Consider the following 57,444-nt stretch of genomic DNA (forward strand, 5'->3'; position numbering starts at 1 on the left):
TCGGCCTTACCGGCTGGTTGATGTAGCGGCCCAGCCGGTGATCGTCATGATCGCGGCAATCGACGCCGCAGCAGCACTGCCCGCGAGCGCAGCGGCGACCGGCAGTCGGGCTTCGGGTGCGATGGAATGCCCGTCACGACCATTGACGCAGATGGGCAGGCCCGCCACAGCGTCAATCTTCGTTACGAACCGTCACACACTGCCGCCAAACCAGGGTTCATCCCGCCAGGGCAACGGGTCTACAATAGGCAACACGTTTCACAACACGGTGTGTCCCCATGACCGTCCCCTGTTGTACGTCGCAAGCCGAGGCACCCCCGGGCACCTCCTCCCATGCCACCCACTCGCGGATCGCACGCGACGGACCGCCGGCTGCGAAGGCGGCACCGCTCGCTCACCCCGCCACGCTGGCCGAGCGGTTCGACGCCGTGCGCGCTGCCTCCGTCGCCTTCGCGCAAGGCCTCTCGGACGCCGACGCCACCGTCCAGTCGATGCCCGACGCCAGCCCCATCAAGTGGCACCTCGCGCACACCACCTGGTTTTTCGAGACGTTTCTGCTCGGCGAAGCCAGCACCTTGCCGGGCAAACGCTACCACCCTTACGATCCCCGCTTCGCCTATCTCTTCAATTCGTACTACGAAGCCGCCGGCCCACGTCACCCGCGCCCGCAGCGCGGCCTGCTTACACGGCCCACGCTCGACGAGGTGCTGGCTTACCGCCGCCACGTCGACACGGCCATGCACGCACTGCTGCTGCACGCCGAGCTCGCTCCCGATACCGTGGGGCTCATCACATTGGGTCTGCATCACGAGCAACAGCATCAGGAATTGATGCATACGGACTTGCTGCATCTCTTCGCGCAGAATCCGTTGCGCCCCGCCCATCGTCAACCGTGCGCGGTACCGCATGCGGCGTCGCCGATGCGCTGGATCGAGCATGCAGGCGGTCAATTCCGCATCGGGCATCCCGGCGATGCGAGCAGTACCGGCGGGCACTTCGCCTTCGACTGCGAGACCCCGGCGCACGACGTGCTGCTGCGCCCCTTTGCCATCGCATCGCGCGTGGTAACGAACGGCGAATGGCGCGATTTCATCGAAGACGGCGGCTATCGCATGGCAGGGCTGTGGCTCTCCGACGGCTGGGCGACGGTGCAGCGCGAGGGCTGGGGACACCCGCTGTACTGGGAACTGCGCAACGGCGAATGGCATTCGATGACGCTCGCCGGCATGCAGCCGGTCGACGACGACGCCCCGGTACAGCACGTCAGCTATTTCGAGGCCGACGCATTCGCCCGATGGGCGGGCAAGCGCCTGCCGACAGAACAGGAATGGGAGGTGGCGGCGAATCTATCCGGTGAAATGTCCGGCAGCGTATCGTCACCCGCGCATCGAGCAATGGAGCAACGCTTTGGCCCGGTATGGCAATGGACTGCGAGTCCATATGTCGCGTATCCCGGATTCCGGACGGCATCGGGGGCCGTCGGCGAGTACAACGGCAAATTCATGTGCGGACAGTTCGTGTTGCGCGGCGGGTCCATCGCCACGCCGCCGGGTCACGCACGCGCCACGTACCGTAACTTCTTCTATCCGCATCAGCGCTGGCAATTTTGCGGCCTGAGGCTCGCGGAGGACCGCTGATGTCGCAAGCCACACCATCCCAACAGGCCGCGTTCGTATGCCCGTCGCTGCCGGAAGACGCTTTCGCCACCGACGTGCTCGCCGGCCTCGGCCGTACCCCGAAGTCGCTGCCCAGCGTCTGGCTGTACGACCAGCGCGGCAGCGTACTCTTCGAAGAGATCACCGGCCTGGACGAGTACTACCAGACCCGCACCGAAACCGCACTGCTGGGTGAATGCGCCGCCGCCATCGCCGACGTCATCGGCCCGGACGCGGTCGTCGTCGAATTCGGCAGCGGCTCCAGCCGCAAGACCCCATTGTTGCTCGACGCGCTCGTCACTCCCCGCGCCTATGTGCCGGTCGATATCGCCGACGATTTTCTCGACGGCGCGCTCGCTACGCTCGCCCGGCGATGTCCCGGCATTCCCATGCTGCCGGTGCGCGCCGACTTCACCCGCCCGTTCCATTTGCCACCGCAGTTGCGAAACACGCGGGGGCCGCGTCTGGGCTTCTTTCCCGGTTCGACGATCGGCAACTTCGCGCCCGCGCAAGCCGCCGCATTCCTCGCACACGTGGGCAAGATGCTTGGCCCGCACCGCCACATGGTCGTGGGGGTCGACGCCTGCCAGGACCCGGCCGTGCTGCTGCCCGCCTACGACGACGCGCGCGGCGTGACGGCGCAATTCGATCTGAACGTGCTCGTGCGCATCAATCGCGAACTCCAGGGCGATCTGCCGCTCGACGCCTTCCGCCACGAGGCCCGCTTCAATGCGGGCGCCAGCCGCATCGAGATGCATCTGGTGGCGCAGCGCGCCTTTACGGCCACCGTACTCGGTCACCGCTTCAGTTTCGCCGCCGGCGAGTCCATTCATACTGAGAACTCCTACAAATACGGCCAGACGGAATTCCGCGCCCTGGCGAACTCCGCGGGCTGGGATGTCGAACGCGTCTGGCTCGACGCCCGCTCGCGTTTCGCCGTCTATCTGCTGTGCCCGGCCACCGCCTGCCCCCCTGCCCCCCTGCCCCCTGCCCCCTGAGCCCCTGAGCGCCAGGGCCACGGCGGCAGCTCGCGCCCCGGTGCCGCATCTGCCGACGAAGACGCCTCCGGACAGCCCGGTCGCCTCCTCCTCGCGCCTTTCCGGCCCAAAATGTCGCCGGCGCAAGGCAGTGAAAGAAAAATGCGCTGCCATCGCTAAAGTTTTGGCGAATTTCTGCCGTTGATGCATGCAGACTCATGCTGCCCGCAACGCGGATCGCGAATTCCGCGCGGCAGCCCACCTCACAGCGCCCGGCCACGACCGCGGCGCACCGTTGATACGTATCGCTGCACATGAATTCACGCGCAATGGGGATGCACGTGGCACCGGCCTGGGCGACAGCACCTGCGGCCCGATGCACTCGCACAGACGCTCGACCGGCCGACGCGACATCGTTCGCGCGGTGCGTACGGCGCGCGCCCGCTCGCCTGGCCGTCGTTGCGCAAGCGGCGCAGGAGCGGTCCCGATGAGCCGCATCGCCCTCACCCTGTCCGACTCGGCGCTGGCAGACCTGCAAAAGGATTTCGACGCCTTTGTGCGCATCTCGTCGGCCGTGGACCGACATTTCACCCCGCCGCCGTTCGACGACTTCCTGCGCGCCCGCCTGCTCGACAGCACGGTGCCGCTCACGGAGGCCGCCGTTGCCCAACTGCTCGCGGGCGGCCATTACGCGTGGGCCAAACGTACGTTCGACAAGCAATTTCCGGACGTCGTCTCGATCATCCTCAACCAGGCGCGCCAGCACGGCTTCTATTTCGTCTCGCGCCCGGAGTGGTCGCGCGAGGATATGTCGCGCCAGGCCAGCCGCTGGGCCGAGGGCATCGTGCGCGAAGCGAAGGGCGAGGAGCGGATCGTGGAATCGCTCGCCGGTCAGATCGTGACGTCCGCACAGGACCTGCGAACGCTGGAAGCCACCTTGCAGACGCCCGCATGGCGCACCGCATCGGTGCTGCGCGAACGCGTATTCGAAGCGAAGCGCGCCGTGGAAACCGCGCGTTCGCTTCAGGCCCGGGAAAAGCTTGGCGAACTGCGCACCCTGCTCGATCTTGCCGTGATCTACGGTTCGGTAGGTACTCAGGAAGCCGAACAGATTCTGGAGTATCTCGGGGTGCTGCGGCCCGAGTTATTCAACGACGATCCGGGACTGTTCGAGCGCATCGCCGCGTGGTTGCGGCGCCTGCTCACACCGAGCGTGTCGCGCCCCGCGCCAGTGCCCGAAGTTCAGGTCCCCACGCTCGCGACCGAAGCCACGCATCAGAACGCAGAGCCGCTGCATACGCCCGCCGCACGCTGAGGGCCACACGTCGGGCGTCGCGCAGCCGCTACGGGAGGTCCGCCTGCACCACCACGCCGCCGAAGCGTCCTTCCTGCGCATGGAACACGGCAGCGCCAATAAAGCACTCGTGCAGCAGGTACGGTTCGGGCGGTTCGGTGCCGACGTAGAAACCGGTGAGCCCGCCAAAGGCGTCTTCATTGACGAACGCCACGCGTCGGCCCGACGCATCCGTGAGCAGCGCACAGCAAACGTCACAGATCGCGCGGGGATACCTCGGCATCGCCGGAATCGCCCGTCCACAGTGGGCGCACTTCTGCCATTCCTGTGTCTCGCCGTCGTTCGCCGTCATGTTCACAGCTCCTGCATGGTGATTCGCGTATATGGCCGCAACGGGCCCGGCACATTGTCGGAGTTGTCGTTGATATCCGGTTCGACCTGCGTGACTCGGAACGTCGCGCCGGCCCGAAGCAACACCTCCTGTTCGCTCCTGTAGCGAGACAGTTCGGAAACGTCCTTGCCGTGGATGACATCGAGCCTGACGAAGACCGGCGTCTTGAAAGTGCCCGTTCTCATGAACTTGATGGCTTCCTCCGGTCTCTTGCTGCTACTGGTGAATTTCTGGAACGTGTGCGTGTCCCCGACCGCGTAGCTCGCACGCAGGAAATCGGCCTGCCCGCGATAGGTGCGGCCGGCGAAATCCGGAAGGTCCTGCAAAGCGTTATCGAGAATCGGGTTGTGGATGGCCGCCTCGGCCTGCAGGTCGGAGACCGACACCTGGCCGGCATCCATGCGCGCTTTCACGCCCCTCAATTCCGCTTTCTCGTTGACGTGCGCGCCGATCTTCGTGCTGGCGAGCATGCCGCCTTCGCGTGCGGGATTCTCCACCAGATACGCGCCGCCCGTGTACAGCGCGATGCTGGCCGCGGCGATGGGACTCAGTCGCGCGGCCAGGGGACTTGTCGCGGGAGCGGCCAGAAGCCTGCCATGCGTTGTCATCGGCGCGCCACCGGTGGCCAGTTCGTTGCTCACGAGTTCGAAATTGGGCCAGAGCCTCTGATAGACGATTTCGTCTGGGAAGTTCTGCCCGACACAAACGTTTTCACGGATCTGTTCGATCGTCAGCGGCGGGATGTGGTGATACGCATACGGCCCAGGCCTGTACGACAGGCCGAACGACTGCGACACCGCCATGATTTCGTGGAAGCTATGGTCGTTGCTGGTGAGCATCCAGCCGAGCAGGGACAAACGGAATGCGTCGGGACTCACCGGGTTGCCCCAGATGCCGAGAAATTTCAGCGCCTGAAGCATGCGATCGGTCGTGCCCGACGGCCCCGCGACCACCGGCATCTTCAATGTCTGGACAGCCTCCTTGACCCACTCGTTGCGCAGACTCGCCGTGAAACGCGTGCCGCCCTCTTCCCACGGCAGGCGCTGCGTGTCGTCGAAAACTCTGGGGGCTGCGCCGAACAGGCGTTGAATGTCGGTTCCCTCGGAATAGTCCGGCAAGCTGTGCACGGGACTTCGACTCATGATGAATTCCTGCTCGCGCGAGCTGAGGTCGGCATTGAGAGCACCGCTTCGCAAATCGGCAGGCGTGCGGGCGCTGCCGCTGTAGACCTTTCTCAACGCCGTCTGAAGCGTTTGAAGACTTGCGCGCTTGAGCTGCGCGTTGGCGTCCGTCTTGTCTGCGTTGTCCTTGAGCCACGTGTAGCTCAGCGACTGCATCGCGTTGTAGCTCGACAGTTTTTCGGTGGCACTCGTGGCTGTGAGGAATGTGTCGAGCTGCTGACCAATATTCGCGTAGGTCGTGCGCACCGTGCCGGACGGCACGCCTTGCAGATCGGCTCGCGTAAAGTCGAATGCGTCGAAGTTGAAATTGAAGGCGTCGCTGGAAAAGGCGCCGATGTTGAATGCCTCGTCCCGCCCCTCGCTTTCGAATACGCCCTTCTGTCCACGCAGCAGCGCGTCGTCCTCGCTTCGCGTGAACCGGTCGCCGGCAGCCTTGTAGACGTCGAGCAACTTGCCGCCCGTGTCGAACCGCTTCGCGAGCGAATAGCCGAACCTGTTGGGGTAGTCCGCTATCTCGTTCTTGCGCGCCTCGATCTCGTTGACCCCGGCGGCCGCGATTCCCATCCCCGTGAGCGAGGTTCTTGCATTGGCCCACGTTTGGCCCGCCATCGGTCCGGACAAACGGATGTGGTGCTCGATCATGCCTTTGAAGGGACCGAGCGAGGCGTTGTAGAACGCGGTCATCCGTTCGCGCAGATTGCCGCGATTGATGACGTCCATCACGGTCGCTACATCCTTGCCGACATTGCCCGCGTACTTCACGTCGTCGCCGCCGAACACGTTGGCCGCCTTGGTGTTGTCCGCCGTGACGCCCATCACGTCGCTCATCTTGCTCAGCGCCTGCTGGGCGGCGGTAGTCGCTGCGGGGAAGTTGAACAAATACAGCCCGAGCCGGTGTTCGAACGCCTTGGCTTCCTTGAAATACTGCGCCGTGTCGTCACGCGTCGCGAGTTCCTGCTTGACAAGACTCAGCAGTTGACGGATCCCGGTGCGTTTGACCTCGTCGTTCGCGTCGGTCTTCTTCTGGTTGTCGGAGAGCCACTTCTGGCCGAGCGTCTGCATCTCGTGCAGCAGGCGCAGCTTTTGCGCGTCGTCTGCTGCGGCCTGATACTGCCGCAACTTCGCACGAATGTCTTCGAAGGTGCTGGTGCCGAAAAAATTGCCGAACGCGCCCGAGGCATGGCCCGCCAGCACCAGCGCACCGAGGTTGCATTGCACGACGCCATCCGGCGCCGCGCCTTTGAACTGATGCGGCTCGGCCGCGTCCTGCCCGGCGAGCCCGCCGCCCTGAAATTGCAGCGCTTTGGCGCCCATCACGTCGGCCTCGCGCTCCAGACCGGTGTCGACGTTGACCGACACGCCGCCTTTCATCTGCACCATCGGCCTCACACGCCCCTGCGCCTGTTGCACCACGTGCCACGCCTCATGGGGTAAATGCCGCTCCTGCCCCGGTCCGAGATGGATCTCCTGACCTTGTGCGTAAGCGTGCGCCTGCAATTGCGCCGGCTTCGAAGAGTTGTAATGGACTCTGACACCGTCCATCGAGATGCCGGAGAGCTGCTCGATGCCCGACTTGAGGTGGTCCGGGAGGCCGGTGTGATTGGCACGGGACGTGGGGACGGCGGCGGAGACGGCAGTGGGGGCGCCGGTGAGCGCGTCGGCTTGCTGTTGCCGTTGCACCACGCGGGGACTGTTGTGGATGGCATCGACGCGCTGGCGCTGTGCGGCGATGACCGGGCTACTCCCGATCATCGATACCATGCGCCGCTGTGCGACCATCGACGGCGCGCTCTGCGTCAATGCGTCGTCGGCGCGCGACCGGTACGGAGGACGGTGATCTCTGCTGTCATCAAGCTTTGATACTCTCGGCTCCGCGCTCTCGATCATGACTGACCTCAGGGGCATGGGATGGTCGGGTGGCTAATAATAACCTATTGGTTTGCCAACGATTTTTCCGGCCGATCCGCCGCATGCGGGCTACCGGTTGAAGATCAGCGCCACACCGGCACTCGCAATCAGCGCGCCCCACCAGGCGCCAGCGGCCGGACGCTGCCGGGTGCGGATCCACAGCAGCGGCAGCACCATCACGGGCGTCGTGGCCGAGAGGGTCGCGATGACACCGGTGTTGCCGTGGCCCATCCCGTAGAGCAGCAGCGTCATGCCAACGGCCACGCCGACGAAACCGGACGCCGCCGTGAGCGCGAGCGTGCCCGGCGTAAACGCGGAAAATATAGAGCGGCCGCGGCGCGCCGCGATCACCGTCAGCCCGAGCGCCGACACGCCCACGCGTACCGCCGACGCACCCACCGGGTCCACCCCCGCCGCCATGACCGGCTTGGCGATCAGCGTGCCGATGGAATGACACAGCGCCGCCGTCAGCCCAATGGCCACGCCCACACGCACGTCGCCGCGCACCGATTCCCAATGATGCGCGTCTTCGCGACGCCCGCCGAACGCAATCGCCAGCGCCACTCCGGCCGTCACCAGCGCGACGCCGAACACCGCACGCCATCCGAGCGCTTCGCCCAGCCAGACGTAGCCGAGCACGGCCGTCATGGGTGCGTTGGTGGCAAAGACGATGGAGTTGCGTCGCGGCCCAAGGCGGCCGAGCGATGTGTAGAGAATCGTGTCGCCCACGAGAATACCGATCAATCCCGACGCCGTGAGCCGCAGCCACTGCTCCAGCGAGAGCGGCGGCCAGCCGCGCAGGGCCGCGAGCGCAAACAGCAGCATCGCGAAAACGAGCAACATCCGGGCGTAATTGAAGGGAAACGAACCGGCCTGACGAACAGGCGTGATGGCGATCATGCCGCTGCAAGCCCAGCAGAGGGCGGCACCGAGCGCGGCGAGGTAAGCGAGTTGGGTTGTCATGGTCAGGGGGCGGACGACGCGGAGCCGCAACCGCCCCCGCCGTTGGGACGCCATTATACGAGTCACATGCCCTGTCCGGGGGTACTGCGCGCCCGGTGGCCGGACACCGGCACACGCCTCAAAGCGCTTCGTCGAGCCGGTACAACGCGTCGAACATCACGCGATAAGCCGCCGCCACGCCATAGGCCCCGCGCAGCATTCGAAGACGCGACGGCACATCGGGCTCGCCCGCATCCTCGACCCATTGCGACAACAAAGCCGTGCCGCCGCAAACGCTTGCATCGTGCCGCGCGTGGGCGCAAACGGCGGCAAAGCCGTCGGCCGCCGACGGATAGCGCTTTGCGAGCGCATCGAACTGCGCCTCGATTTCGCTGGCGGCCCGTACGGCGGCAGGCGCCTGACACAACGCACAGCACCCCACGTAGGCCGGCATGTCGCCTGCCGCGCCGATGATGAAATCGATGAGCGCGTGGGTCGCGTCAAAGGCGCCGCTATCGAGAAACGTGCGCGCCGCCGGACCGCAGCGCAGCAGCCCCGCGGCGAGCATCGTCGACTGGCCGCGTTGCTCGCGATACTGGCGCAGCAACAACGGCCGCAGCGCCGAGTCGGTACAGCGTTCGACGGCGATGCGGTTGTGCACGTCCGCCCCCGCCGCGCGATGGTAGAGCTGCGCGAGAAACGCCAGCACCTGGATATCGCTCGACTCGCCCGCGAGGAACCGCGTCCAGAATGGCGCCGCGAAGATGCCACGCACCCAGTCGTCGCATATCTGCCCGAAGGCCGGCACGACATCGCATTGGGCGGGCAACACATGCACGAGCGCCTCGTCGACGAGCGTTGCCAGCCACGTGCCCGGCACCGGCGCTTGCGTGAGCAGCACGCCGTGCCTCATGCGGTCGAGCCACTGGCGGGTATCGACGGTGGCGTCGTGCAGCGTGCACGTCACTTCATGCGACGACACGGTCACGGTGTCCGGCGCACACGTCCATTGCGCGTGCGGCGAGGTCATCGCCCAGACGGCGTCATCGTTCGACGTAGCGTCTTTTGCCGGAGGCTTCGCGGCATGCGGCACCGAGACCCTTACCGGGTCCTTCGTCGCACCGTCCGCCGTCCCGTCCGTTGCAGCCATCGCGCTCATCGGACAATGGCTCCGAGCACCGTCAGCCGCTCGGACGAGACGCTGCGCACGATCTCGATGCGCAACGGATTGCCCCCGGCGGAATCCATGCCCGGCGGTTGTGCGGCCTCGCCCACGCCCCCACTTCGATGCGCCCGCGACCTGGCCCGCGCGGCACCGGACCGGCCCGGCGACTCGGCAGCGGCGGCAACCTGCGTGACACCCTGTGAGGCCGCCTCGCGCCCGGGTAGCGGCTTCGGCACGTCCGACGCCTTCGCGGAGGGGGAGGATTTTGATGACTTGGCAGACTTGGGCGATTCGAGCACCACGGGAAGAAACGGAAATGGCATGGGCGACGGGTCGGGCGAATGGGACGGCATGTCGGCTCCTGTCAGCGGTTGAACGACTTGGCAATGACCCGGGCGACAGCACGTCCGGGCGAGCCATCGCCGGCACGCGACAACGTCGCGACCGGTGGGCGGAACGACTACCTTAGAAAATCCCGGCGGACTGCGGAAGGTGACGAAACTCTAGGATGTTTCACATGACATTGAATGTGATAAGTCCGAAATCCCGGTTCAGCCGCGAGCCGACAGCCTCTCCGTGCCGTGCGACGCCGTCCCCATGGGGCATTTTCCCAGGCGTCGTCTCGGGCAATTTTGAGAAATTTCCCAAGAACGAATGACAATTTTGGAAAGACACGGCGGATGTGCCAAAACGCAGACCGCGGCATCGCACGTGCCGCCTGCTCGCGTCGACATGCCGCACCGGCGCATGCGCAACCGTCCGGAAGGCGCGAGTACAATCGATCGCACGCCATACGTCGCCATACAAGGAGTGACAGCCATGCATCTTTACCAGCGTCTGCCGATCTTTGTTTTCGAGATCGAAGCCTGCGAAAACCTGAAGTACATCACGATGGCGATTCGCTTCAATCTGGATCGCAACGGCCAGCATCTCTCGCTGGCCGACTGGCAGCGTCTGCCGTATGAGGCGCGCGAGACGCTGGCGTCATGTGTGCCGGGAGACGAGGACTTTGCGGCGCGTCTGGAGGAGATTGCCCGCACGCATCTCGGACAGGAGGTCGCGCGCAGCGTCGATCCGGCGCCCACGGCCTGGCAGGATGCCAATGCGCTACCGCCGGGACTGCTCAGACAGTGCGAACTGGCCGACCTGCTGCCGCCTGACGTCGGCAACTGGGGCACGCTCACGCCGTTTCGCCGCTATGTCCTCGCGAAACTCTCGCGGCGCGACACGCTCAACCACTGCTTCGTGCCCGCCATGCTCGAATTCGGTCTGGCGCAGACGCAAGCCGAACTCTGAGCGGGCCGCCGGCCCGGCGAATCAGGTCACCGGTGCCGGGTTGAAAAGGGTGAGCGCGTTGTGCAGCCCCCATCGCTCGGCCCATGTCTTCTCCCCGCTCGCCACGGCGAGCATGAGGTGAAACAACTGCCAGCCGATGTCCTCGATGGTGGCTTCGCCGGTCGCGATGCGCCCGGCGTCCACGTCCATCAGGTCGTGCCAGCGGCGGGCCAGATCCGAGCGCGTCGCCACCTTGATGACAGGCACTTCCGCCAGGCCATAGGGCGTGCCGCGCCCCGTCGTGAACACGTGCAGGTTGATCCCGGCCGCGAGTTGCAGCGTGCCGCAAATGAAATCGCTGGCCGGTGTCGCCGCGTAGATCAGGCCGCGCTGGTGGGCACGATCGAGTTTCGCGCCCGGCGATACCACGCCATGAATCGGTCCGGTGCCCGACTTCACGATCGATCCCATCGCCTTTTCCACGATGTTCGACAACCCGCCACGCTTGTTGCCGGGTGTGGTGTTGGCACTGCGGTCGACCCGTCCGCGCTCCAGATAAGCGTCATACCAGGCCATCTCGCGGATCATCGCTTCGGCGACTTCGGGGGTGGCCGCGCGTGACGTCAGTTGATCGATGCCGTCGCGCACCTCGGTAACCTCGGAGAACATGACGGTCGCGCCGGCGCGCACCAGCAGATCGGTAGCGAAACCAACGGCGGGGTTGGCCGTCACTCCGGAGAACGCATCGCTGCCACCGCACTGCACACCCACAACGAGTTCGGACGCAGGCACCGTCTCGCGCTGCCGGGCATTCAGGCGCTCCAGATGCGTACGCGCCGTCGACAGAATCGACTCGATCATCGACATGAAGCCGACGTGCGCCTCGTCTTGCAGACAGACCGTGTCGGGCTTGCCGCCGGCACCGGCGCTGCCGATGGGGATGCTCCCCGCCGGGAGCAGACGCTCCGGCTGCAACTTCTCGCACCCGAGACTCACCACCATCACTTCGCCGCCGAAGTTCGGATTGGTGGAGATATTGCGCAATGTGCGAATGGGCACGATGGCGTCGGGCGCATCGATGGCGACACCGCAGCCGTAGGAATGCTCCAGCGCGACCACATCGTCGACGTTGGGATATTGCGGCAACAGCGTGTCCTTGATCCGTTTGACCGCAAAGTCGACGACGCCCGCCACGCATTGCACGGTGGTCGTGATCGCGAGAATGTTACGCGTGCCGACGGAGCCGTCCGCGTTTCGATATCCCTGAAAGGTGAAGCCCTCAAGCGGCGGCAGTTCGGCAGGCACACGCGTGCTGATCGGCAGACGGTCCAGCGACGGCGCCCCGGGCATCGTCAGATTGCGCTCGTTGACCCAACTACCGGCCGGCAAGGCTTGCGCCGCGTAGCCGATGACCACGCCGTAGCGAATCACCGCCGCGCCTTCGGCCAGATCGGTCAGCGCAACCTTGTGACCTTGCGGCACGGCGTCCACGAGTGTGAGCCCATCCGCAAACCGGCTGCCGACCGGCAATCCACCGTCGTTCACCACGATGGCGACGTTGTCCTGCGCCTGCATCCTGATATAGCGCGGCGCGTTCTTCGCCGCCTGCACCACGCCGCCCGTGTCCTTCGTCGATGCCATGTTGCCCGTTCCTCCCCTTGATCCTCCCGCGCCGCCGAAGACGACACTCGCCGTCGCCGAAGCAGGCGATCCGTCGCATCGTGACAGCACAGGCACCAAAACCGGCGACGGTCGTTGATATTCGCTCAATCGCCCATCACTTATGCGTCATCATACATCTAGATGCCCTGCTGTGCGCGGACTTACACACATTCGCCGCCCTTGGGAAAAACCCTTTCCCGATCTTTTTGCGGGTTTATCCCACTGCGCTTCGTACGGTCAAGCCTCTTGTTCCTGCTCATGACATGTTATACGATGACATATAACTCAGCGCCGAGCGCTGGTTGAGCGCTTTCTTTATTCATCGAATCCGGCCTCATGGCCGACAGGAACTCTTGAAATGACCGCACCTCAAGAACTCAAGCAGATCGTCTCGGACGGCTTGTTGTCTTTCCCCGTGACAGACTTCGACGCGAACGGCGACTTCAATACCCGCAGCTATGCCGCGCGTCTGGAGTGGCTCGCGCCGTTCGGGGCGACGGCGCTCTTCGCGGCGGGCGGCACCGGCGAGTTCTTCTCGCTCACGCCGCGGGACTACAGCGCCGTCATCAAGACGGCCGTCGACACGTGCGCCGGCAAAGTGCCGATTCTCGCCGGGGCGGGCGGGCCGACGCGTCTGGCCATCGAATACGCCAGGGAAGCCGAGCGTCTGGGGGCCAAGGGGGTGCTGCTCATGCCCCACTATCTGACCGAAGCGAGCCTGGACGGCATTGCCGCTCACGTTGAGCAGGTCTGCCAGGCGGTGAACATCGGTGTGATCGTGTACAACCGTGCGAACTCGAAGCTCGGTGCGGACCATCTCGAACGTCTGGCCGAAAAGTGCCCGAACCTGATCGGCTTCAAGGACGGTGTCGGCGACATCGAACGCATGGTGCAGATTCGCCGCCGCATGGGCGATCGCTTCTCGTATCTGGGTGGCCTGCCGACCGCCGAGGTCTATGCAGCGGCCTATCGCGCACTGGGCGTGCCGGTGTATTCGTCGGCCGTCTTCAACTTCATTCCGAAGACGGCGATGAAGTTCTATCACGCCGTGTGCAACAACGATCAGCAGACGATGGGCCATCTGCTCGACACGTTCTTCCTGCCGTATCTGGAGATTCGCAACCGCCGCGCCGGTTATGCCGTGAGCATCGTCAAGGCGGGCGCGAAGCTGGTCGGCCGCGACGCCGGCCCGGTGCGCGCCCCGCTCACCGATCTGCTGCCCGCCGAGCTTGAAGCGCTCGACGCACTGATCCAGAAAGTCGAAGGCTAAGGAGTCGCCCCATGCAGATCACCGGTGAGATGTTGATCGGCCGCGACGACGTGCGCGGCAGCGCGGGCACGCTCGAGGCGTTCGATCCGTCGCGTGGCGAGCGCCTGACGCCGTCGTTCGGCGCAGGCACCGTGCAGGACGTCGAGCGCGCGTGCAATCTGGCGCATGCCGCTTTCGATCTGTTCCGTTCGCTGCCCCTGGCCCGGCGCGCCGAGTTTCTGGAAGCCGTGGCGCAGGCGATCCTCGATCTGGGCGACGCGCTCATCGAGCGGGCACACGCCGAGACGGGCTTGCCCCTCGCCCGTCTTCAAGGCGAGCGCGGGCGCACCGTCGGCCAGTTGCGGATGTTTGCCCGCGTGGTGCGCGACGGACATTTCCTCGACGCCACCATCGACCCCGCCCAGCCTGCTCGCGAGCCGCTGCCGCGCAGCGACCTGCGGCTCGCGAAGATCGGCCTCGGTCCGGTGGCCGTGTTCGGCGCAAGCAACTTCCCGCTGGCGTTCTCGGTGGCAGGGGGCGACACCGCATCGGCGTTCGCAGCGGGCTGCCCGGTCATCGTGAAGGCGCACTCCGCACATTTGGGCACGTCGGAACTCGTTGCGCGCGCCATTCGGCGCGCCGTACAGGCACTCGACCTGCCCGAAGGCGTGTTCTCGCTACTCGTGGGCGAGCGCGCCGTGGGCGAAGCGCTGGTGGCGCATCCGGCCATCGCGGCAGTCGGTTTCACCGGCTCGCGCACCGGCGGTCTCGCACTGCAACGCATCGCACAGTCGCGCACGGCCCCAATCCCCGTGTATGCCGAGATGAGCAGCATCAACCCGGTATACCTGCTTCCCGAAGCGCTGACGGCGCGCGGCGACGCCATCGCCACAGGCTTCGTCGAATCGCTGACGATGGGTGTCGGCCAATTCTGCACGAACCCGGGGCTGGTGCTCGGTCTCGCGGGCGACGCACTCGAACGGTTCTGCCGAACAGCCGCCGACGCCCTCACGGCGAAGGCCGCGGGCACCATGCTCACGCCCGGCATTCAACAGGCCTACGACAGGGGCGTAGCGCGTCTGCGCGACGAGTCCAACGTGACGCTCGTTGCGCGCGGCCGGCCGGGCGGCGCGTGCCAGGGCCAGGCGGCGTTGTTTCGCGCCACGGCGGCCGAATTCCTCGCCACGCCGGCGCTGCACGACGAGATGTTCGGGCCGGCGTCGGTCGTGATCGCCTGCGAGACGATTGACGAGATGATCGCGATCACGGAACGTCTTGAAGGCCAGTTGACGGCAACGCTGCAACTCGACGCGGGCGACACCGCAACGGCGCGGCGTTTGCTGCCGAGTCTGGAGCGGCGCGCCGGACGCATTCTCGCCAACGGGTTTCCGACCGGCGTCGAAGTGTGTCACGCGATGGTGCACGGCGGTCCGTTCCCGGCGACGTCGAATGCAATGTTCACGTCGGTCGGCGCATCGGCCATCGATCGCTTCCTGCGTCCCGTGTGCTATCAGGATCTGCCGGATGCGCTCTTGCCGGAAGCGCTGCAAGAGCGCAATCCGCTCGGCCTGTGGCGACTTCGCGACGGCGCGCTCGTACAGCGGTAGCGCAACAGCGAGCATGGCGAGTGCGTCGCCATGCAGCCGCCTGAGCGGAGCTCACGATGGGCGATCAGACGAATGAGAGGGAGCGGACGCCACCGACGGCAACATGCTGTACAGCGGTGTGACGGGGCCGTCGGCAAGCGTCCTGGCAACCGCCTTGAGATCGGCCGACCCGGGGGCGCCGATTAACGCGTAGCCAATCTGGCCCTTGCGCCACGTCACCACGCCCATGCTGTCGATCGTCTGCTCCGCAAGCCCCTGGTCCGGGCGCGCGTCGTGCACCATGCACAGCGCGACAGGGTCGCCCGTTGCCGGGAGATACACCATCTGCACCAGCGCACCGTTCTTCCAGCGCAACCGTTGCACGCGCTTGAACGTCAGCCCCTGTGCACGAAGATCCGGCACGCTGATGTCGAGCTTGTCGTTCTGGCGGATATCGCTGACGGTACGCGCTGTGTCACCGTCGTCCACATGAATCGAGGCCACCGTGTCACGCGCATACAACTGCTGATACTCGGCAGCCGCACGCACCCACGTGCGCCCCGCTTCCGGTTTCGGCGACACCGAAACGGTCATGACGCCGCCTGCCCCTGCCGGGTGCATCAGGGCCGAGAGCCATGGCAACGTGACGGCCGTCGCCGCCACGCCGGCCGCGAACGCCGCGGCGAGCCACCACGGACGCACGCGCCGGGCGTGAGGCGCGTCGTTGGCCGCCGGTACGTTATGCGGTTCGTCGACACGCACGGGCGCCGCGGCATCCACGGGCTTCACCGGCGCGGGCGTCTCCGACACCGGCTGGGATGTCGCCAAGGTTGGCGACGTTGGCGACGCCGCCGTCCGGCGTTGTGCGTGCACGCGCAGCAGCGCGTCGAGGCTCGCCGTCAGCCGTTCCGGGACCGGCGGCATGACTTGCGCGGCGAACGTCTCGCGATACGGCAGGCGCGACGCGCGCAGCGACTCCAGTGCATCGGTCAGTTCGGGAGACGCGGCGATTGCCGCTTCCACTTCCGCCCGCTGCGCGGCGGGGAGCGTGCCGTCAGCGTATGCGAGCAGGCGGATATCGTCTTCGTTCATCACGCGTCCTCCTCACGTGCGCCGAGCGCGGGACCGGCACGATGCTCACGCGGTGCGAGGTCTGCGAGGCGGGGCTGCCCATCGGGGTTGCGAAATTGCTCGCCGATGGTACGGCGGGCGCGCGACAGACGGCTCATCACCGTACCGACAGGCACGTCGAGCACATCCGCCGTCTCCTGATAACTCATCCCCTCCACGGCCACGAGCAACAGCACGAGCCGCTGCGCTTCGGGTAGACGGTCCACCGCGCCGAAGATCTGGCGATAGCTGGCGAGATCTTCGGGCGTGGACGCCTGAAGATCCGGCACGGCGTCGACGTCCGCTTCGTCCCACGCGAGACTTCCGCGCGAACGCACGCGACGCGCGCGGATCTCGTCGATCCACGTCGTGTGCACGATGCTGAACATCCAGCTCAACGCCGAGGTGCCCGGCCGCCACTGGTGCACGCGCTCCAGCGCATGCACGCAGGCGCGTTGCACGAGATCCTCGGCATCGTGGCGATCGCCCGCAATGCGCAAGGCGAATGCCCAGAGGCGGGGCAGCAGAGCGGGTAGCAAGCTGGGTAAATCCTGACCGGTCATCGGCGAATTTCCTGGCGGAGGGGGCCTGACGGCAGGCGAGTCCGACGCGTCGCCGGCGAAGGCCGACGACGCTTGCCGCGAAATTATACTGAGCCGCCGCGACTTTGCGCGCACTGTCCCGGCAGGCCGGCATGCCAACACCCTCGCGCTCCCGTCAGGTTCCCCGAGCGCCTCGTCTACGCCGGATCAGGGCTTGACGACGTGCCACACGTCCTTGACGCCATCGCCCTTCCTGTCGCCGGCAGCGGTGTCCTTCACGAACAGATACAGTGGCTTGCCCTTATAGGCCCACTGCTTCGTGCCGTCGTCGCGCGTCACGACGGAATAGTCGCCTTCGGCTTTCGCACCGGCATCGGCCGCGACAGGCGGCCAGGCGCCTGCGCATTGACCGTTGCACGCGCTCTTGCCGTTACCTGCCACGTCGTTGTCGAACGTATAGACGGTGCGATTCTGAGCGTCGACCAGCACGCCATTGGCAGTCTTGAGGGGGACTTCCGCATGCGCTGCGGCGGCCGCGAACAGACCGGCGGCAGCCACGAGGCCGGCGAGTACAGCGGACATCGATTGACGTTGGTTCATGACTTTGGCTCCTGAGTGAAATGTCGTTGTCGACACTCTCAGAACGCCTGGCGCCGGCGCTTTATTCCACCGCATTTTTTTATATTTTTCTGCTGCATCGCAGCAGGGGGGCACGGAGCGGGCACGGCGCCCGCCCCCCCAACGTCCTACTCGCCCTACTCGCCCTTCGGCGCTTCCTTCACGCGGCTGACCAACTGCGTCGGGCTCACGAATTGCAGCGCAATGAGCACCCACAGCAGCGTGATGGCCATGTAGATCATGGCCATCGCATCGATGGACTGCGGGGCTCGCACACCGGTCGAGAACACCGCGTAGTACAACGCGACCACGAGCGTCTGCGTATCGGGTCCCGCGGTGAAGAATGTCAGCTCGAACATGCCGATCGTGCGCACCAGCACGAGCAACCCCGCAGCGAGAATGCCCGGCACCAGCAGCGGCAGCAATACGTGACGAAAGTACTTGAACGTGTTCGCTCCGAAGATACGCGCCGCCGACTCGAGATTCGGATCGATCTGCTCGATGAACGGCGTCATCACCAGAATCACGAACGGCAACGATGGCACGAGGTTCGCGAGAATCACGCCCGTGAGCGTGCCGCCCAGCCCGGCCTTGTAGAGCACCGTCGCCATCGGAATGCCGTACGTGACCGGCGGCACCATCAACGGCAGCAGGAACACCAGCATCGCAAGCTTCTTGCCGGGGAACTGTGCACGCGCGAGCGCATAGGCCGCAGGCACGCCCAACGCAATCGACAGCAGCACCACAGCACCGACAACTTCGACGGTTACCCACAGCACGCCAGCGAGCTGAAAGTCACGCCACGCCTGCGCATACCAATGCAGCGTGAAGCCTTCGGGCAACGGCGTGCCGAACCAGCGCGTGGCGAACGAATTCATCGTGACGGTGGCGATCATGAGCGCCACATTCGCGAGGAAGAAGATCATCGTGCCCCACACCAGCATCCGCCACAGGCGCGAGCCCGGCCCCTCCCGACGCATCTTCCGTCGCACTTCCGGTGCGGCCGTCGAGGGACGCCGCGACGCCTGCGTTACCATGAACTCTCCGTTCTGCGCGGCCAGAGTACCGGCCAGATTCCTGTCTGCGCCGCTCATCCCTTACCTCCCGTCGTCGGGCCGCTATAGAACGCCCGGCGTGCGCCGAGCATACCCGCCACGATCAACAGCTGGACGAAACCCATCACGATCGCCACGCACGATGCGAGCGAATAGTCGTAACTCTCGAACGCCGCTTCGTACGCCGCAATCGATACCACGCGCGTGGCTCCCGCAGGCACCCCGAGCAGCACCGCAGACGGAAATACCGAGAACGCCTGCACAAACGACAGACATGCCGCCATTGTCATCCCCGGCACCAGCAACGGCAGATAAATGAGACGGAACTGCTGCCACGGCCCGGCGCCGAGGGTGCCGGCGGCACGGGCGAGCGTCGGATCGATCCCCGTCACGTACGACAGGATCAGCAGGAACGCGAACGGGAAGCCCGAAATCACCAGCGAGATCAGTACGCCCCAGTAGTTGTGTGTCAGCCGCACTTCGTCGCGATACAGACCCAGCGCGTGCAACGCCTGCGGGAACCAGCCGTTCGGACCGTAGTAGGTGAGCATGCCGTCCGCAATCAGTACCGTGCCGAGCGTGACGGGGATCACGAGCAACATCGTCACGAATTTCGACGCACGCGTGCTCTTGCGCAGGGCAAACGCTGCCGGAATCGAGGCCCCCACGTTGATGAGCGTCGCGGGCACGGCGAGCTTGAGCGTGATGAGCACCGTCGGCCACAGCGCCGGCTCGCTGAAGAACTTGAGATAGTTCGCGAAGACGCCGCCGCCTTCCATCGGCTGAAACGACAGGAACAGCCCGTACGCGAACGGATAGACGAACATTGCCACCAGACACACAAGCGCCGGCGCAACGAGCCAGCCGCGCCCGTCGGCACGCGGCGCAGGCGTCATGGACGCCGGGGTGCAAGCCGCGGCACTCATGCAAGTTCCCCTGCATAAACAAGCGTGCGCTCGGCCGGCACCCGCAGCGGCACACGCTCGCCCACGGCAAAGTCACCGGGCAGACGCGCATACAGCGGCCCGAACGGCGATGCGACTTTGAGCAGCGAATCGCGGCCACCGTACTCCACCGTCTCCACGACCGCCTCGAATGCGTTGTCGTTGGCCGCGGGCGCACGCTCGAAGTCATCCGGGCGAATCGCCACGCTGACCTTCCCGTCGGCCTTGCCTGCGCTGGCCGGCGGGTCCATAAGCACGCCGTCGAACGACGCACCGCCGCACGACACGCGCGCGCGCGCGCCCTGCGCCGATGTGATCGACACGTCGAGCACATTGCGGTAGCCCATGAAGCGGGCCACGTGCAGGTTGCGCGGGCGCCCGTACACGTCGCGCGGCGCACCGATCTGCTGCACCACGCCTTCTTTCATCACCACGATGCGGTCGGCCATGGACAGTGCTTCGTCCTGATCGTGCGTGACGTAAATGGTGGCGCGATCGAGTTTGCCGTGGATACGGCGGATGTCGGCGCGCATCTCGATACGCAGCTTCGCATCGAGGTTCGACAGCGGCTCATCCATGAGCACCACCGGTGGCTCGATCACGATGGCGCGCGCAATCGCGACACGCTGCTGCTGCCCGCCCGACAGTTGCCCCGGCAGCTTGCGCTCGTGCCCCACGAGCTGCACGAGTTGCAGCGCTTCGCGCGCACGTTTCTCGATCTCGGTGCGCGGCACGCCGCGCATGCGCAAACCGAAGCCCACGTTATCGAGCACGCTCATGTGCGGGAACAGCGCGTAGTTCTGGAACACCATGCCGAAGCCGCGCTTCTCGCTAGGCAGTCCGTCGATGCGCTCGTCGTCGAGCCAGATCGCGCCGCCGGTCAGCGGGGTGAGTCCGGCAATACAGTTGAGCGCCGTCGACTTGCCGCAGCCCGACGGGCCCAGCAGCGCAATGAATTCACCCCGCTCGATGGTCAGATCGAGGCCGTTCAAAGCGGCCACCGACTGCCCTTCCGCGTTGGTGAAGCTGCGCGCAACGTTATCGAGGCGCAGTTGCTGAAAGTTGTGCTTCATGACGAAACCCTTATTTCGACTTCTGCGACCCGATCTCGGCATCCCACTTCTGGAATGCGGCCACCATCGCCGTTGCATCGAGCGGCACGGCATGCGGGAAGTCGGCGATGAGCTTCGCGTATTCCGGACGGCCGTACTTCGCAATGGTTTCCTGGCTCTTCGCAGGCGCCGCGGACAGCGGCACGTCCTTCACCGCGGGGCCCGGATAGAAGTAACCGTCGTCATACGTGAGCGCCTGCTGCGCCGGCTCCAGCATGAAGTTGATCAGCTTGACGATCACGTCCATCTTTTCTTTCGACACCCCCTTGGGCACGACCATGTAATGTGCGTCGTTGACCCACGTGAACCTGTCGAACGACTGCACCTTGAAGCTGGCCGGCACAATGCCGAGCGCGCGCGGGTTGATGTCCCAGCCGGTCACGGTCACCGTCATGTCGCGGCTGCCCTCGCCAAGCTCCTTCATCACCGCCGACGTGCCGCCCGGATAGTACGGAATGCACGTATCGAGTTCCTTGAGAAACGCCCACGTCTTGTCCCATCCCTTGATCGGATCGTGCGGATCCTTGTCGCCGAGCAGATATGGCAACCCCATCAGAAACGTGCGTCCCGGCCCCGAGTTGGCCGGACGTGCGTAAATCAGCTTGCCCGGATTCGCCTTGCACCACGCGAGCAGCTCGGCGGGTGTCTTCGGCGGGGTCGTGACCTTCGCCGGGTTGTATTCGACAAGCGGGCCGGCAGGCATGAACGTCACGGCCAGACCGTAACCCTTCGACAGCTCCTGCATCGCGCGCACGTTGGGCGCGTATTTGTCGAGCACGCCCGGCAGCCTGGCGCTGTAGTCCGGCAGCAGACGTTGCCAGAGGTTTTGCTGGATACCGGCGGCCAACGCATCGGTGCCCGTCAGCACAATGTCGATGTCGGAGCGGCCCGCGGCCTGCATGGCCTTGATCTTGCCGGGCAGTTGCGGCGCGGGAGCGTTGGTGAAGGTGATTCTGGAGACAAGATCCGGATACTTGTCGCGAAACGCCTCGAAACCCTTTTGCGTGAGCGCCAGATTGCCCGCAACGTCGACTACGTTCAGCGCGACCGGCGCGGCGCTCGCGGTGCTTGCCACGCTTACCCATATTCCCCACACGGCGGCACATGCCACGCGCCCGAGCGTGCGTTGCCGGAATCCCCTGCGACTGAAGGCCATGCTGTCTCCTTTTGGTTGAATTCTCGTAAGTCATCATATGACTTGGATTCGCAATTTGCAATTGGGAGACGCGCCAAATCGCCTCAGAGATTTCCCTAACAAACGACGAAACCCTTGTTTTCTCGGACGTTTTACCAAGGATTCATCAGGACGCCGATCATTTCTCAGGGATTTCACCGATAGAGAGATGCTCAGTGCGTCACCTACACTACGGCCAGTCATACGATGACGTAAAAGCAACACGAACCGCGATATAGACGACGCAGATAACGTCGCCACCAACGCCACATTCCTGGTGGAGACCGAGGAAAAGTTGCCGTGAAAATCCAGCGCATCACGATCACCCCAATTGCCTTTCGCGACCCGCCGCTGCTCAACGCTGCGGGGATTCACGAGCCGTACGCCCTGCGCTCGATCATCGAGATCGAGACAGACAACGGGCATGTCGGACTGGGAGAAACGTATGGCGACGCCCCGGTGCTCGCCCTGCTCGAGAACACTCGGCCGCACCTGATCGGCATGGACCCGTTCGACACCAATGGGCTGAGGGCGCGTGTCGCGGCCGTGGTACGTGATGGCGTGAGCGGCGAGCGTGTGGAGTACGAACTTGCGCCCGGCACGGACCCGCGCAAGGACGCCGAGAAAATCTACTCCGCGTTCGAAGTGCCGTTTCTCGATTTGCAGGCGCGGCATCTCGGCATTCCGCTCGTCGAATTGCTGGGCGGCGCCGTGCGCGACGAAGTGCAGTACAGCGCGTATCTGTTCTTCAAGTACGCGCAGCACATCGATTCGCCATATGCCCCCGACAGTTGGGGAGAGGCGTTGAACGCGGCGCAGCTCGTCGGGCAGGCGCGCTTCATGATCGACACTTATGGCTTCGGCAGCATCAAGCTCAAAGCCGGGGTGCTCGACCCGATGGAAGAAGTGAAGTGCCTCAAGGCGCTCAGGCAGGCGTTCCCGGACAAGCCGCTGCGCATCGATCCGAACGGTAACTGGTCGCTCGCTACCGCCATTGCGATGGGGCGCGAGTTGGCTGGCGATCTCGAATACTACGAAGACCCGACGCCCACGCTCGAAGGCATGGCGGAACTGCATCGTGCGACGGGCATGCCGCTTGCCACGAACATGGTCGTCACCGACCTGAGGCAATTCCGCGAGAACGTGCGCCTGAACGGCGCGCAGATCATCCTCTCGGATCACCACTACTGGGGCGGTCTGCGCGACACGCAACTGCTCGCACGCATGTGCGAGACGTTCGACATCGGCTTGTCGATGCATTCCAACTCCCACCTCGGCATCAGTCTGATGGCCATGACGCATCTGGCCGCGAGCGTGCCTCGCCTGTCGTACGCCTGCGACACGCACTACCCCTGGCAGGAGGCCGACGAGGAAGTCGTACGCGGGGGAAAGATCGCCATTCGCAACGGTGCGGTTGCCGTCACGAAAGCGCCGGGGCTCGGGCTCGAAATCGATCGCGATCAATTGGCCAAGTTGCACGAGCAATATCTGCGCTGCGGGTTGCGCACGCGCAACGACGCCGTGCAGATGCGCAAGTACCGGCCCGGCTGGAGCGGCAAGGCACCCCGCTTCTGATCCGGACATGGGCGGCGCCCCGCAAGTGGATCGAATCGACACACGGAACACCACGGCAGCACCTTGCAAGGCTCACACCGGGGCCAGGCAGCACGCATCGCCTTGCATCACCTGAAAAAAGCGAAGTCCAGGAAAACACATCACAAGAGGAGAAGTCGTGAGACATTCGAAACTGCTTGCCGGGCTCGTACTGGCCGGTCTCGCCGCCGGGGCTGTGCCGACGTTTGCCCAGTCGAACGTGACGCTGTACGGGATCGTCGACGATGCGCTGACATACAGCAGCAACCAGAACGGCAAGTCGAACACGTATCTGCGCAACGGCAACCTCGCGGGCAGCCGCTGGGGCCTGCGCGGCACGGAAGATCTCGGCGGGGGCACCAAGGCGCTCTTTCAGTTGGAAAACGGCTTCGACGTCAATAACGGCGCCTTCAGTTCGTCGGGCTTGATGTTCAACCGTCAGGCGTTCGTCGGCCTGAAGAACGACAGCGCCGGCACACTGACCATCGGCCGTCAGTACTCGCCGTACTACCTCATGGTCGGCACCATCGGCCCGGTCGCCTACTTGACGGGCGCCACCGGGGCGCATCCGGGCGATATCGACGGGCTCGACACGACCATCCGCATCAACAACTCGGTCACGTACACCTCGCCGGTGCTGTGGGGCGTGACGGCCAGCCTGCAATACGGCTTCGGCGGTCAGCCCGGCGCGATGGGCAAAGGCAACACGTTCTCCGGCGCGCTGCGCTACGACGGCGGCCCGCTCTCGCTCGCGGCCGGTTACCTGCGCCTGAACAACGTGGGCGGCGGTACCACATGGAATGGCGCGTCGACGGGCGTGCCCAGCACCTCTGCCGTCAACCAGGGCTACATGACGGCGGACTCGCTGCAACACATTGCGTTGGCGGGTATCTACACCCTCGGCAACGTGACGCTGGGCGCGAGCTACAGCAACGTGCAGTACAAGCCGGGCGCGGCGTCGTTGTTCCACGACAGCGCCATCTTCAACACGGCGGGCGTGCATGCGTCGTGGATCGTGGCGCCGCAGTGGCGTCTGGCGGCAGCGTACAGCTACACGGCCGCATCGAAGGCCAACGGCATCACCGACGCCGCCACGTATCATCAGGTATCGCTCGCACAGGTCTATTCGCTGTCGAAGCGCACGTCGCTCTACGCGCTCGAAGCCTGGCAGCACGCCAACGGCAAATCGCTGTCGGCCAATGGGGTGAGCATCATCAATGCCGGCCCGGTGGTCGGGGACTCGCAGAACAGCACGCCCTCGGCGACGAGTTCGCAGTTCGTCGGCATGCTCGGGATTCGCGTCGATTTCTGATGCCATCCCGTTCGTAGCGAAGCTGTCCGGTCCGACGCCGTGCGCGTGTCGGCCCGGACGGTCTTGAGTGGTCGCGAGAAGTCGCACAATGTCGTATTGCCGGCCGCCGGTGCCCGGTGTTTTCATGGTTGTGGCATTGGCGGTCGGTTCTTATCGGTTGTCGTATGTATGCGACGGTCGATAAGGTAAACTGGGGGCGTTTTTCGTCTTTATCGTCACCCATCCATCCAACCGACGCCATGTCCATGACCAGCCCGTTGCCCGCACGTCCTCGCCGCAAGTCTCGCAGCCTCACGGAGGAGGTGGTGAGTGCCTTGTCCGAGCAGATTCGCGCCGGCACGTTCCGCCCGGGCGACAAGTTGCCGACCGAGTCGGCCATCATGGAAAGTCTGGGCGTCAGCCGTACCGTCGTGCGCGAGGCGATTTCGCGGCTGCAAGCGGCACAACTGGTCGAGACACGTCACGGCATTGGCACTTTCGTGCTCGAAGCACCGCGCGAGAACGCGCTACAAGTCGATACCAACAGCATTCTCACGATGCTCGACGTGATGGCGATTCTGGAGTTGCGCATTTCGCTGGAAACCGAGGCTGCCGGTCTGGCAGCGAATCGTCGTACCGATACGCAGCTCAAAGCGATGCGCCAGGCGCTGGACGATTTCGAAATGCACGTGCGCGAGCGCACGGGCAACGCGGTGACGGCGGATGTCGCCTTTCACCTGCAAGTGGCGAGCGCGACCGGCAACCGCTACTTCCACGACATCCTCGAACAACTCGGCAACACGATCATCCCGCGCACGCGCGTGAATTCCGCGGCGCTCGCCGACGACGATCAGGTGTCCTATCTGAACCGCGTGAATCGCGAGCACGAAGACATCTACAACGCCATCGCGCGGCGCGACCCGGAAGCAGCGCGCGCCGCTATGCGAACGCACCTCACCAACAGCCGCGAGCGTCTGCGCCGGGCGCAGGAATCGGTGGGCACGCAAAGCTGACCACCGGCGACGCAAGGACTTCACGGCTCGGGCCACCCCAGGCGCTCAGGCGCCTTTCTTTTTGCCTGTCACGCCGTCCACGCTTTCTCATCCCGCTCGGTAAACCTCGCCGCGCACCGCGCGGTAATCGTCTTCGTCGATTTCACCGGCACGCCCCTTGAAGTAACAAAACCGGCGCAGAAAAAGAAAAACCCCTGTAAATACAGGGGTCTAGATGGAGGCGGGAGTCGGAATCGAACCGGCGTACACGGCTTTGCAGGCCGCTGCATGACCACTCTGCCATCCCGCCATCGGGATATGTGCCGCATTGTAACCGCTCGCTGTTGCCATCGAGGGCGCCCTTCGGATCGATCGCCGTGGGCTTTTCGGCAAATAAAAAGGGAAGCCAGGCTTCCCTCCGGATTTGGAGCGGGAGACGAGTCTCGAACTCGCGACCTCAACCTTGGCAAGGTTGCGCTCTACCAACTGAGCTACTCCCGCATGACACCAAACACCAAGGATTCACTCACTCAATGTCCAGTGTAAAAACTGGAGCGGGAGACGAGTCTCGAACTCGCGACCTCAACCTTGGCAAGGTTGCGCTCTACCAACTGAGCTACTCCCGCATTGTCATGCGTACTACCAATCCACTAACTTCTTAAAACTTCGCTGCCGGGCTAACGCCGTAGCAGCGAGAAGGAGATTATGTCGAAACCGCGATTCAGTGTCAAGCACCTGCACTGAAAATTTGTGAAGATTTTTCTCCTCCACCGCGCAGTTGCCGCATACATCCCCCACTTTCAGAGACTTATGCTCACATCTGGCCGCCGCCACGCTCGCGAATCTGCGGCCAGGCGCGGCGCAGATAATACAACATCGACCACAGCGTGAGAACCGCCGCCACGTAAATCAGCCACGTTCCCCAGAACCGGGAATCGAAACGCAATCCATTCCACGCCACCGTCCCGTTGAACAGCAACAGAGGAATCGCCACCATCTGCGCCGCCGTCTTGATCTTGCCCAACTGATGCACCGCGACGCTGCGCGACGCGCCGATCTGCGCCATCCACTCGCGCAATGCCGAAATCGTGATCTCACGACCAATGATGATCAACGCCACCAACGCATTGATCCGCCCCATCTGCAACAACATCAGCAGCGCCGCCGCCACCATCAACTTGTCCGCCACCGGATCGAGAAACGCACCGAACGCCGACGTCTGATTCCAGCGTCGCGCCAGAAATCCGTCGAACCAATCCGTGAGCGCCGCCAGCACGAAGACCGCACACGCCACCCAGTTCATCTCGACCGTCGATAACCACGTGTTCGGCAAGTAATAGACGCCGACCACCAGCGGGATCAGCACGATCCGGAGCCAGGTCAGGAATATGGGGACATTGAAAGGCATGGCAGCATGAGTTCGGCAAACGGCAGTCGACACACGGCGCGCTCGGCAGCCGTACCAGACCCGCATTGTGCCGTGTCTGCCCCGTAGCGACAAGGCCGCGGCACCTCACACTTGTTGACATGTGCGTCAGTGTGCCCCTATCTTGCTCGCAACATCACGCCAATAGCGCCGATCTCGTGAAACTGCCCCGGCCCCTGACCGCCTTGCGTAACACTGTGCGTGGTGCTCTGCGCCAGCCACGGCTCCCGGCCCACGTTCTCATCGCTGCGCTCGTCGGCATCGACGGCCTGTTGCTCGTCGCCTCCGTCCTGCTGCGTGTGCCCGGCTCGCTTCTCATCGACCTTTTCGTACGCGGTGACCTTTCCGCACTGGAGCGCATCGAAGCCACGCATCTGCCCCGGCTGCTGTTCGGGCTGACCGCCATCGAGCGGATCGATTTTTCACATCTGCCACGCGCTCTCGTCGGCCTGGCGCTAGTCGCGCTGGGCTGCGGACTCGCCATTCGCGCCCGCACCGCGTGGGCGTTCACGCTGGTGATGCTCACGCTCGCCGCCGCCATCGATTTCCATCTCGACATCCGCTTCGATCTGACGTTCGTCCTCTCGGTCGTCTGTCTCGGCCTGCTGCTCGGGTACTGGCGCGAATTCGACCGCGCAAGCTTTGCCGCAGCGACGCTCTACACGCTCGTGGCCGTCTTCGCGCTAATGGTCTACGCAACGTTCGGCACGATGTACCTCGGGCGCGAGTTCAAGCCCCACGTCGTCGATCTGGCCACCGCCTTTTACTTCGCCATCGTGACGATGACGACCGTCGGTTATGGTGACATCGTGCCCGTATCGACCCACGCACGCCTTTTCACCGCGTCGGTCATCATCTTCGGAATCAGCGTGTTCGCAACCTCGCTCTCCGTGGTCATCGGGCCGCTCGTCGGGGGCAACCTCAAGAAAATTCTCGCGGGGAGATTCACTCACGTGATACGAAAGAACCACTTCATCGTGGCCGGCGCGTCGCCACTTGCGGTCAATGTCCATCACGAGCTTACCAAGCGCGGATGGGCGGTCACGGTCATCATCGCGGCCGGCGTGGACAGTCCCTATCCGGAAGCGGCCGACGTCATGCACGGCGACGCGAGCGACAACGCCGTGCTCACGCAAGCGGGTATCGCACACGCCAGGGCGGTGTTGGCGCTGCGCGCAGACGACTCGGAAAACGCCTTCATCGTGCTGGCGGCCAAGGAGATCGCACCCGCGGTGCGTACGATCGCATCGGTCAACGACAGCAAGCACCTGAGCAAACTCAAACGCGTGCAGCCGGATATGATTTTCGCGCCGCCCGTGGTCGGTGGCGAACTTCTCGCGCGCACGCTTTCCGGTGAGACGGTCGATAACGAGACCGTCATGCGGTTGCTGTTTCACGGGGATACGTGACGACGTAGGGACGTACGAACGTAAGGACGTACCGACGTAGCGCAAGGCAGCACACGGTGCAGCGGTGTAGCCCGCGCCGCATCAGTGAAGTTGACGGTAAATCTGCTCGGCAAGCGTGGTCGAAATACCTTCGACACTCGCCAGTTCATCGATGCTTGCCGACGCCACGCCCTGCAAGCCGCCGAATCGCATGAGCAGACGCTGACGTCGCTTCGCCCCGATGCCTTCGATCTCTTCGAGCCGCGACGTCTGACGCGCTTTCGCCCGCTTGGCCCGCATGCCGGTGATGGCGAAACGGTGCGCCTCGTCACGAATCTGCGCGATCAGCATCAGTACCGCGCTCTCGCGCCCCAGTTCCAGCGGTGCGCGGCCATCCGCGAAGATCAGCGTTTCGAGGCCCACCTTGCGTCCCTCGCCCTTCGCCACGCCGACCAGCCGGCCAATGTCGATGCCCAGCTCGACGAACACCTGGCGCGCCACTTCCACCTGCCCTTTTCCACCGTCGATCAGCACCAGTTGCGGCAGGTTGGCTTCGACATCCGAGGTATCCGCTGCGGCAGACAGCGCCGATGTGCCCACGTCGGCCGACTCGGTATCGGCAACCACGGAGGTGCCGGCTTCCGCGCGCGCCACGTCGGCGGCCACCGAAGTCGGATCGGCCATATCGGTCACACTGGCCACAGCCGCTTCCATGAGACGGCCGTAGCGGCGCGTGAGCACCTGTCGCATCGCGGCGTAGTCGTCGCCCGGCGTAATGCCCGTAATGTTGTAGCGACGATATTCGCTCGTCTGCATCTTGTGATGATGGAAGACGACGCAGGACGCCTGCGTGGCCTCGCCCTGCGTATGACTGATGTCGAAGCACTCCACTCGCAGCAAGGCCGGGTCGTCGATGTCGAGCCCGATCGTCTGCACCAGTTCGCGCGTGCGCGACTGCTGGCTGCCCTGCTCCGTCAACAATCGCGTGAGCGCCAGCTGCGCCCCTTGCAGCGCCATGTCGAGCCACGCACGGCGTTGCCCCTGAGGTTGTCGCACCATGGCAATACGGCGCCCTGCCTGCTCGGACAAGGCCGTCAGCAGTTCGTCGTTGGGCAGCGCGTGGCTCACGATCAGCACCGGCGGCACGGACTGCCCCAGATAGTGCTGCGCGACGAACGCTTCGAGCAGGCGCGATTCGAGCGATGCCGACGGAGTATCCGAGGGCATGTCGACGATCTCGCCCGGCGAGGCGGCAACGTCCGCGCCTTCGTCGGGCGCACCCTGCGCCACCGCCTCGTCTTCCTCGAATTCGTCGGCAATACCGCCTTCGACGCCGCGCTCCACGTGCGCCGGGAAGTACGCCTTGTCGCCGAGGTGCCGGCCGCCGCGCACCATCGCAAGGTTCACGCAGGCACGACCGCCCGCGTAGGCCACCGCGAGAATGTCGGCATCGACGTCACCCGCCGTTTCGACGGACTGCTGCTGAAGCACGCCGGAGAGTGCCTGCATCTGGTTGCGCACGACCGCCGCCTGCTCGAACTGAAGCGCTTCGGCGTACGCCATCATTTTTTCTTCCAACGCACCGAGGACTTCGTTCTGACGGCCCGAGAGGAACGCGGCCGCGTTGTTCACGTCCCGCGCGTAGTCTTCGTCCGTGATTGCACCAACGCACGGCGCGCTGCATCGCTCGATCTGGTTGAGAAGACATGGCCGCGTGCGATTCGAGAAGACCGAGTCCTCGCAGGTACGCAACTGAAAGACCTTTTGCAGAATCTGAATGCTCTCGCGCACCGCCCAGGCACTCGGAAACGGTCCGAAATACTGACCGCGCCGATCCACCGAGCCACGGTAGTACGCCATGCGCGGATACTTATGCTGCGTGAGCTTGAGGAATGGGTATGACTTGTCGTCGCGAAACAGGATGTTGTAACGCGGATGCAGCGCCTTGATGAGGTTGTTCTCGAGCAGCAGCGCCTCGGTTTCCGAGCGTGTGACCGTCGTTTCGAGCTTCGCGATGCGTGCCACCATCAGCGCGATACGCGGCGACAACTGCGTCTTGTTGAAATAGCTCGACACGCGCTTCTTGAGATTTCTCGCCTTTCCCACGTAGAGGACGTTGCCCGCCGCGTCGTAATAGCGGTAGACGCCCGGCAAATTCGGCAATTGCGCGAGTACTTTGCGGGCGTCGAACAAGGGAGTGTCGTTGGCGTCGCCGGTCGATGTCGACGCAGTCGCGGATTGCGCGGCGTCGCGACCCGGCTCGCTTGAGGCGGATCGGGTTTTGCGGGGCTTGCGCGGCGGCGTGACGTCGTGGGCGTCTTCGGTCATGAACTCGGCGATCGGTGCGTCCCAAGGGAATGCGGGCGTAGCGGCACGGCGCGCAGTGACGCGAATTGCGTCGGCGCGCGACATCGTCGTCACGCGTCACAGGGACTAGAATCAGAAGTTTAGACCAATCCGCGTTTCCGCTTCTCAATGTCCCTGCCCGCTGCGTCTCCTTCCGCCACCGCGACTTCAGGCGCGCTCCCCCTTGTGCCTCGTTGCGATCTTTTCTGTACCGTCGTCGACAATTTCGGCGATATCGGCGTGTGCTGGCGGCTCGCACGGCAACTCGTTCGCGAGCATGGCTGGTCGGTCCGGCTGTGGGTCGACGACCTCGCGAGCTTCCGTCACCTGCGTCCGGACCTCGATCCGGCACTTGCCCGGCAGCGTTGCGATGGCGTGGACGTGCGCCGCTGGGATGCCGACTTCGGCCCGATCTCCGAGGCCAATGCGCCGGGCGATGTGGTGATCGAAGGGTTTGCCTGCCATCTTCCGAAGGCCTATCTCCACGCGATGCACGCCCGAAAAAAGGCGGGCAACGCGCCGGTGTGGATCAATCTGGAATATCTGAGCGCAGAAAACTGGGTCGACGATTTTCATTTGCAGAAGTCGCTTCATCCCCAGTTCGGACTCGTCAAGACGATTTTCATGCCGGGATTCACCGAGCGGACCGGCGGGCTCATTCGCGAACGCGAGCTATTTTCCCGGCGTGAGGCGTTTCTCGCGTCTGCCGGGCTGCGCAACGCCTGGTGGCAGCGCGCGGTCGGTCTGCCGGCCGCGCCGCAGGGCGCCCTGGTCGTGTCGCTGTTCGCGTACGAAAACGCCGCGCTCCCGGCACTGCTGACGCAATGGGCGCAAAGCACAACGCCTATCGTCTGTCTGGTGCCCCAAGGCCGCATCGCGCCAGCCGTCGGTGAGTGGTTCGGACGCCATGCGCTCACCGCCGGCGAATCGGCGGCACGCGGTGCGCTCACGGTGCATGGCCTGCCGTTCGTTGCGCAAAACGACTTCGACGCACTGCTGTGGGCCTGCGACCTGAATTTCGTGCGAGGGGAAGATTCGTTCGTACGCGCGCAATGGGCGGCGAAACCATTCGTCTGGCACATCTATCCGCAAGCCGAAAACGCTCATCACGTGAAGCTCGACGCCTTTCTCGAGCGATATCTCGCGCATTCGTCGCCGGCGGATACCCCGTTGGGAGGCGATGCGCGCGAAGCGCTGCGCACCTTCTGGCACCTCTGGAACGGATACGCCGGGACGCCCCCGAACTGGACGGCATTGGCACTGGCATTACCCGAACTTAATCGCCATGCGCAGCGATGGGCGAGCACTCAGGCGAGCTTGCCGGACCTCGCTCGACAGTTGGCAAGCTTCGTGGAAAATCAGGTAAAATAACTGGTTTTTCAACGCTTTGCTGCTGAACCTGCTGCTCCGAGTCGCTTTGGGCGGACACGGGAATCAAGCGGCGAAGGGGCGTATGGAAGCGCTCAACAAGCGGCAAATCGCTTATTTCGTCACAGGATCTCGTTTTTTTATGAAAATCGCTCAAGAACTCCGCGTCGGCAACGTCTTCATGCTCGAAAATGAGCCGCACGTCGTGCTTCGCACCGAATTCGTCAAGTCGGGCCGTAACTCCAGCATGGTCAAGCTGAAGTACAAGAAGCTGCTGAAGGAAGGCCGCGGTGAATTCACGTACCGCGCCGACGAAAAGTTCGACACCGTCACGCTCGACAAGAAGGAAGTGACCTACTCGTACTACGCCGACCCGATGTACGTGTTCATGGACGCCGAGTACAACCAGTACGAAGTCGAAGCCGAGAACATGGACAACGCGATCAAGTATCTCGAGCCCGACATGCCGTGCGAAGTCGTGTTCTACAACGATAAGGCCATCTCGGTCGAACTGCCGACGACGCTCATTCGCGTGGTCGAGTATACGGAACCGGCTGTCAAGGGTGACACCTCGTCGGGCAAGGTCCTGAAGAACGCCAAGATCAACGATCTGCTCGAAGTCCAGGTTCCGCTGTTCGTGAACACCGGCGACAAGATCGAAATCGATACGCGCACCGACGAATACAAGAGCCGCGCCTAAGCGTCGGCTTGCGACCGCAGCGCCCTTCGGGGCGCGCGGTTTGTCAGATGACAAAAAAGCGCTCGTCCCTTCGGGGTCGAGCGCTTTTTGTTTGGGCCTGCGGCTGCCGGCTGCCTTTATCCCCCAAACGTCTCCGCGATCAAACGCTTCGCCGCCTGATACTCCGCCTGCGCCAGCATCTTTTCCCAGCCATGCGCCTTGCCACGGCCTTGCAGATGCTTGATGCGACGCTGCGATACGGTGTCCGTCACCGGCTTCATCTCGCGCAGCAGACGGTCCGCCTTATCAGGGCTATTGCAGATCAGCACCATGTCGCAACCGGCATCCAGCGCAGCGTGCGCGGCGCTCACCACATCGCCCGCGGCACTTGCGCCTTGCATCGACAGATCGTCACTGAAGATCACACCGTCGAAGCCGTACTTGCCGCGCAGGATCTCCTTGAGCCATTTGGCCGAGAAGCCGGCGGGATTCGGATCGACCTGCGGATAGATCACGTGCGCCGGCATCACTGCCGACAGCGACATGCCGAGCCAGCCGTACGGCTGCGCATCCACCGAAAGGATTTCGTCGAGCGAACGCTCATCGACAGGAATCTCGTGATGCGAATCGGCGGCGACGAAACCGTGTCCCGGGAAGTGCTTGCCGCAGTTCGCCATGCCGGCGAGCAGCAGTCCGTGGTTCAGGCTCTTGGCGAGCATCGCGACGACGCGCGGGTCGGCGTCGAACGCACGATCGCCGATCACGGTCGACGTGCCGTAATCCAGATCCAGCACCGGCGTAAAGCTCAGATCGATGTCGCACGCACGCAGTTCGGAAGCCAGCACGTAGCCCACGGCTGTCGCCACACGCGTCGCCTGGAACACGTCCTCGTGCCAGAGCTTGCCCAGCTTGCCCATCGCGGGCAAATGCGTGAAGCCATCGGTGCGGAAACGCTGCACGCGTCCGCCCTCATGATCGACGGCGATCAGAATATCGTCGCGCACGTCGCGAATCTGCTTGGTCAGCGAGCAAAGTTGCGCCCGGTCATCAAAGTTGCGGGCGAACAGAATCACACCCCCGGTCAACGGATGGTCGATGCGACGGATGTCGTCTTCGCTGAGGGTCAGCCCGACGACGTCCAGCATCACCGGGCCAGGCCTGCGCTTCGTCATTGCGTTTTCTCCGATGCAATATTGCCAATGTGGCTTAAGTTACCTAACGGGCGAGAGGCGATCGCGAACGCGACTGCGTAGTCCTTCTCGTCCGTGATCGAGATCTCGATCGACAGTTGCCGCTCGGCCAGCCACTGTACCAATTCGCCCGAGGCCACAACGATCGGTTTGCCCGATGGCGCATTCAGGGTCTGCACCGCGCGCCATGTCATGGGCCAGCGCATGCCAAGGCCGATGGCCTTCGACACCGCTTCCTTCGCTGCGAATCGCGTACACAGGTATGCCAGTCCCCGCGCTTCCGAGCGCTTCTGACGTGCGTGATAAACCTTGAGTTCCTCGGGACCGAGCACACGCGCCGCGAATCGCCCGTTCGTGCGCGTCATCACGCCCACGACGCGGCTGATTTGCAGGATATCGGTGCCGATGCCGTAAATCGTCGTCGCCACTTGCGCGGGCGTAACAGGGTTACCGTGCGCGGAAGACGCGGAAGACGCCGAAGATGCGGCCCTGGCGTCCGGCAACGGGGAAGACGGTGGCGTCGGTTCGCTCATGAACGTGGCATCGCGTGGTACGTCGATGAAAGCGGCAAAGGGACCGCGAGGTTATGCGACGGACGCATCGAGGCGCACCGCGTCAGCCGCGCGCGGCGACGCGACTGGCGACCATGATCGCCTTCATCTCGCGCACGGCATTTTCCCAGCCGGCAAACAGCGCGTGAGCGACGATGGCATGTCCGATATTCAACTCCGAGATACCTTCGATGGCGGCAATCGGCTGCACGTTCTCGTAGTGCAGGCCGTGGCCCGCATTCACGCGCAAGCCGAGCGACACTCCGAGCGCGACGGCACGTTCGATGCGAGCAAACTCCGCCTCGCGGGAAGCTTCGTTGTGGGCTTCGGCGTAACGGCCCGTATGCAGTTCGACGACCGGCGCGCCCATGCGAGCCGCAGCGCGAATGGGTGCTTCATCGGGATCGATGAAGAGCGATACGCGGCTGCCGGCTTCGCTCAATTGCTTCGTCGCGGCCGCGATACGGTCGTAAAGCCCCACGACGTCCAATCCGCCCTCGGTCGTGAGCTCCTGACGGCTCTCCGGCACCAGGCAAACATCGTGCGGCTTTACGCGGCAGGCAATCGCCAGCATTTCTTCCGTGACCGCACATTCGAGGTTCATGCGCGTGATCAGCTTGTCGCGCAGATTCGTCACGTCCTCGTCGCGAATATGACGACGATCTTCACGCAGGTGCAACGTGATCACGTCCGCTCCCGCCTCTTCGGCCAGCAGGGCAGCCCGGATCGGGTCCGGATAAGCCGTACCACGCGCGTTGCGCACCGTTGCGACGTGATCGATGTTGACCCCGAGATCGATGGAGTTGCCTTGAAAGAAGAGGCTCATAGTTTTTGCAGGTCGAGCAGGATCTGCCGGGTATTGAGCGGTACGCCGCCCAAGTGATGGTTGAGAAGAAAGCGCATGAGCAGCTTGCTTTGCTGTACGGTCTGCGCTCGCGAATAGTCGTCTTGCTCCATATCGAGCAATGTCTGCCCGATGACCACGGGCCAGTCGGACGGCTCGTCGCCCCGCGCCGGACGCACTCCCCAGTCGGGATGAAACACGTAACGACGATCCGGTGTGACCTGGCCGCGCGTTTGCGTGCAGCGATCGAACGCCACGGCATACCCGGTCTCCCGCAGCAACACGCGCTCGAACGCTCTGAGAATGATGCCCGCCGGCTCACCATGCGCGAGATGGTGCAGTGTCGTCAGATAGTGCTGAAACAATTTGTCGTGCGGGTCGTCGCGCGCGCAGAATTTCACCAGCAATTCATTCAGGTAGAAGCCCGAGAGCAAAGCGTCGCCCTCCAGCGGACGCAAACCGCCCACCCACTCCGCCTTCGTCAGCGTACGCAACTCGCCTTTGCCCAACCAGGCGAGCGAGAGCGGCTGAAACGTCTGAAGTACGCCGCGCAGCGCCGAATGCGGCCGCTTGGCCCCCTTGGCCACCAGCGCGATGCGGCCGTGATCCCGGGTCAGAACGTCGATGATCAGACTGGTTTCTCGATAGGGATAACTGTGAAGGACAAACCCGGGCTGCTCCGTCACGCGGCTCTGTTCGCGCTCGGCCACGCGGGCGGGCGACGGCGCACGCCGGACCCGCTTGCCCTCGGGCTTGGTGCCGTGATCGGTGTCCGCCCGGGTGCTGGCGTTTGCGTCAGGCCTGCCGGCGCGAGCGTCGCGCCCGACGCCCCGGACGTTGGCTTCCGCCTGCCGAAAAGCCTCCGACGCTTCGTCGTCCACCGCACGCGTAGGCGCACTGCGCGACTGACGCACCGATCGTGCCCCCGGCGTCGCCGACGACGCGGCACGCGATGCTCGCGACGCGCCTCCCGCCGCTGTCAATTCGACAGGAACGGCAACGTCTTCGCGTGAGGTGTCGAGTTCACTCGTAGCCATATGCCCGCAGGCCGGCGTCGTTGTCGGCCCACCCGCTCTTCACCTTGATGAAGACTTCCAGATACACCGGGCCGTCGAAGAGCTTTTCCATGTCGTGACGGGCATCGGTGGAAATCTGCTTGAGCTTCGCACCCTTGCTGCCGATGATCATCGCCTTGTGGTTTTCGCGCTCGACCAGCACGCTCGCAAAGATGCGGCGCAACCGGCCTTCCTGCTCGTATTTGTCGATGATGACGGTGCTCGTGTACGGGATTTCGTCGCCGGTCCAGCGGAAGACCTTCTCACGCAGGATTTCCGCCGCCATGAAGCGTTCGCTGCGATCGGTCAGATCGTCCTCGCCATAGATCGGCTCGCCTTCGAGCAGGTACGGACGCAACACACCGAGCAAGCGCTTGATGTCATCCGCACGCTTGGCCGACAGCGGCACGATTTCACGGAAATCGCGCGCCTCGCCGACCTTGCGCAGGAACGGCAACATTTCCGCCTTGTCGGCAATGCGATCGAGCTTGTTGACGATGAGCAGTACCGGCGTGGTTTCCGGCAGCAGATTGAGGACCTTCTCGTCGTCCGGACCAAACGTGCCGGCTTCGATCACGAACATTACGACATCGACGCTTGAGAGCGTAGAGGTCACTGCGCGATTGAGCGAGCGGTTCAGGGCTGTCGCGTGGCGCGTCTGGAAACCCGGGGTGTCGACGAAGATGTACTGCGCGTCTTCGGTGGTATTGATGCCGGTAATGCGATGTCGCGTCGTCTGCGCCTTGCGCGACGTAATGCTGATCTTCTGACCGACGAGGGCGTTGAGCAATGTCGACTTGCCGACGTTAGGACGCCCGACGATCGCCACGGTGCCGCAGCGAAAATCCGTCTTATCGTTCATGATTGGAAACTCTCTTGAATAGGGGCCGGCGTCTCGCGCTTGTCCCCTGAATGGGACTCAGGCGGCAGCCGGCGGCTGCCTGGCGGCGTCGGCCTTCTCGGTCGGCTTGTCCGCCGGCTTCTCGATAGCCTTTTCCACGGCCTTTTCCGCGACTTTATCCCCGACCTTCTCGGCAGGCTTGTCGACGTTTTTTTCCGTCGCCGTGCCACGCGGCGCGCCGTGGCTCGACGCTGTCATTGCAGGCGCCGTCGTCGATCCCGCAACGGTATCGCGCACGTCCTTCGCGTCTTTCGAGTCGACCTGCGACGCCGTTGCCACCTGACCGGCCCTCTCCGCTTTCTCCGCCTTCTTCGCCTCGGACGCCGCCGCCTTCGCCGCACGCTTCCTGGCCGCCTTGGCGCTCTTTTCCGCCTTCGGCTTGGCGAGCGCAGGCATCTTCTGCACCTCTTCCAGAGCCTTCTTGGCAGCCGCCTGCTCCGCCGCACGACGGCTCGCACCGGAGCCGCCCACCTTGATGTCGAGCTTCGGCACCGTACACTCGACCTCGAACTGCTGGTTGTGTGCAGCGCCGTGCGTGGCAATCACTGTGTATTGCGGCAGCGCGATCTTGTGACCTTGCAGATACTCCTGAAGCAGCGTCTTGGCATCCTTGCCAAGCGTTTTCGGGTCAACGTGTTCGAGCACCGGCGTATAAAGCCGCTCGATCACCGCATAGGCCGCCTCGAACCCGCCGTCGAGGTACATCGCCCCGAACAGCGCTTCGAGCGTGTCAGCCAGAATCGATGGTCGGCGAAAGCCCCCGCTCTTGAGTTCGCCTTCGCCCAGGCGCAGGAAATCGGAAACGCCAAGCGTCTGCGCGATCTCGTACAACGATTGCTGCTTCACGAGATTGGCGCGCACACGAGAGAGGTCGCCTTCGTCGAGCTTGCCGTAGCGACGGAAAAGAATCGCTGCGACCGAACAATTCAGAATGGAATCGCCGAGAAACTCCAGCCGCTCATTGTTGGCGGCACTGTGGCTACGGTGCGTCAGTGCTTGGCAAAGCAATTCCGCATCGTGGAAACGATACTGGAGGCGTTCTTCCAGTTGGTTCAGAGATTGAGGCATGGCGCAAGTATAGCGCGACGCTCCCGCCCCGGCGCGCGTCGTCGCCAAGAAACGACGGGCTTTACCGCCGTCCGGCGGCCTTTTCGGACTCGCGTGAGAGCGGTGGATCGGACATTTCCGAGGTCAGGACGAATCGGTCCTCCGGGTAGTCCTGTCACATCGCATTTTTTATTTCTGCTTTAAAAATAATAATGCGGAAAATGACAAAATAACGTCAATTTCCGCATCAATTCAGCGATCATCGGCGCACATCGCCGCATCCGTGACCAGGGCCGCTTACTGGAAGCTGCCCAGACGCTTCAGATTCGAGAAGTTCATCCAGATGAAGAAGGCACGGCCAACGATGTTCTGTTCCGGCACGAAGCCCCAGTAACGGCTATCCGCACTGTTGTCGCGATTGTCGCCCATCATGAAATAATTGCCCGGCGGCACCTTGCAAATCACGCCCTGGCTGTTGTACTGGCAGTTCTGCTTGTTCGGGAAGTCGTCGGCCCCCATGATGTATGGCGGCACGTTCGGATCGTTCAGGATACGGTTTTTCACCCCGCCGACCGTCTCTTCGAACTGCTTGAAGTAGGCAATGTGCTCGTCGTCGAAGTAGTCCGGCAACGCCGTTTCCGGCACCGGCTGCCCGTTGATGGTCAGCTTCTTGTTCTGGTAGGCCACCACATCGCCCGGCACACCGATCACGCGCTTGATGTAATCCATCGACTCGTCTTTCGGGTAACGGAACACCACGACATCGCCGCGCTTCGGCTCGCCCACGTCGACGATTTTCCTGTTGATCACCGGCAGACGAATGCCGTAGTCGAACTTGTTCACGAGAATGAAATCGCCGACGAGCAGCGTCGGGATCATCGATCCGGACGGAATCTTGAACGGCTCGACCACGAACGAGCGCAGCACGAACACCGCCAGAATCACCGGGAAGAAGCTCGCGGAATATTCGAGCCACCATGGCTGACGCAGCTTTTCGTCCCGCAGCTTCGCGCGTGCGCTTGCGAGCGCGTTGCTTTCCTGCGGCCCCGAGCCCTGGACACCGGACCCCTGTAATGCCAACTGCTGCTGATCGAATTGCGCCACGGCGTTCTGTGCTGCCCGGCGGCGCGCCGGTTGAAACACCAACTTGTCGGCCACCCAGGCCACCCCGGTCACCAGCACCAGGATCAAAAGAATCAGGGCGAAATTCATGCGGGACCTGTCGCTACGTTATTTGTCTTCGACTTGCAAAATGGCAAGGAACGCTTCCTGAGGAATCTCGACGCTCCCCACCTGCTTCATGCGCTTCTTACCTTCCTTCTGTTTCTCGAGCAGCTTCTTCTTACGTGTGATGTCGCCACCATAGCACTTGGCCAAAACGTTCTTACGCAAAGCCTTGATGTTTTCACGGGCAATGATGTTCGCACCGATCGCCGCCTGAATCGCTACATCGTACATCTGACGCGGAATGATTTCCCGCATCTTCGACGCGACCTGCGCACCGCGACGGCGGCTCTCCGAACGGTGAACGATGATCGACAGCGCATCGACCTTGTCGCTGTTGATGAGCATGTCCACCTTGACCACGTCCGACGCGCGATATTCCTTGAACTCATAGTCCATCGACGCATAACCGCGCGACACCGACTTCAGACGGTCGAAGAAGTCGAGCACGATTTCGGCCATCGGGATTTCATAAATCAGACGGACCTGACGACCGTGATACTGCATGTCGATCTGGATGCCGCGTTTTTGCTGACACAGCGTGACGACCGAACCGACGTACTCCTGCGGCATGTACAGATTGACGGTAACGATCGGCTCGCGCACTTCTTCGATACGCCCCGGATCCGGCATCTTCGACGGATTTTCGACCGACACGACCGTGCCGTCGCGCTCCGTCACCTCATAAATCACGGTCGGTGCCGTGGTGATGAGGTCCATGTCGAATTCGCGCTCCAGACGCTCCTGCACGATCTCCATGTGGAGCAGGCCCAGGAAGCCGCAACGGAAACCGAACCCCAGCGCCTGCGAGACTTCCGGTTCGTATTGCAGCGAGGCGTCGTTGAGCTTGAGCTTTTCGAGCGATTCGCGCAGCGCGTCGTATTGATTCGCTTCGACCGGGTAGAGACCGGCGAACACCTGCGGCTTGACTTCCTTGAAGCCTGGCAACGGCGCGTCGGCCGGCTTGGTCGTCGTGGTCACGGCATGCGTGACGGTATCACCCACCTTTGCGGCACCGAGTTCCTTGATGCCGGAGATGATGAAGCCGACCTGTCCTGCCGAGAGCGACGCGAGTTGTTTCGACTTCGGCGTGAACACGCCGACCTGCTCGACCAGATGGCTGGAGCCCGTGGCCATCAAATGAATCTTTTCCTTCGGCTTGAGCGTGCCGTTCACGACACGCACCAGCATGACAACACCCACGTAGCTATCGAACCACGAGTCGATGATCAGCGCCTGCAACGGTGCGTTTGCATCGCCCTTGGGCGGCGGCACCTTGGCGATCAGGGCTTCGAGCACGTCTTCCACGCCGAGCCCGGTCTTCGCCGAGCAGCGCACAGCGTCGGTCGCTTCGATACCGATGACGTCTTCGATTTCCTGAATCGCGTTTTCCGGTTCAGCAGACGGCAGGTCGATCTTGTTGAGCACCGGCACGACTTCCACGCCCAGTTCGATGGCCGTGTAGCAATTCGCGACCGTCTGCGCTTCCACGCCCTGCGAGGCGTCGACCACGAGCAGCGCGCCTTCGCAGGCGGACAGGGAGCGGCTCACCTCGTACGAGAAGTCGACGTGTCCCGGCGTATCGATGAGGTTGAGGTTGTAGACCTTGCCGTCGCGAGCCTTGTATTGCAGCGCAGCCGTCTGTGCCTTGATGGTGATGCCACGCTCGCGCTCGAGGTCCATCGAGTCGAGGACGCGCGATTCCATTTCACGATCGGACAAACCGCCGCTCAGCTGGATGATGCGATCGGCCAGGGTCGATTTCCCGTGGTCGATGTGGGCGATGATCGAAAAATTGCGAATATGGTCCATGAGGCGGGCTATAGAAAAGTCGGTGCCATCGGATTCGGCTCGGCAGCGGCTTTCGAGAGAATCGGCAAACACGACATTTTAGCCGAAAGCGCAGGGATTCCGTCTGGAATCGCGCGCATCGCGGCGATACATCGGTAGTGGCGGGAAGGTTCTGGTGCCGGTCGCGGGCCGGTAGACGGGCGCGGCTTCAGCCCGATTGAAATACGACAGCAACGGCATCGACGTCGAAACGATACCGGCACAACTCGCGCTCCCCCAATGTAAGCACCGGCACGATCTCGTCGTACCTGGCTTCCAGCGCGGGATCGCTGTCGACATCGATGACCGTGACGGAAAAGTCCCACGCCGGACGCATCGCCTCGAGCGCCGCAAGCATGTCATCACAAAGATGACACCACTTGCGGCCATAAAGGGTGAGCGCCGGCGCGGTCATGAGCCAGCTTACTTGCCGCTCGGCGCGCGCGGGCGCAGCGGCACGAACTGAGTTGCATCGCCGCGACGGACCAGGATCGGCACCAGACGCTTCGGATCGAGCGCCTTGACGACTTCCTCGAATTGCTTGGCGTTGGCGATATCGGCGTCGCCCACCCGCAGGATGATGTCGCCCTGCTGGAGTCCCGCACGGCCCGCCGGACCTTCGGCAAGCTCGACCTGCACGCCGCCACGCAGCTTCAGATCCTTCTTCTGTGCCTCGGTCAGATCGGAGACGACCAGACCCAGCGCGTTCGGATGCGGTGTATCGGCGCTGCCGCTCTGCGCCCGGGATGCCTTGGGCGTGTCGGCGTCAGCCTCTGCGATGGTGATTTTCAGATCCTGATTCTTGCCTTTGCGCAGCACTTGCAGCGTGGCACTCGAACCCGGCTTGGTCTCGCCGACCATGCGCGGCAGGTCGGTCGCGTGATCGACGGAGCGGCCCTCGAATTTCATGATGATGTCGCCCGGCTGCACGCCCGCCTTCTCGGCCGGGCTGCCCGGTTCGACACTGCGCACCAGCGCGCCCTGCGCTCGCGGCAGGCCCAGCGAATCGGCCACATCCTTGCTGACTTCGCTGATCGCCACGCCGATGCGGCCGCGCACGACCTTGCCCGTCTTCTTGAGCTGGTCGACCACGCGCATCACTTCGTCGATCGGAATCGCGAACGAAATGCCCATGAAACCACCGGTCTGGCTGTAGATCATCGAGTTGATGCCCACCACCTCACCGCGCATATTGATCAACGGACCGCCCGAATTGCCCGGGTTCACGGCCACGTCCGTCTGGATAAACGGAAGGTAATCGCCCGTATCGCGCCCCTTGGCCGACACGATGCCCGAGGTTACCGTATTTTCGAGACCAAACGGTGAACCGATAGCCACGACCCACTCGCCGACGCGCAGCCTGTTCGAATCGCCCACTGGCACGGTCGGCAGATCCTTCGCTTCGACCTTGACCACGGCGACGTCGGTACGCTTGTCCGCACCCACCAGCTTTGCCTTGAATTCACGCTTGTCGGTCAAGGTGACGTAAATGCTGTCGGCACCGTCGACGACGTGGGCGTTCGTCAGGATATAGCCGTCGTTGGAGACAATGAAACCCGAGCCCACGCCGCTGTTCTGCTCCTCGTCCGGCTGCGGCTGACCACGCCGCGGCGTGCCGCCCTTCGGGCCCGGCTGCTGCGGCATGGGGACGCCGAAGAAGCGGCGGAACAACTCGGCCATGTCGTCGTCCATGCCGGGCGGCAAGCCGCGCTGACTGCGGCTGACGCGCTCGGTCGTGCGAATGTTCACGACGGCCGGGCCGACGCGATCGACGAGCTGAGTGAAATCGGGAAGGTTGCTGACGAGCGGCGGGTTCGACGCCGCAGATCCGCTGCCCGGCGCCGAGGCCGGTGCGGCAAAGGCGGCGGGAGCTCCCGCCAATTGAGCGGCGATGGTGCCGCCGAGGATGACACGAAGCAGGAGAGTCTTCTTCATTGGAAGATCGTGGTGCGCGAAAGTCTCGGAATCCCTGAGGGCAGTCCGGCACCCGACGCCTCGTCGCGTCTCGAATGCGCCTCGCTGCCCGGACCGCGCCGTCGCCGGTCGCGGCCCACCCGACAGCCGGTCACTTCGCCGGCTGTTTGTACTCGATACTGGAGGCGAATTGTTGCAGAGTGGCCTGCGGCACTTCGCCGAGCAAGGTCAGCCAGAAGTCGCCGTAGCGCTTGATGAGGATGTTCGTCGCTCCCGCGCTGCCGTGACCTTCCTTGCGATCCCGCGTGGCCGGTTCGATAAACACCGAAAGTCCGGCCATGCCGTCGGAATATACCACCTGCTGGACTTCCAGCGGCTTGCCGTCCGCGGTCGAACGCATGGTTCGAAGCACCTCGCGCACCGCCTTGAATCCGGGCACCTTCTTGTCGACGTCGATGCTCCAGCCCGCATCGGACAAGTGCGTGGAGGCAATCTGCGGCTTGATGACATGCCAGCCGTGTGTCGCCTGAATCGCGTGCATGATGCGCGCCTTCTCACTCGGCACGCCAATCGAAATTTGCGAGAACGCCGCCTGTTCGAGCAGGGGGCCTTCTGCATCGAGCGTTTGCGCCCGCAGCAGCAGACCGGTGTTGCGATCGGCCCACAGGCGATAACCGAAACGGTAATCGTCCCTCGGTGAGAGTTCGATCACCATGCAGTCGAAACCGGCCATGCGCTCATTGGGCAGCAGCTTCGGTGCGTAATTGTCGAGCACATCGCGATTGGGCGTGGCGAGCAAAGCGGGGAAGGAATCCTTGCTCTCGCGCTTTTCCTGGAAGACGGTCTTCTGCTCCGGTATGAGCGTGTAGACATCGTCGTTCTGACGAAGAATGCGACGCTGACGTCCGTCGAGCGTCTCAAGCTCTTCGTACTCGTTACCCTTGTCCGCGAAGTGACTGATCTTCGACGAACGCATGGTCGAGCCGCGCTGGTAGACGAACGTACCGATGTAGTTTTGCGTCTGCGCCGCGCGGTGGATCTTGTTGAGCCACGCGCTGACCTCGCGCTTTTCGATCAGCGGGTCGGTCGACGGCGCGGATGCCTGCGCCCACGCCTGCGTTTGCAGGGTAGCCGCCAGAAGGAAAGCGAACAGCAAGAAAGTGCGCCCGATGGGCGCACGCGGCAAGGATTCGATACTCAGGCGCTGCATTTATTCGTCCGCTTGCGCCGAGGCTCGCATGTAGGGGGAAACACTCTGACCGATGGGGGCCGGCGCATATTGCTGATGGGCCGCCAGATACTGGTCGAGACGTGCGTCGCGCAGCACGATCAGATCGTTCTGCGCGCTGGCGCTGGCACCGTTGGCGGCCACAGCGGCTTGCGGCTGCTGGGCGAGCGCCACACGCGTGAGGCTCGAACCGGCCGTCGCCGGCGTTGCCGCCTGAGCGAGTACCTGCGGTTGCGTGCCGCCTGCCGGATGGTCTTGCAGACGCGGGACCACGACCCACGACAGTGCGGCAACTGCGGCGGCCGCAGCGGCCGTCGGCAGGACACGGCGTACCCGCAGGAATGGATTGATTCGCGTGACGCGCGAGCCGGCGGCCCTCGCGCCCGGCGCCGCGGCCGCTTGTGCATCGGCCAGTGCGGCCGGTGCGAGCAAATGCGGCTCGGCTTCGAGGCGTGCCGCGAACGACGCCATGAAGGCGGACTCCGAACGCGGCAGCGTCAGTTCGTCGGAACGCAGTGCGTCCCCGATCAGATGGTAGTCGTCCCACAGAGGCCGACCCGAGGCGTCAGCCTCGTCCAGCAGGGCAGCCAGTTCGTCCGGATCGAATTCCCCGTCCATCAACGCGGAAATCCGCTCGGCTTGCAGCCCCCGCTGCGTTTGCACCGTCGCTGATCCCATGATATCCCCCAACGAAATTAACTTCCCCGGCGGCGCGCTCACCAGCGCTTACCGTCAGGCGTGTCCAGCAGCGGCCTCAGCCGGCTGGCAATCGCTTCACGCGCCCGGAAAATTCGCGAACGGACCGTTCCGATCGGGCACCCCATGGCTTCGGCGATCTCTTCGTAGCTCAACCCTTCGATTTCTCGCAGGGTAATCGCCGTCCGAAGCTCATCGGGCAAAGCCTCCATCGCTGTGTTGACCGTTTGAGCAATCTGCTTGCTCATCAGCATCGACTCAGGCGTGTTGATATCCCTTAGTTGATCGGCCTCGGCAAAAGTTTCCGCTTCTTCAGCGTTCGCTTCAGTCGAAGTCGGTGCACGGCGCCCCTGCGTTGCAAGGTGATTTTTCGCCGTGTTGACAGCAATTCGATACAACCAGGTATAGAACGCCGACTCGCCGCGAAATTGCGGCAAGGCGCGGTAGGCCTTGATGAAGGCCTCCTGCGTCACATCCTCGACCTCAGCGGCGTCGCGCACGAGCCGCGATACGAGGCGGATGATCTTGCGGTGATATTTCGCGACCAATAGCTCGAAGGCGGCTTTGTCGCCTTTTTGCACGCGCTCAACGAGCGCCTGGTCGATTTCTCGTTCACTCACCTGATATGGATCCGTATTTTCTCTGGCTGCCAGGCCCCCGGTCGGACCCGATTGCACCACGGCAGCACGTGCCACCGTGGCTGGAAGTGTCTTTACGCCGCACGCCCGGGCACACTCACCGGAGCGTGGGTCAGCGGGACGGGACGCCTGCGCGGCGCCCCGCGAACTTAGACGCGCTGGAAGACCAGCGTGCCGTTAGTCCCGCCAAATCCGAAAGAGTTCTTCAACGCGACATCGATTTTCACGTCGCGGGCCACGTTTGCGCAGTAATCGAGGTCGCAAGCGGGGTCCTGATTGATGATATTGATCGTCGGCGGCGATTTCTGATGGTGGACGGCCAGCACGGTGAACACCGACTCCAGGCCGCCCGCGCCGCCCAGCAAGTGGCCGGTCATCGACTTGGTGGAGTTCACGACGACACGCTTGGCGGCGTCGCCCATGAGGCGTTTGATGGCCACCGTCTCGGCGATATCGCCCAGCGGCGTCGAGGTGCCATGAGCGTTCACGTAATTGACGGTGTCGGCATTGAGGCCGGCATCGCGCAGTGCGTTCGTCATGGCGCGCAATGCGCCGTCGCCGTCTTCGCACGGTGCGGTCATGTGATACGCGTCGGCGCTCATGCCGAAGCCTTTGATCTCCGCATAGATCTTCGCGCCGCGCGCCTTGGCGTGCTCGTATTCTTCGACCATCATCACGCCGGCGCCCTCGCCCAGCACGAAACCGTCGCGATCCCTGTCCCACGGACGGCTCGCCGTCGCCGGGTCGTCGTTACGCATGGACAGGGCGGTCATCGCAGCGAAGCCGCCGATACCCAGCGGCGACACCGTCGATTCGGCACCGCCGGCAAGCACGGCATCCGCGTCGCCATACTGAATCATGCGCGCCGCCTGACCGATACAGTGCAGACCGGTCGTGCAGGCGGTGACGATAGCGAGGTTCGGGCCCTTCAGGCCGTACTTGATCGAGAGATGACCGGAGATCATGTTGATGATCGAACCGGGCACGAAGAACGGGGAAATCTTGCGTGGACCGCCATTGAGCAGATCGGTCTGCGTATTTTCGATCATCGGCAGACCGCCGATACCGGAGCCGACCAGCACGCCCACACGCTCAGCGTTTTCCGCGGTGATTTGCAGACCGCTGTCCTCGAACGCCTGAATACCGGCGGCGAGGCCGTAATGGATGAACGTATCCATGCGGCGCGCTTCCTTGGCCGACAGATACTTCTCGGTCTCGAAGTTTTTGACTTCGCCTGCGAAGCGAACCTTATGGCCGCTCGCATCGAACTTCGTGATGTTGGCGATGCCCGAACGGCCCGCGACCAGATTCTCCCAACCTTCGGCAACGGTGTTGCCGACCGGCGAGATCAGGCCCAGACCGGTAATGACGACGCGACGACGACTCACGATACTCCCCTTCTTCTGCTGGGTCATACAAAACAAAAGCCACAGAGGCGACAAGGTCCGACCCTGCGCTCCCTGCGGCTGACAGGCATGCCTGACGCCAGGAGCCGGTCGGCATCCCGGCCAGTCAGGCGATCCGTAGGCGTATCAGGCCTTCGACTGAGCCTGGGCGAAATCGATAGCTTGTTGCACGGTGGTGATCTTTTCTGCGTCTTCGTCCGGGATCTCGATCTCGAACTCTTCTTCCAGTGCCATCACCAGCTCAACCGTGTCGAGCGAGTCAGCGCCAAGATCGTTCACAAAGCTGGATTCGTTCTTGACGTCGGCTTCTGCCACGCCAAGTTGTTCCGCGACGATCTTCTTGACGCGTTGCTCAATGGTATCCATTCAAACCCTCCGGGGTAGTTAGTTCAGACAAGTGCGCGCATTTTAACAGGTTTGCCAAGCAAAGTTAGCATGCGCCAAATAATGTTCAATGTCGTGCAAAGACATGCATTTTCATCATATCTGCACGCATTTCCCTCAATTCATGAACATGCCGCCGTTCACGTGAAGCGTGGTGCCGGTAATGTAACCCGCCTGCGGGGACGCGAGGAACGCCACCGCATTGGCAATGTCTTCCGGCGCGCCCAAGCGGCCCAGCGGAATCCGCGCCTTGAGCGCTTCATGCTGCGCCTCGCCCAGCGCTTTGGTCATATCGGTATCGATAAAGCCCGGGGCAACACAGTTGACCGTGATGTTCCGGCTGCCGATCTCGGCGGCCAGCGAGCGCGACATCCCGGCCACGCCCGCCTTGGCTGCCGCATAGTTGGCCTGACCGGGATTGCCGGCCGAGCCGACAACCGAAGTCACGTTGATGATGCGACCGCTACGGGCCTTCATCATGGGCTTGATGACCGCACGCGAGAGACGGAAGATCGCCTTGAGGTTGGTGTCGATCACGTCGTCCCATTCGTCGTCCTTCATCCGCATCGCGAGATTATCGCGCGTGATGCCGGCATTATTGACGAGGATGTCCAGTTTGCCGTGCTGCTTGAGAATGTCGTCTAGCGCAGCGGCCACACCGTCCGCGTCGGTCACATTCAGGACAATGCCCTTGCCCGCGACGCCAGCTTCGGCGAAGTAGGCGTCGATGCCCTGCGCACCGGTCTCGCTGGTCGCGGTACCGACGACGGTCGCCCCCTGGCGCGCGAGTTCGAGGGCGATGGCGCGACCAATGCCGCGCGAAGCGCCCGTCACCAGGGCCACGAGGTTGTCGAGTTGCTTGCTCATGTAAGAAATACCCTTGCCGTTGGCTTACGAGAGTTGGGCGCGCACATCGGCGAGCGACGCCGGATCGGTGATCGCCAAACCCGTGAGATTACCGTCGATACGCTTGGTCAGGCCGGTCAGCACCTTGCCCGGGCCGCATTCGACCACCTGCGTCACGCCTTGCGCGGCGAGCCACTTCACCGATTCCACCCAGCGCACCGGCGCGGCAGCCTGACGCACGAGGGCGTCCTTGATACGAGCCACGTCGGTTTCGACCGCCACATCGACGTTATTGACGAGCGAGACCTGCGGCGCGTTAAACGTCACGTTTTCCAGATACTCGCGCAGACGATCCGAGGCCGGCTTGAGCAGCGACGAATGGAACGGCGCCGAGACCGGCAGCACGAGCGCGCGCTTGGCGCCCGCCGCCTTGGCCAGTTCACAGGCCTTCTCCACGCCCGCCTTGGCACCTGCGATCACGACTTGAGCCGGCGCATTGAAATTGACGGCCTCGACGACGCCCGCGGCCGATGCGTCTGCGCAGACACTGCGAACCGTATCGTCGTCCAGACCGAGAATCGCAGCCATGCCGCCCTGCCCGACGGGCACCGCTTCCTGCATGGCTTGCGCGCGAAAACGCACCAGCGGCACCGCATCCTTGAATGCGATCACGCCGGCAGCGACCAGCGCGGTGTACTCACCGAGGCTATGGCCGGCAACGAACGCCGGCATCGCGCCACCGTCGGCCAACCATGCGCGATACATCGCGTAAGCGGCACTCAGCATGACCGGCTGCGTGTTCGTCGTGAGGTTGAGCTCTTCGGCGGGCCCTGCGGCGATCAGCTTGGCGATGTCCTGCCCGAGGGCGTCCGAAGCTTCGGCGAGCACTTCCCGCACTACCGCGTTATCTGCGAACGCGTCGAGCATGCCCACCGATTGGGACCCTTGTCCCGGGAAAACGAAAGCGAATGTCATGGCGCTTGTTTTTTGCAGTCAGATTCAGAAACATTGCGGCGCATGGCGGCGCGCCGATGTGACGCACATTGAGGCGTCGTCGCGCGCCGTACGCCGCGACGGGCGCCATCGGCATGCGCGACGCCTTGGCGCCGGACGCGTTTCACATGCGGAAGAGCACCGCACCCCACGTAAAGCCGCCACCCACACCCTCGATCATGACGGTCTGGCCAGGCTTGATACGCCCGTCGCGCACAGCGACGTCGAGAGCGAGCGGAATCGAGGCGGCCGAGGTGTTGCCGTGCTGGTCGACGGTCACGACCATCTTCTCTTCGGCCCCCAACTTGCGGGCCGTGCTTGTCATGATGCGTAGATTGGCCTGATGCGGAATCAGCCAGTCGATCGCCGACGCTTCCAGCCCGGCCTTCTCGAGGGCCTCGTGAGCCACCTTTTCGAGTACCTTGACGGCCAGCTTGAACACCGCCTGGCCATCCATATAGAGGAACGCTTCGCCCTGCACGGCACCGGCGTTCACGTTGCCCGGCACGCACAGGATGTTCGAATGACTGCCATCCGCATGCAGCGCACTCGACAGAATGCCCGGCTCGCCGGAGGCCTGCAGCACGACGGCGCCCGCGCCATCGCCGAACAGCACGCACGTCGTACGGTCGTTGAAATCGAGAATGCGCGAGAACGTCTCGGCACCGATCACGAGAACGTTGCGATAGGCGCCCGAGCGAATGAAATTGTCGGCCGTGGCCATCGCGTAGGCGAAGCCGGAGCAAACCGCCTGAATGTCGAACGCCGCGCAGCCGTTGGTGATCCCCAGCTTGCTCTGCACGAGGCAGGCAGTGCTCGGGAACACGAAGTCGGGCGTGGACGTGGCGACCATGATGAGGTCGATCTGGTCGGCACTCAGTCCGGCCATGTCGAGCGCGCGCCTGGCGGCTTCGACGGCCATGTCGCTGCTCGTCTGGTCTGGTGCGGCGAAGTGGCGCGCCTGAATGCCGGTACGCGCGACGATCCACTCGTCGCTCGTCTCGATGCCACGGGTGGCAAGCTCATCGGCCAACTGCTGATTGGTCACGCGTCGTGCCGGCAGGTAGCTGCCGGTGCCGACGACACGGGAATAAATCGCGGACTGAGTCATCTTATGATCGGTTAGCGCACCGGGGCGGGCACCGGCTTCAGAGCGCCGGAACGGCGCTCACCGGCTTGTTGTCCTGGAGCTGGGTCTGATTCTCTTGCATGGCGCGCGACAGACGGTCTAGCACACCGTTGCGAACTGCATCATATCCGCGTTTGATAGCCCATTCAAACGAGTAGGCATCGGCAGAGCCGTGACTCTTGATAACGAGCGCACGCAGTCCGAGCAACGCAGCGCCGTTGTATCGGCGATGGTCGACGCGGTTCTTGAAGCGAGTGAGAATCGGCAGCGCAATGACGGCAATCACCTTCGTCCACCAGGTGCGGGTGAATTCTTCGCGGATCATGTCGCCGAGCATTTGTGCAAGGCCTTCGGAGGTTTTGAGCGCGACGTTGCCGACGAATCCATCGCATACGACGATGTCCGTCGTGCCTCGATAAATATCGTTGCCTTCCACGTTGCCGTAGAAGTTCAGCGTGGAGCCGCGCAGCAGTTCGCCCGCCTGCTTGATGACGTCGTTGCCCTTGATGACTTCTTCGCCAATGTTGAGCAGGCCGATCGACGGCCGTTCCTTGCCATCGACCGCCGCCACGAGCGCGTGGCCCATTTCGGCGAATTGCAGCAGGTGCGTCGGCTCGCAGTCCACATTCGCGCCCAGATCGAGCATCGTGGTGTAGCCGCCCAACTGGTTCGGCAATACGGTGGCGATCGCCGGGCGCTCGATGCCGGGCAGCGTCTTGAGTACGTAGCGGGACACGGCCATCAGCGCGCCGGTGTTGCCGGCCGATACGCAGGCTTGCGCGCGCGCTTCCTTGACCAGATTGAGCGCCACGCGCATCGAAGAGTCTTTCTTCTTGCGCAGCGCAGTCTCGACGGAGTCGTCCATGGCAACGACTTCGGTCGCATTGACCACGGACAGGCGCGGGTGATCCGTCACGCGCAGCTTCGCGAGCTGTGCGTTGATGATCTCCTGCTGCCCGACCAGCACAAGTTCGACATCGTCGGTGGATTGCACGAAGCGAACCGCAGCCGGCACCGTCACCGATGGGCCGTGATCTCCGCCCATACAATCGATCGTCAGGGTGACTGTCATGTCGACGTGATTGGCTTGCGGTACAGGTAACAAAAAAAGCGGCAGGATAAGTGCCGCTTTTGCCACATCGGACGATCAAGCAGCGCCATGATGGGCGCGTGTCGCCTGGAGGGCCGAATTAGTCGTTCTTGGTCTTGATGACCTTACGACCGCGGTAGAAACCGTTCGGCGAGATGTGGTGACGCAGGTGCGTCTCACCCGACGTCGGTTCGACGGCGGTCGACGGTGCGGTCAGGAAATCGTGCGAACGGTGCATGCCGCGCTTCGACGGCGACTTCTTGTTCTGTTGAACGGCCATGATAACTCCTCAAAATATCGCGAAATTTTAACACAGTTCGAGCGCCGCCCTACGGTGTCGGCCTGTCGGCCCGACCTGTGCGACTAACGCAAACATGTACTTTGGTGAGCCGGAAATCCGGCCGCACATTACTTTCCGTCCTTGTCCGGCGAGCGCTTGAGCGCTGCCAGCGCCGCGAACGGAGACGGCTTATCCTCGTCTTCGGGTGCCGGAGCCGGTTCGGCCAATCCGTCGCTCCCCGTGGCCAGGCTATCGTGAACAGTCGGACAAACCTCATGTTTCGGCACGATCGGCAAAGCCAACAGCAATTCTTCCTCGATCAATTCCAGCAGATCGAAATGTCTGGAACCCACCAGCGCTTCGAGTTCGTCCTCGTCGAGCGGACGGTCTTCCGCAGCCGCTTCGTCAGGCACGATCTCGAACGTCGTTTCCGAATCGAGCGGCGCTTCGAACGGCGTCAGGCAACGCTGACATTCGAGCCACATCGGGCCTTCGACCTTCAGTGTCAGGAACTGCACCACAGCGGGCTTGCCATCGGCACGAAGCACAGGCTCTTCCGCCCCTTCGGCGCGCCAGTGGAACACGCTCCGCGCACGCCCCGACGCCGACACTTCGGCAGGCACTTCGGTTACCATGCGCGGCAATGCCGCAAGTTGCACGTCACCTTCCGCCACCCGGCCGGTACGCGCGAATTCGAACAGATCGACGATATATTCGTTCATCACGCTCATCCTTGCCTTGGCGCATCCGAGCGCATTTCCATGTCCCTTGCCACTCGCATCGCCTTGATCCGACGCCACTTTCGGGCGTTCGAACCGGTATCGCACAGACTGGCGGGACCGAGCGCCAGATTGCAAAAGCCGTGAATTCTAAATAGTTTTTCGTTTCTCGTCAAACACTTAAACCCGATGACCGCACAGCCCCTGCCACCGCTGATCCTGGCCTCCGGATCGCGCTATCGACGTGAACTGCTCGAGCGCCTGCGCCTGCCGTTCACCGTCGACGTCCCGGACATCGACGAAACCCCGCTCGCCGGCGAGACGCCCCATGACACGTCGCTGCGGCTGGCCCGCCGCAAGGCGCAGGCCGTTGCCGCCCGCCAGCCCGGCGCCGTCATCATCGGCTCCGACCAGGTCGCCACCTTCGAAGGCCGCCAGATCGGCAAGCCCGGCAATTTCGACAACGCCATGGCACAACTGCGCGACATGCGCGGCAAAGTCGTGGAATTTCACTCCGCACTTTGCGTCCACGATGCGCGCACTGGCGAAAGCCAGGCCACAGACGTGGTAACGCGAGTGAAGTTCCGCAACCTGCCCGACGACGTGCTGGCCGCTTATCTCCATGCCGAAACGCCGTATGACTGCGCGGGCAGCGCCAAGTCGGAGGGGCTCGGCATCATGTTGCTCGAGACCATCGAAAACAACGACCCGACAGCCCTCATCGGCTTGCCCCTGATCGCCCTCACCACCATGCTCATGCGCACCGGCGTCTGCCTGCCGGGCCCCGGCGGAAAGGGAGCGACGGCATGAGCGGCACGCTGTATCTCATTCCCAACACACTCGGCACGAACACGCGCGGCGGTTTGCCGGCGGTGCTGCCCGAAGACGTACGTGCCGTGACGGCGGACCTGAAGTACTTCGTCGGGGAACAGGCAAAGAGCACGCGCGCCTTCCTCAAGCTGGTCGGTGTGAGTACGCCGATTCAGGAGATCGACATCCGCGAACTGAACGTCAACACGCCGGACGCCGCCGTCGACGCCCTGCTCGCCCCGATTCTCGCCGGCGCGAATGGCGGCCTCGTGTCGGAAGCGGGATGTCCGGCCGTGGCCGACCCCGGCGCCTTGCTGGTGCGGCGCGCCCACGAGAAGGGCGTACGCGTGGTGCCGTTCGTGGGTCCGAGTTCAATTCTGCTCGCGCTGATGGCGAGCGGCCTGAACGGCCAGAGCTTCGCGTTTCACGGCTATCTGCCGACCGATGCGGGCGAGCGCACCAAACGTCTGCGCGAGTTGGAACAACGCTCCCGCAAGGAAAAGCAGACGCAGATATTTATCGAGACGCCCTACCGCAACAAGGCCATGCTGGACGCCCTGTTGCAAAACTGCGACGCGTCTACGCTGCTGTGCGTTGCCGTGGACGTGACGCAGGACGGCGAACAGATCGTGACGCACCGGGTCAAGGGATGGCCGCAGACGCATCTCGATCTGCACAAACGCCCTGCGATCTTTCTATTCCTGGCTCAGTAACGTCCTAAAAGAACGTCCTAAGAATCACGGCCGCCAAGCCCACAACCCCACGGAAATTCGCATTTCCGTGGGGTTGTGGGCTTTTACCCCTTAGTGCCGAATTTCGGCAAATCTGGCGGCAAATGCATTACTTCATCGTCAATGCCGAGCCCATCAGCATCGTTTTCATTGCCGCGGCACCGACGGCCGCGCCGAAGCGTCGCGCCATGCGCTCGGGCAGGTTTTCCTTGACGGTGTAGTCGACCAGATCGGGGGCCTTGAGCACGTCGCGCGCCACCGAATCGACAGTCCCGAGACCATCCGCGAGCCCCCGTTCGACGGAGCGCTGCCCGGTCCAGAACAGACCGCTGAACAGGTCCGGATCTTCCTTCAGACGCGCACCTCGCCCTTTTTTGACGGCGGCAATGAACTGCTGGTGCACCTGTTCCAGCATGTCGAGCGCGTACGCTTTCTGCTGTTCGGTTTGCGGCGAGAACGGGTCGAGGAAGCCCTTGTTCCGGCCTGCCGTGAGCAAGCGGCGCTCGACGCCGAGCTTGTCCATCAACCCGGTAAAGCCGAAGCCGTCCATCAGCACGCCAATGGAGCCGACGATGCTGGCCTTATCGACGTAAATCCTGTCAGCGGCCGCCGCGACGTAATACCCCCCAGAGGCGCACATCTCCTCGACGACGACATAAAGCGGCTTCTTCGGGTATTTCGCCCGCAAACGCGCAATGTCGTCGTAGATCATGCCGGCCTGCACCGGGCTTCCGCCAGGGCTGTTGATCCGCAGGATCACGCCCGCGGCGGATTTGTCCTCGAACGCCGATTCAAGCGCCGTGTTGATCTTCTGCGCACTCGCCTGACCATCCGCGGCGATTTCCCCGTTCAACGTCACGAGCGCGGTATGTTTGCCGGAACCAGCCGCAGCCGACGTCGTGGTGCCGCCATCGAAATCGAAGATCGACCAGACGGCGAATGCGACGATCGCCAGCATGAGCAGCCGGAAAAATATCTTCCACCGGCGTGCCGCCCGTTGCTCGCGAATGCCCGCCATCAGTACCTTTTCCAGCATCTCGCGCTCCCAGGGCCTGACGTCATGGGGATCGCGTCCCGCGCCGGAAGGTAAACGTCCGCCCGGGGGCGGGAAGCCGGGTTCGGTGCGGGGCGAATCGGGCGGCAGGGAGTCGGCCATACGTTATCCAGGGCTTGATGAGTTTAGGGGACGTGAGAGACGAATGAGACCGGAGGCTGCGCCAGTCAGCGCGCCGGCGACCCGGGGGCGGCGATGTGAGCGTCGGGCCACCAGACGACGGTCGTGCGAGTGCCCGACGGAACGTCCGGCACCGAGGGCAATTCCCCGACCCGCACCGGCTGCAAGGCCCCCCCGCGGCACGGGCCACCGACGCACAATCCGGTGTCCGGCTCGTATGTCGCGCCATGCGTTGCGCACATCAAGTATAAGCCGCCCGTCTCGAAGAACTGCCCCTCGGACCAGTCGAGCTCCATGGGCACGTGCGCGCACTGATTGAGATAGCCGTAGACGCGGCCATCGTAGCGGATCACGAACGCGGGCGTCGGCCGCCCGCCCACGAGCACCTCGAACCGCACGCCGCGCCCGCCATCCTCGAGCGCATCGCCTGCACAGATGGGCAACGGGGCCGGGTTGTCGCTCACACGCGCTCCAGCAGCCAGTCCCGCAGCTCGGCCACGCTTCCGGCGCAATACGCCGGCGCCAGCGCCACGAGTTGCTCGCGCGGGTGAGCACCGCCATAGGCCACGCCCACCCCTGCCGCGCCGGCGCTTTGCGCCATCTGCAAATCGTGTGTGGTGTCGCCGATCATCACGGTTCGGCGCAGGTCCTGGCCGAGTTCGCGTGTCAATTCCTGCAACATGGCGGGATGCGGCTTCGAGAATGTCTCATCCGCGCAACGGGTCGCGTCGAACATCCGCATCAGCCCTGCCGATTCCAGCGCACGGTTCAGGCCGACACGCGATTTGCCCGTCGCCACGGCGAGGAAGCGGCCGCGCGAGCGCAACTCTTCGAGCAGTTCGCGAATGCCGGCGAACAGCACCGTCTCCTTGTCGCCGACCAGATAGTGAAAACGATAACGCTCCGACAAACGGGGATAGTGCGCGGGATCGAGCGACGGCACGGCCATTTGCAGGGCGTCGCGCAATCCGAGGCCAATCACGTGGCTGGCCAGTTCGTCCGTCGGGACAGGCAGGCCGAGATCCCGGCACGCCGCCTGGATGCAGCGGGTAATCGTGGGCGTCGAGTCCATCAACGTCCCGTCCCAGTCGAACACGACCAGGTCAAATTCAGGGCTTGGCATCGGCGGAGGTTGTTCGAAGTTGATTCAGGAATTGCTCACATTCTGGCGGTAACGCGGCTTCCAGCGCAATCGGCGTGTCCAGCACCGGGTGCGTGAACTTCAGCCGGTACGCATGCAGGAACATGCGTTTGATGCCGGGACGGCTGCCGGGACGCGCCAGATGCTTGTTCAGCGTGAAGTCGCCGTACTTGTCATCGCCGACAATGGGCGTACCGCAATGCGCCAGATGAACGCGAATCTGATGGGTGCGCCCCGTTTTGAGTTCCGCTTCGAGCAAGGTATAGGGCGGGTGAGATTCCACCATGCGGAATACGGTGTGCGAAGCCTGGCCGTCTTCCTGCACGCGCACGCGGCGCTCGCCTTCGGCAGTGACATATTTATATAGCGGCGCCTTCACCGCTCGCTGGCGATCGCCCCACTGCCCGGTCACACAGGCCAGATAGCGCTTGTCCATCCGGTTATGGCGAATTTGCTCGTGCATGCCCACGAGGGCTGCCCGTTTTTTCGCCAGCAGCAGAATGCCGGACGTCTCGCGGTCGAGCCGATGCACCAATTCGAGGAATTTCAGATGCGGCAGCGTGCGGCGCAATTGCTCGATCACGCCGAACGACACCCCGCTGCCACCGTGCACGGCCACACCGGCCGGCTTGTCGATGGCCATCAGATAATCGTCTTCGAACAGGATGGGGAAACTGGCGGCCGGCACGTGGGCCTTTGC

General features: G+C 63.6%; 55 protein-coding genes and 3 tRNA genes (2 of these 58 running past the window's edge). 15 read left to right on the forward strand and 43 right to left on the reverse strand.

The genetic code is table 11. The features are described from left to right. From AB870_RS18425 to AB870_RS18440, 4 genes are all read left to right on the forward strand, one after another. A protein-coding gene (locus AB870_RS18425) for a chromate transporter (RefSeq protein ID WP_047905814.1) crosses the window boundary here: on the forward strand, positions 1–26 show its final stretch. It extends 499 nt beyond the left edge of the window; only the last 26 of its 525 coding nucleotides appear in the window; the start codon falls outside the window, past its left edge; it ends in the stop codon at positions 24–26. Positions 27–278: 252 nt separating this feature from the next. Further along, complete coding sequence (egtB, locus tag AB870_RS18430) at positions 279–1,637, forward strand: ergothioneine biosynthesis protein EgtB (protein ID WP_084663861.1); 1,359 nt, start codon at positions 279–281, stop codon at positions 1,635–1,637. Next, positions 1,637–2,653 carry an L-histidine N(alpha)-methyltransferase gene (gene egtD / locus AB870_RS18435; RefSeq protein WP_047905815.1) on the forward strand — a complete coding sequence of 339 codons (1,017 nt, stop codon included), beginning with the start codon at positions 1,637–1,639 and terminating at the stop codon, positions 2,651–2,653. The genes egtB and egtD overlap by 1 nt, the downstream gene beginning before the upstream one ends. 466 nt (positions 2,654–3,119) lie before the next feature. Beyond that, entirely contained in the window at positions 3,120–3,947 is an 828-nt protein-coding gene (locus tag AB870_RS18440; RefSeq protein ID WP_047908404.1) for a DUF4088 family protein, read from the forward strand. Between the two features lie 28 nt (positions 3,948–3,975). Here the strand turns inward: AB870_RS18440 and AB870_RS18445 are convergent, their stop codons facing one another. From AB870_RS18445 to AB870_RS18465, 5 genes are all read right to left on the reverse strand, one after another. After that, complete coding sequence (locus AB870_RS18445) at positions 3,976–4,278, reverse strand: hypothetical protein (RefSeq protein WP_047905816.1); 303 nt, start codon at positions 4,276–4,278, stop codon at positions 3,976–3,978. A gap of 2 nt (positions 4,279–4,280) precedes the next feature. After that, positions 4,281–7,298: an eCIS core domain-containing protein gene (locus AB870_RS18450; protein WP_237169985.1), complete on the reverse strand. Its 3,018-nt coding sequence runs from the start codon at positions 7,296–7,298 to the stop codon at positions 4,281–4,283. A 177-nt stretch (positions 7,299–7,475) separates the two neighbouring features. After that, positions 7,476–8,369: a DMT family transporter gene (locus tag AB870_RS18455; RefSeq protein ID WP_047905817.1), complete on the reverse strand. Its 894-nt coding sequence runs from the start codon at positions 8,367–8,369 to the stop codon at positions 7,476–7,478. Between the two features lie 118 nt (positions 8,370–8,487). Continuing rightward, positions 8,488–9,507, reverse strand: coding sequence for a hypothetical protein (locus AB870_RS18460; protein ID WP_047905818.1), 1,020 nt, complete (start codon positions 9,505–9,507; stop codon positions 8,488–8,490). After that, the gene (locus tag AB870_RS18465) at positions 9,504–9,866 is read right to left on the reverse strand and encodes a hypothetical protein (protein ID WP_047905819.1); all 363 of its coding nucleotides are present in this window, start codon (positions 9,864–9,866) and stop codon (positions 9,504–9,506) included. Before AB870_RS18465 ends, AB870_RS18460 begins: the two co-directional genes overlap by 4 nt. Positions 9,867–10,332: 466 nt before the next feature. On the opposite strand from AB870_RS18465, the gene AB870_RS18470 reads away from it, so the two are divergent. Then, positions 10,333–10,809: a nitrate reductase associated protein gene (locus AB870_RS18470; protein WP_047908406.1), complete on the forward strand. Its 477-nt coding sequence runs from the start codon at positions 10,333–10,335 to the stop codon at positions 10,807–10,809. 21 nt (positions 10,810–10,830) lie between these two features. On the opposite strand, the gene garD is transcribed toward AB870_RS18470, so the two are convergent. Further along, a complete protein-coding gene (garD, locus tag AB870_RS18475; RefSeq protein ID WP_047905820.1) occupies positions 10,831–12,429 on the reverse strand; it encodes a galactarate dehydratase in 1,599 nt (532 codons plus the stop codon). Positions 12,430–12,808: 379 nt separating this feature from the next. On the opposite strand from garD, the gene kdgD reads away from it, so the two are divergent. After that, positions 12,809–13,720: a 5-dehydro-4-deoxyglucarate dehydratase gene (kdgD, locus tag AB870_RS18480; protein ID WP_047905821.1), complete on the forward strand. Its 912-nt coding sequence runs from the start codon at positions 12,809–12,811 to the stop codon at positions 13,718–13,720. A gap of 11 nt (positions 13,721–13,731) precedes the next feature. Next, positions 13,732–15,306 carry an aldehyde dehydrogenase (NADP(+)) gene (locus AB870_RS18485; RefSeq protein ID WP_047905822.1) on the forward strand — a complete coding sequence of 525 codons (1,575 nt, stop codon included), beginning with the start codon at positions 13,732–13,734 and terminating at the stop codon, positions 15,304–15,306. 51 nt (positions 15,307–15,357) lie between these two features. On the opposite strand, the gene AB870_RS18490 is transcribed toward AB870_RS18485, so the two are convergent. The 7 genes from AB870_RS18490 to AB870_RS18520 all read right to left on the reverse strand — a co-directional run bounded on the left by AB870_RS18490 (position 15,358) and on the right by AB870_RS18520 (position 21,822). Then, positions 15,358–16,377, reverse strand: coding sequence for an anti-sigma factor family protein (locus AB870_RS18490; RefSeq protein ID WP_047905823.1), 1,020 nt, complete (start codon positions 16,375–16,377; stop codon positions 15,358–15,360). Further along, entirely contained in the window at positions 16,377–16,958 is a 582-nt protein-coding gene (locus AB870_RS18495) for an RNA polymerase sigma factor (RefSeq protein ID WP_047905824.1), read from the reverse strand. Before AB870_RS18495 ends, AB870_RS18490 begins: the two co-directional genes overlap by 1 nt. A gap of 186 nt (positions 16,959–17,144) precedes the next feature. After that, positions 17,145–17,537: a COG4315 family predicted lipoprotein gene (locus AB870_RS18500; RefSeq protein WP_084663863.1), complete on the reverse strand. Its 393-nt coding sequence runs from the start codon at positions 17,535–17,537 to the stop codon at positions 17,145–17,147. Between the two features lie 155 nt (positions 17,538–17,692). Continuing rightward, a complete protein-coding gene (locus tag AB870_RS18505; RefSeq protein WP_418304011.1) occupies positions 17,693–18,535 on the reverse strand; it encodes an ABC transporter permease in 843 nt (280 codons plus the stop codon). A gap of 110 nt (positions 18,536–18,645) precedes the next feature. Beyond that, positions 18,646–19,536 (reverse strand): ABC transporter permease, encoded by an 891-nt coding sequence (locus AB870_RS18510; protein WP_047905825.1) that lies wholly within the window; start codon positions 19,534–19,536, stop codon positions 18,646–18,648. After that, a complete protein-coding gene (locus tag AB870_RS18515; RefSeq protein WP_047905826.1) occupies positions 19,533–20,627 on the reverse strand; it encodes an ABC transporter ATP-binding protein in 1,095 nt (364 codons plus the stop codon). The genes AB870_RS18510 and AB870_RS18515 overlap by 4 nt, the downstream gene beginning before the upstream one ends. A gap of 10 nt (positions 20,628–20,637) precedes the next feature. Further along, positions 20,638–21,822, reverse strand: a complete 1,185-nt coding sequence (locus AB870_RS18520) for an extracellular solute-binding protein (RefSeq protein WP_047905827.1) — start codon at positions 21,820–21,822, stop codon at positions 20,638–20,640. Between the two features lie 318 nt (positions 21,823–22,140). Between AB870_RS18520 and AB870_RS18525 the strand changes: the two genes are divergently transcribed. The 3 genes from AB870_RS18525 (at position 22,141) to AB870_RS18535 (ending at position 25,737) form a co-directional block, all read left to right on the forward strand. Next, positions 22,141–23,415 carry a glucarate dehydratase family protein gene (locus AB870_RS18525; protein ID WP_047905828.1) on the forward strand — a complete coding sequence of 425 codons (1,275 nt, stop codon included), beginning with the start codon at positions 22,141–22,143 and terminating at the stop codon, positions 23,413–23,415. A 157-nt stretch (positions 23,416–23,572) separates the two neighbouring features. Next, a complete protein-coding gene (locus tag AB870_RS18530) occupies positions 23,573–24,745 on the forward strand; it encodes a porin (protein WP_047905829.1) in 1,173 nt (390 codons plus the stop codon). Positions 24,746–24,990: 245 nt separating this feature from the next. Continuing rightward, entirely contained in the window at positions 24,991–25,737 is a 747-nt protein-coding gene (locus AB870_RS18535; protein WP_047908409.1) for a FadR/GntR family transcriptional regulator, read from the forward strand. A 215-nt stretch (positions 25,738–25,952) separates the two neighbouring features. On the opposite strand, the gene AB870_RS18540 is transcribed toward AB870_RS18535, so the two are convergent. The 4 genes from AB870_RS18540 to pgsA all read right to left on the reverse strand — a co-directional run bounded on the left by AB870_RS18540 (position 25,953) and on the right by pgsA (position 27,124). Further along, positions 25,953–26,026: transfer RNA gene (locus AB870_RS18540), tRNA-Cys, on the reverse strand. A 115-nt stretch (positions 26,027–26,141) separates the two neighbouring features. Then, positions 26,142–26,217: transfer RNA gene (locus AB870_RS18545), tRNA-Gly, on the reverse strand. Between the two features lie 49 nt (positions 26,218–26,266). Further along, positions 26,267–26,342, reverse strand: a tRNA-Gly gene (locus tag AB870_RS18550). Between the two features lie 188 nt (positions 26,343–26,530). Then, the gene (gene pgsA / locus AB870_RS18555; RefSeq protein ID WP_047905830.1) at positions 26,531–27,124 is read right to left on the reverse strand and encodes a CDP-diacylglycerol--glycerol-3-phosphate 3-phosphatidyltransferase; all 594 of its coding nucleotides are present in this window, start codon (positions 27,122–27,124) and stop codon (positions 26,531–26,533) included. A gap of 215 nt (positions 27,125–27,339) precedes the next feature. Here pgsA and kch point away from each other — a divergent pair, with 215 nt between their 5' ends. Continuing rightward, on the forward strand, positions 27,340–28,551 hold the full coding sequence (kch, locus tag AB870_RS18560; RefSeq protein ID WP_053059715.1) for a voltage-gated potassium channel protein: 1,212 nt from the start codon (positions 27,340–27,342) through the stop codon (positions 28,549–28,551). Positions 28,552–28,632: 81 nt separating this feature from the next. On the opposite strand, the gene uvrC is transcribed toward kch, so the two are convergent. Further along, a complete protein-coding gene (gene uvrC / locus AB870_RS18565) occupies positions 28,633–30,723 on the reverse strand; it encodes an excinuclease ABC subunit UvrC (protein ID WP_047908411.1) in 2,091 nt (696 codons plus the stop codon). A 288-nt stretch (positions 30,724–31,011) separates the two neighbouring features. Here uvrC and earP point away from each other — a divergent pair, with 288 nt between their 5' ends. Both earP and efp read left to right on the forward strand, forming a co-directional pair. After that, on the forward strand, positions 31,012–32,247 hold the full coding sequence (gene earP, locus AB870_RS18570) for an elongation factor P maturation arginine rhamnosyltransferase EarP (RefSeq protein ID WP_047908412.1): 1,236 nt from the start codon (positions 31,012–31,014) through the stop codon (positions 32,245–32,247). Positions 32,248–32,386: 139 nt separating this feature from the next. Then, positions 32,387–32,944 carry an elongation factor P gene (gene efp, locus AB870_RS18575; protein WP_047908413.1) on the forward strand — a complete coding sequence of 186 codons (558 nt, stop codon included), beginning with the start codon at positions 32,387–32,389 and terminating at the stop codon, positions 32,942–32,944. A gap of 116 nt (positions 32,945–33,060) precedes the next feature. On the opposite strand, the gene nagZ is transcribed toward efp, so the two are convergent. The 21 genes from nagZ to AB870_RS18680 form a co-directional block, all read right to left on the reverse strand. Next, positions 33,061–34,095, reverse strand: a complete 1,035-nt coding sequence (gene nagZ / locus AB870_RS18580; RefSeq protein WP_047905831.1) for a beta-N-acetylhexosaminidase — start codon at positions 34,093–34,095, stop codon at positions 33,061–33,063. Beyond that, positions 34,092–34,478 (reverse strand): holo-ACP synthase, encoded by a 387-nt coding sequence (gene acpS, locus AB870_RS18585; protein ID WP_418304012.1) that lies wholly within the window; start codon positions 34,476–34,478, stop codon positions 34,092–34,094. The genes nagZ and acpS overlap by 4 nt, the downstream gene beginning before the upstream one ends. 250 nt (positions 34,479–34,728) lie before the next feature. Continuing rightward, complete coding sequence (gene pdxJ / locus AB870_RS18590) at positions 34,729–35,490, reverse strand: pyridoxine 5'-phosphate synthase (protein WP_047905833.1); 762 nt, start codon at positions 35,488–35,490, stop codon at positions 34,729–34,731. Continuing rightward, positions 35,487–36,422: a DNA repair protein RecO gene (gene recO / locus AB870_RS18595; RefSeq protein ID WP_418304013.1), complete on the reverse strand. Its 936-nt coding sequence runs from the start codon at positions 36,420–36,422 to the stop codon at positions 35,487–35,489. Before recO ends, pdxJ begins: the two co-directional genes overlap by 4 nt. Before the next feature lie 109 nt (positions 36,423–36,531). Then, the gene (gene era / locus AB870_RS18600) at positions 36,532–37,425 is read right to left on the reverse strand and encodes a GTPase Era (RefSeq protein WP_047905835.1); all 894 of its coding nucleotides are present in this window, start codon (positions 37,423–37,425) and stop codon (positions 36,532–36,534) included. Between the two features lie 57 nt (positions 37,426–37,482). Then, on the reverse strand, positions 37,483–38,532 hold the full coding sequence (rnc, locus tag AB870_RS18605) for a ribonuclease III (RefSeq protein WP_047905836.1): 1,050 nt from the start codon (positions 38,530–38,532) through the stop codon (positions 37,483–37,485). 276 nt (positions 38,533–38,808) lie between these two features. Further along, entirely contained in the window at positions 38,809–39,723 is a 915-nt protein-coding gene (lepB, locus tag AB870_RS18610; RefSeq protein ID WP_047905837.1) for a signal peptidase I, read from the reverse strand. An 18-nt stretch (positions 39,724–39,741) separates the two neighbouring features. After that, entirely contained in the window at positions 39,742–41,547 is a 1,806-nt protein-coding gene (gene lepA, locus AB870_RS18615) for a translation elongation factor 4 (RefSeq protein WP_047905838.1), read from the reverse strand. A gap of 187 nt (positions 41,548–41,734) precedes the next feature. After that, positions 41,735–41,980, reverse strand: a complete 246-nt coding sequence (locus AB870_RS18620; RefSeq protein WP_047905839.1) for a glutaredoxin family protein — start codon at positions 41,978–41,980, stop codon at positions 41,735–41,737. A gap of 8 nt (positions 41,981–41,988) precedes the next feature. Next, positions 41,989–43,500 (reverse strand): DegQ family serine endoprotease, encoded by a 1,512-nt coding sequence (locus tag AB870_RS18625; protein WP_157112381.1) that lies wholly within the window; start codon positions 43,498–43,500, stop codon positions 41,989–41,991. A gap of 130 nt (positions 43,501–43,630) precedes the next feature. Further along, the gene (locus AB870_RS18630) at positions 43,631–44,689 is read right to left on the reverse strand and encodes a MucB/RseB C-terminal domain-containing protein (protein ID WP_047905840.1); all 1,059 of its coding nucleotides are present in this window, start codon (positions 44,687–44,689) and stop codon (positions 43,631–43,633) included. Next, on the reverse strand, positions 44,690–45,385 hold the full coding sequence (locus AB870_RS18635) for a sigma-E factor negative regulatory protein (RefSeq protein WP_047905841.1): 696 nt from the start codon (positions 45,383–45,385) through the stop codon (positions 44,690–44,692). A gap of 38 nt (positions 45,386–45,423) precedes the next feature. Next, positions 45,424–46,023 (reverse strand): RNA polymerase sigma factor RpoE, encoded by a 600-nt coding sequence (rpoE, locus tag AB870_RS18640; RefSeq protein ID WP_010805230.1) that lies wholly within the window; start codon positions 46,021–46,023, stop codon positions 45,424–45,426. Positions 46,024–46,190: 167 nt separating this feature from the next. Further along, the gene (gene fabF / locus AB870_RS18645; RefSeq protein ID WP_047908415.1) at positions 46,191–47,429 is read right to left on the reverse strand and encodes a beta-ketoacyl-ACP synthase II; all 1,239 of its coding nucleotides are present in this window, start codon (positions 47,427–47,429) and stop codon (positions 46,191–46,193) included. A gap of 144 nt (positions 47,430–47,573) precedes the next feature. Further along, positions 47,574–47,813 carry an acyl carrier protein gene (gene acpP, locus AB870_RS18650; RefSeq protein ID WP_047905842.1) on the reverse strand — a complete coding sequence of 80 codons (240 nt, stop codon included), beginning with the start codon at positions 47,811–47,813 and terminating at the stop codon, positions 47,574–47,576. Positions 47,814–47,948: 135 nt separating this feature from the next. Then, positions 47,949–48,698, reverse strand: a complete 750-nt coding sequence (gene fabG, locus AB870_RS18655) for a 3-oxoacyl-ACP reductase FabG (protein ID WP_047905843.1) — start codon at positions 48,696–48,698, stop codon at positions 47,949–47,951. Positions 48,699–48,722: 24 nt separating this feature from the next. Next, entirely contained in the window at positions 48,723–49,652 is a 930-nt protein-coding gene (gene fabD, locus AB870_RS18660; protein WP_047905844.1) for an ACP S-malonyltransferase, read from the reverse strand. A gap of 142 nt (positions 49,653–49,794) precedes the next feature. Beyond that, entirely contained in the window at positions 49,795–50,781 is a 987-nt protein-coding gene (locus tag AB870_RS18665; protein WP_047905845.1) for a beta-ketoacyl-ACP synthase III, read from the reverse strand. Between the two features lie 37 nt (positions 50,782–50,818). Continuing rightward, positions 50,819–51,871: a phosphate acyltransferase PlsX gene (gene plsX / locus AB870_RS18670; RefSeq protein ID WP_047905846.1), complete on the reverse strand. Its 1,053-nt coding sequence runs from the start codon at positions 51,869–51,871 to the stop codon at positions 50,819–50,821. Positions 51,872–51,989: 118 nt separating this feature from the next. After that, positions 51,990–52,169, reverse strand: a complete 180-nt coding sequence (gene rpmF / locus AB870_RS18675) for a 50S ribosomal protein L32 (protein ID WP_023594409.1) — start codon at positions 52,167–52,169, stop codon at positions 51,990–51,992. A gap of 128 nt (positions 52,170–52,297) precedes the next feature. Beyond that, positions 52,298–52,900 carry a YceD family protein gene (locus AB870_RS18680; protein ID WP_047908416.1) on the reverse strand — a complete coding sequence of 201 codons (603 nt, stop codon included), beginning with the start codon at positions 52,898–52,900 and terminating at the stop codon, positions 52,298–52,300. A 177-nt stretch (positions 52,901–53,077) separates the two neighbouring features. On the opposite strand from AB870_RS18680, the gene AB870_RS18685 reads away from it, so the two are divergent. Next, entirely contained in the window at positions 53,078–53,698 is a 621-nt protein-coding gene (locus AB870_RS18685; RefSeq protein WP_047905847.1) for a Maf-like protein, read from the forward strand. Then, positions 53,695–54,411, forward strand: a complete 717-nt coding sequence (locus tag AB870_RS18690; protein WP_047905848.1) for an SAM-dependent methyltransferase — start codon at positions 53,695–53,697, stop codon at positions 54,409–54,411. The genes AB870_RS18685 and AB870_RS18690 overlap by 4 nt, the downstream gene beginning before the upstream one ends. Before the next feature lie 127 nt (positions 54,412–54,538). Here the strand turns inward: AB870_RS18690 and AB870_RS18695 are convergent, their stop codons facing one another. The 4 genes from AB870_RS18695 to AB870_RS18710 form a co-directional block, all read right to left on the reverse strand. Continuing rightward, positions 54,539–55,585, reverse strand: a complete 1,047-nt coding sequence (locus tag AB870_RS18695) for a S49 family peptidase (protein WP_047905849.1) — start codon at positions 55,583–55,585, stop codon at positions 54,539–54,541. 65 nt (positions 55,586–55,650) lie between these two features. Further along, the gene (locus tag AB870_RS18700; protein WP_047905850.1) at positions 55,651–56,067 is read right to left on the reverse strand and encodes a Rieske (2Fe-2S) protein; all 417 of its coding nucleotides are present in this window, start codon (positions 56,065–56,067) and stop codon (positions 55,651–55,653) included. Then, positions 56,064–56,726 carry an HAD family hydrolase gene (locus tag AB870_RS18705; RefSeq protein WP_047905851.1) on the reverse strand — a complete coding sequence of 221 codons (663 nt, stop codon included), beginning with the start codon at positions 56,724–56,726 and terminating at the stop codon, positions 56,064–56,066. The genes AB870_RS18700 and AB870_RS18705 overlap by 4 nt, the downstream gene beginning before the upstream one ends. Next, positions 56,713–57,444, reverse strand: the 3' portion of a protein-coding gene (locus AB870_RS18710; protein WP_047905852.1) for an RluA family pseudouridine synthase. The gene runs 273 nt beyond the window's last position; only the last 732 of its 1,005 coding nucleotides appear in the window; its start codon lies beyond the right edge, outside the window; its stop codon occupies positions 56,713–56,715. The genes AB870_RS18705 and AB870_RS18710 overlap by 14 nt, the downstream gene beginning before the upstream one ends.

It is taken from the genome of Pandoraea faecigallinarum (assembly GCF_001029105.3).
GTDB classification, from domain to species: Bacteria; Pseudomonadota; Gammaproteobacteria; order Burkholderiales; family Burkholderiaceae; genus Pandoraea; species Pandoraea faecigallinarum.

Excerpts from the sequence above, each read along its gene's own strand:
- egtB (WP_084663861.1), top strand. The coding sequence starts at position 279 with ATGACCGTCCCCTGTTGTACGTCGCAAGCCGAGGCACCCCCGGGCACC.
- egtD (WP_047905815.1), top strand. The coding sequence starts at position 1,637 with ATGTCGCAAGCCACACCATCCCAACAGGCCGCGTTCGTATGCCCGTCG.
- AB870_RS18440 (WP_047908404.1), top strand. The coding sequence starts at position 3,120 with ATGAGCCGCATCGCCCTCACCCTGTCCGACTCGGCGCTGGCAGACCTG.
- AB870_RS18445 (WP_047905816.1), bottom strand. The coding sequence starts at position 4,278 with ATGACGGCGAACGACGGCGAGACACAGGAATGGCAGAAGTGCGCCCAC.
- AB870_RS18455 (WP_047905817.1), bottom strand. The coding sequence starts at position 8,369 with ATGACAACCCAACTCGCTTACCTCGCCGCGCTCGGTGCCGCCCTCTGC.
- AB870_RS18460 (WP_047905818.1), bottom strand. The coding sequence starts at position 9,507 with ATGAGCGCGATGGCTGCAACGGACGGGACGGCGGACGGTGCGACGAAG.
- AB870_RS18465 (WP_047905819.1), bottom strand. The coding sequence starts at position 9,866 with ATGCCGTCCCATTCGCCCGACCCGTCGCCCATGCCATTTCCGTTTCTT.
- AB870_RS18470 (WP_047908406.1), top strand. The coding sequence starts at position 10,333 with ATGCATCTTTACCAGCGTCTGCCGATCTTTGTTTTCGAGATCGAAGCC.
- garD (WP_047905820.1), bottom strand. The coding sequence starts at position 12,429 with ATGGCATCGACGAAGGACACGGGCGGCGTGGTGCAGGCGGCGAAGAAC.
- kdgD (WP_047905821.1), top strand. The coding sequence starts at position 12,809 with ATGACCGCACCTCAAGAACTCAAGCAGATCGTCTCGGACGGCTTGTTG.
- AB870_RS18485 (WP_047905822.1), top strand. The coding sequence starts at position 13,732 with ATGCAGATCACCGGTGAGATGTTGATCGGCCGCGACGACGTGCGCGGC.
- AB870_RS18490 (WP_047905823.1), bottom strand. The coding sequence starts at position 16,377 with ATGAACGAAGACGATATCCGCCTGCTCGCATACGCTGACGGCACGCTC.
- AB870_RS18495 (WP_047905824.1), bottom strand. The coding sequence starts at position 16,958 with ATGACCGGTCAGGATTTACCCAGCTTGCTACCCGCTCTGCTGCCCCGC.
- AB870_RS18500 (WP_084663863.1), bottom strand. The coding sequence starts at position 17,537 with ATGAACCAACGTCAATCGATGTCCGCTGTACTCGCCGGCCTCGTGGCT.
- AB870_RS18505 (WP_418304011.1), bottom strand. The coding sequence starts at position 18,535 with ATGCGTCGGGAGGGGCCGGGCTCGCGCCTGTGGCGGATGCTGGTGTGG.
- AB870_RS18510 (WP_047905825.1), bottom strand. The coding sequence starts at position 19,536 with ATGAGTGCCGCGGCTTGCACCCCGGCGTCCATGACGCCTGCGCCGCGT.
- AB870_RS18515 (WP_047905826.1), bottom strand. The coding sequence starts at position 20,627 with ATGAAGCACAACTTTCAGCAACTGCGCCTCGATAACGTTGCGCGCAGC.
- AB870_RS18520 (WP_047905827.1), bottom strand. The coding sequence starts at position 21,822 with ATGGCCTTCAGTCGCAGGGGATTCCGGCAACGCACGCTCGGGCGCGTG.
- AB870_RS18535 (WP_047908409.1), top strand. The coding sequence starts at position 24,991 with ATGACCAGCCCGTTGCCCGCACGTCCTCGCCGCAAGTCTCGCAGCCTC.
- pgsA (WP_047905830.1), bottom strand. The coding sequence starts at position 27,124 with ATGCCTTTCAATGTCCCCATATTCCTGACCTGGCTCCGGATCGTGCTG.
- efp (WP_047908413.1), top strand. The coding sequence starts at position 32,387 with ATGAAAATCGCTCAAGAACTCCGCGTCGGCAACGTCTTCATGCTCGAA.
- nagZ (WP_047905831.1), bottom strand. The coding sequence starts at position 34,095 with ATGACGAAGCGCAGGCCTGGCCCGGTGATGCTGGACGTCGTCGGGCTG.
- acpS (WP_418304012.1), bottom strand. The coding sequence starts at position 34,478 with ATGACGCGCACGAACGGGCGATTCGCGGCGCGTGTGCTCGGTCCCGAG.
- pdxJ (WP_047905833.1), bottom strand. The coding sequence starts at position 35,490 with ATGAGCCTCTTCTTTCAAGGCAACTCCATCGATCTCGGGGTCAACATC.
- era (WP_047905835.1), bottom strand. The coding sequence starts at position 37,425 with ATGAACGATAAGACGGATTTTCGCTGCGGCACCGTGGCGATCGTCGGG.
- rnc (WP_047905836.1), bottom strand. The coding sequence starts at position 38,532 with ATGCCTCAATCTCTGAACCAACTGGAAGAACGCCTCCAGTATCGTTTC.
- lepB (WP_047905837.1), bottom strand. The coding sequence starts at position 39,723 with ATGAATTTCGCCCTGATTCTTTTGATCCTGGTGCTGGTGACCGGGGTG.
- lepA (WP_047905838.1), bottom strand. The coding sequence starts at position 41,547 with ATGGACCATATTCGCAATTTTTCGATCATCGCCCACATCGACCACGGG.
- AB870_RS18620 (WP_047905839.1), bottom strand. The coding sequence starts at position 41,980 with ATGACCGCGCCGGCGCTCACCCTTTATGGCCGCAAGTGGTGTCATCTT.
- AB870_RS18625 (WP_157112381.1), bottom strand. The coding sequence starts at position 43,500 with ATGAAGAAGACTCTCCTGCTTCGTGTCATCCTCGGCGGCACCATCGCC.
- AB870_RS18630 (WP_047905840.1), bottom strand. The coding sequence starts at position 44,689 with ATGCAGCGCCTGAGTATCGAATCCTTGCCGCGTGCGCCCATCGGGCGC.
- AB870_RS18635 (WP_047905841.1), bottom strand. The coding sequence starts at position 45,385 with ATGGGATCAGCGACGGTGCAAACGCAGCGGGGGCTGCAAGCCGAGCGG.
- acpP (WP_047905842.1), bottom strand. The coding sequence starts at position 47,813 with ATGGATACCATTGAGCAACGCGTCAAGAAGATCGTCGCGGAACAACTT.
- fabG (WP_047905843.1), bottom strand. The coding sequence starts at position 48,698 with ATGAGCAAGCAACTCGACAACCTCGTGGCCCTGGTGACGGGCGCTTCG.
- fabD (WP_047905844.1), bottom strand. The coding sequence starts at position 49,652 with ATGACATTCGCTTTCGTTTTCCCGGGACAAGGGTCCCAATCGGTGGGC.
- AB870_RS18665 (WP_047905845.1), bottom strand. The coding sequence starts at position 50,781 with ATGACTCAGTCCGCGATTTATTCCCGTGTCGTCGGCACCGGCAGCTAC.
- plsX (WP_047905846.1), bottom strand. The coding sequence starts at position 51,871 with ATGACAGTCACCCTGACGATCGATTGTATGGGCGGAGATCACGGCCCA.
- rpmF (WP_023594409.1), bottom strand. The coding sequence starts at position 52,169 with ATGGCCGTTCAACAGAACAAGAAGTCGCCGTCGAAGCGCGGCATGCAC.
- AB870_RS18680 (WP_047908416.1), bottom strand. The coding sequence starts at position 52,900 with ATGAGCGTGATGAACGAATATATCGTCGATCTGTTCGAATTCGCGCGT.
- AB870_RS18685 (WP_047905847.1), top strand. The coding sequence starts at position 53,078 with ATGACCGCACAGCCCCTGCCACCGCTGATCCTGGCCTCCGGATCGCGC.
- AB870_RS18690 (WP_047905848.1), top strand. The coding sequence starts at position 53,695 with ATGAGCGGCACGCTGTATCTCATTCCCAACACACTCGGCACGAACACG.
- AB870_RS18695 (WP_047905849.1), bottom strand. The coding sequence starts at position 55,585 with ATGGCCGACTCCCTGCCGCCCGATTCGCCCCGCACCGAACCCGGCTTC.
- AB870_RS18705 (WP_047905851.1), bottom strand. The coding sequence starts at position 56,726 with ATGCCAAGCCCTGAATTTGACCTGGTCGTGTTCGACTGGGACGGGACG.